The 45,485-nt window shown below is 68.3% G+C and carries 33 protein-coding genes and 1 pseudogene (1 of these 34 cut by a window edge); 19 read left to right on the top strand and 15 right to left on the bottom strand.

Going from position 1 to position 45,485, the window contains the following annotated elements:
• From ACTJJX_RS12730 to ACTJJX_RS12715, 4 genes and pseudogenes are all read left to right on the top strand, one after another.
• Nucleotides 1–369: pseudogene (locus tag ACTJJX_RS12730) on the top strand (glutamine synthetase); the annotation flags it as partial.
• A 156-nt stretch (nucleotides 370–525) separates the two neighbouring features.
• On the top strand, nucleotides 526–1,896 hold the full coding sequence (locus tag ACTJJX_RS12725; protein WP_003106497.1) for an APC family permease: 1,371 nt from the start codon (nucleotides 526–528) through the stop codon (nucleotides 1,894–1,896).
• Nucleotides 1,897–2,383: 487 nt separating this feature from the next.
• Entirely contained in the window at nucleotides 2,384–3,613 is a 1,230-nt protein-coding gene (gene sstT / locus ACTJJX_RS12720; protein WP_003114881.1) for a serine/threonine transporter SstT, read from the top strand.
• Nucleotides 3,614–3,733: 120 nt separating this feature from the next.
• Complete coding sequence (locus ACTJJX_RS12715; RefSeq protein WP_016851696.1) at nucleotides 3,734–4,636, top strand: RluA family pseudouridine synthase; 903 nt, start codon at nucleotides 3,734–3,736, stop codon at nucleotides 4,634–4,636.
• Between the two features lie 157 nt (nucleotides 4,637–4,793).
• On the opposite strand, the gene ACTJJX_RS12710 is transcribed toward ACTJJX_RS12715, so the two are convergent.
• From ACTJJX_RS12710 to cmrA, 4 genes are all read right to left on the bottom strand, one after another.
• Nucleotides 4,794–6,668, bottom strand: coding sequence for a DUF3857 domain-containing transglutaminase family protein (locus ACTJJX_RS12710; RefSeq protein ID WP_016851695.1), 1,875 nt, complete (start codon nucleotides 6,666–6,668; stop codon nucleotides 4,794–4,796).
• A gap of 174 nt (nucleotides 6,669–6,842) precedes the next feature.
• A complete protein-coding gene (gene yidD / locus ACTJJX_RS12705; RefSeq protein WP_003106504.1) occupies nucleotides 6,843–7,103 on the bottom strand; it encodes a membrane protein insertion efficiency factor YidD in 261 nt (86 codons plus the stop codon).
• A gap of 58 nt (nucleotides 7,104–7,161) precedes the next feature.
• A complete protein-coding gene (locus ACTJJX_RS12700; protein WP_014602991.1) occupies nucleotides 7,162–8,514 on the bottom strand; it encodes a hypothetical protein in 1,353 nt (450 codons plus the stop codon).
• Between the two features lie 87 nt (nucleotides 8,515–8,601).
• Entirely contained in the window at nucleotides 8,602–9,534 is a 933-nt protein-coding gene (cmrA, locus tag ACTJJX_RS12695) for an AraC family transcriptional regulator CmrA (protein WP_003106506.1), read from the bottom strand.
• Between the two features lie 281 nt (nucleotides 9,535–9,815).
• On the opposite strand from cmrA, the gene ACTJJX_RS12690 reads away from it, so the two are divergent.
• Nucleotides 9,816–9,995, top strand: a complete 180-nt coding sequence (locus tag ACTJJX_RS12690; protein WP_010792373.1) for a hypothetical protein — start codon at nucleotides 9,816–9,818, stop codon at nucleotides 9,993–9,995.
• A gap of 126 nt (nucleotides 9,996–10,121) precedes the next feature.
• A complete protein-coding gene (locus ACTJJX_RS12685; RefSeq protein ID WP_320535507.1) occupies nucleotides 10,122–10,397 on the top strand; it encodes an antibiotic biosynthesis monooxygenase family protein in 276 nt (91 codons plus the stop codon).
• A gap of 57 nt (nucleotides 10,398–10,454) precedes the next feature.
• Here the strand turns inward: ACTJJX_RS12685 and ACTJJX_RS12680 are convergent, their stop codons facing one another.
• Nucleotides 10,455–12,449: an alkaline phosphatase D family protein gene (locus ACTJJX_RS12680; RefSeq protein WP_016851693.1), complete on the bottom strand. Its 1,995-nt coding sequence runs from the start codon at nucleotides 12,447–12,449 to the stop codon at nucleotides 10,455–10,457.
• A gap of 327 nt (nucleotides 12,450–12,776) precedes the next feature.
• On the opposite strand from ACTJJX_RS12680, the gene ACTJJX_RS12675 reads away from it, so the two are divergent.
• Nucleotides 12,777–13,283 (top strand): sigma-70 family RNA polymerase sigma factor, encoded by a 507-nt coding sequence (locus tag ACTJJX_RS12675; RefSeq protein ID WP_003088700.1) that lies wholly within the window; start codon nucleotides 12,777–12,779, stop codon nucleotides 13,281–13,283.
• Nucleotides 13,280–14,233 carry a FecR family protein gene (locus ACTJJX_RS12670; protein WP_016851692.1) on the top strand — a complete coding sequence of 318 codons (954 nt, stop codon included), beginning with the start codon at nucleotides 13,280–13,282 and terminating at the stop codon, nucleotides 14,231–14,233. The genes ACTJJX_RS12675 and ACTJJX_RS12670 overlap by 4 nt, the downstream gene beginning before the upstream one ends.
• A gap of 37 nt (nucleotides 14,234–14,270) precedes the next feature.
• Here the strand turns inward: ACTJJX_RS12670 and cynS are convergent, their stop codons facing one another.
• Both cynS and cynT read right to left on the bottom strand, forming a co-directional pair.
• Nucleotides 14,271–14,741, bottom strand: coding sequence for a cyanase (gene cynS, locus ACTJJX_RS12665; protein ID WP_003088707.1), 471 nt, complete (start codon nucleotides 14,739–14,741; stop codon nucleotides 14,271–14,273).
• 39 nt (nucleotides 14,742–14,780) lie between these two features.
• On the bottom strand, nucleotides 14,781–15,443 hold the full coding sequence (gene cynT, locus ACTJJX_RS12660; RefSeq protein WP_003107081.1) for a carbonic anhydrase CynT: 663 nt from the start codon (nucleotides 15,441–15,443) through the stop codon (nucleotides 14,781–14,783).
• 114 nt (nucleotides 15,444–15,557) lie between these two features.
• Between cynT and cynR the strand changes: the two genes are divergently transcribed.
• Nucleotides 15,558–16,445 carry a transcriptional regulator CynR gene (gene cynR / locus ACTJJX_RS12655; protein ID WP_003114874.1) on the top strand — a complete coding sequence of 296 codons (888 nt, stop codon included), beginning with the start codon at nucleotides 15,558–15,560 and terminating at the stop codon, nucleotides 16,443–16,445.
• A 6-nt stretch (nucleotides 16,446–16,451) separates the two neighbouring features.
• Here cynR and ACTJJX_RS12650 read toward each other — a convergent pair whose 3' ends face one another.
• Entirely contained in the window at nucleotides 16,452–17,837 is a 1,386-nt protein-coding gene (locus ACTJJX_RS12650) for an MFS transporter (RefSeq protein ID WP_043884908.1), read from the bottom strand.
• 140 nt (nucleotides 17,838–17,977) lie between these two features.
• On the opposite strand from ACTJJX_RS12650, the gene ACTJJX_RS12645 reads away from it, so the two are divergent.
• The 8 genes from ACTJJX_RS12645 (at nucleotide 17,978) to ACTJJX_RS12610 (ending at nucleotide 30,370) form a co-directional block, all read left to right on the top strand.
• A complete protein-coding gene (locus ACTJJX_RS12645; RefSeq protein WP_003107805.1) occupies nucleotides 17,978–18,880 on the top strand; it encodes a LysR family transcriptional regulator in 903 nt (300 codons plus the stop codon).
• Nucleotides 18,881–19,142: 262 nt separating this feature from the next.
• A complete protein-coding gene (locus tag ACTJJX_RS12640) occupies nucleotides 19,143–22,100 on the top strand; it encodes a TonB-dependent receptor (protein WP_003160164.1) in 2,958 nt (985 codons plus the stop codon).
• Nucleotides 22,101–22,103: 3 nt separating this feature from the next.
• Nucleotides 22,104–23,912, top strand: a complete 1,809-nt coding sequence (locus tag ACTJJX_RS12635; RefSeq protein WP_003103635.1) for an extracellular solute-binding protein — start codon at nucleotides 22,104–22,106, stop codon at nucleotides 23,910–23,912.
• 1 nt (nucleotide 23,913) lies between these two features.
• Complete coding sequence (locus ACTJJX_RS12630) at nucleotides 23,914–24,987, top strand: microcin C ABC transporter permease YejB (RefSeq protein ID WP_003103638.1); 1,074 nt, start codon at nucleotides 23,914–23,916, stop codon at nucleotides 24,985–24,987.
• Nucleotide 24,988: 1 nt separating this feature from the next.
• Nucleotides 24,989–26,005 (top strand): ABC transporter permease, encoded by a 1,017-nt coding sequence (locus tag ACTJJX_RS12625; protein ID WP_003103639.1) that lies wholly within the window; start codon nucleotides 24,989–24,991, stop codon nucleotides 26,003–26,005.
• 1 nt (nucleotide 26,006) lies between these two features.
• Complete coding sequence (locus ACTJJX_RS12620) at nucleotides 26,007–27,617, top strand: ABC transporter ATP-binding protein (RefSeq protein WP_016851691.1); 1,611 nt, start codon at nucleotides 26,007–26,009, stop codon at nucleotides 27,615–27,617.
• 145 nt (nucleotides 27,618–27,762) lie between these two features.
• On the top strand, nucleotides 27,763–28,944 hold the full coding sequence (locus tag ACTJJX_RS12615) for a cysteine desulfurase family protein (RefSeq protein WP_016851690.1): 1,182 nt from the start codon (nucleotides 27,763–27,765) through the stop codon (nucleotides 28,942–28,944).
• 202 nt (nucleotides 28,945–29,146) lie between these two features.
• Nucleotides 29,147–30,370 carry a DUF2235 domain-containing protein gene (locus ACTJJX_RS12610; RefSeq protein WP_003088736.1) on the top strand — a complete coding sequence of 408 codons (1,224 nt, stop codon included), beginning with the start codon at nucleotides 29,147–29,149 and terminating at the stop codon, nucleotides 30,368–30,370.
• A gap of 19 nt (nucleotides 30,371–30,389) precedes the next feature.
• On the opposite strand, the gene ACTJJX_RS12605 is transcribed toward ACTJJX_RS12610, so the two are convergent.
• The 7 genes from ACTJJX_RS12605 to ACTJJX_RS12575 all read right to left on the bottom strand — a co-directional run bounded on the left by ACTJJX_RS12605 (nucleotide 30,390) and on the right by ACTJJX_RS12575 (nucleotide 40,493).
• On the bottom strand, nucleotides 30,390–31,445 hold the full coding sequence (locus tag ACTJJX_RS12605; RefSeq protein WP_023082770.1) for a copper resistance protein B: 1,056 nt from the start codon (nucleotides 31,443–31,445) through the stop codon (nucleotides 30,390–30,392).
• The gene (locus ACTJJX_RS12600) at nucleotides 31,442–33,286 is read right to left on the bottom strand and encodes a copper resistance system multicopper oxidase (RefSeq protein WP_003103645.1); all 1,845 of its coding nucleotides are present in this window, start codon (nucleotides 33,284–33,286) and stop codon (nucleotides 31,442–31,444) included. The genes ACTJJX_RS12605 and ACTJJX_RS12600 overlap by 4 nt, the downstream gene beginning before the upstream one ends.
• Nucleotides 33,287–33,434: 148 nt before the next feature.
• Nucleotides 33,435–34,073: a YdcF family protein gene (locus ACTJJX_RS12595; RefSeq protein WP_003088740.1), complete on the bottom strand. Its 639-nt coding sequence runs from the start codon at nucleotides 34,071–34,073 to the stop codon at nucleotides 33,435–33,437.
• A complete protein-coding gene (locus ACTJJX_RS12590; RefSeq protein ID WP_003103648.1) occupies nucleotides 34,070–34,738 on the bottom strand; it encodes an HAD family hydrolase in 669 nt (222 codons plus the stop codon). The genes ACTJJX_RS12595 and ACTJJX_RS12590 overlap by 4 nt, the downstream gene beginning before the upstream one ends.
• A gap of 1 nt (nucleotide 34,739) precedes the next feature.
• Complete coding sequence (locus ACTJJX_RS12585) at nucleotides 34,740–35,903, bottom strand: MFS transporter (RefSeq protein WP_003109654.1); 1,164 nt, start codon at nucleotides 35,901–35,903, stop codon at nucleotides 34,740–34,742.
• A gap of 43 nt (nucleotides 35,904–35,946) precedes the next feature.
• Nucleotides 35,947–37,671: a carbamoyltransferase family protein gene (locus tag ACTJJX_RS12580; RefSeq protein ID WP_016851688.1), complete on the bottom strand. Its 1,725-nt coding sequence runs from the start codon at nucleotides 37,669–37,671 to the stop codon at nucleotides 35,947–35,949.
• A 179-nt stretch (nucleotides 37,672–37,850) separates the two neighbouring features.
• Nucleotides 37,851–40,493, bottom strand: a complete 2,643-nt coding sequence (locus ACTJJX_RS12575; protein ID WP_016851687.1) for a TonB-dependent receptor — start codon at nucleotides 40,491–40,493, stop codon at nucleotides 37,851–37,853.
• 275 nt (nucleotides 40,494–40,768) lie between these two features.
• Here ACTJJX_RS12575 and fusA point away from each other — a divergent pair, with 275 nt between their 5' ends.
• Nucleotides 40,769–42,877, top strand: a complete 2,109-nt coding sequence (gene fusA, locus ACTJJX_RS12570; RefSeq protein WP_016851686.1) for an elongation factor G — start codon at nucleotides 40,769–40,771, stop codon at nucleotides 42,875–42,877.
• Nucleotides 42,878–43,048: 171 nt separating this feature from the next.
• Nucleotides 43,049–45,485, top strand: the 5' portion of a protein-coding gene (locus tag ACTJJX_RS12565) for a bifunctional diguanylate cyclase/phosphodiesterase (RefSeq protein ID WP_003120255.1). Its footprint extends 158 nt past the window's final position; only the first 2,437 of its 2,595 coding nucleotides appear in the window; its start codon is at nucleotides 43,049–43,051; its stop codon lies off the right edge, out of view.

Raw genomic sequence — 45,485 nt, 5'->3', positions numbered from 1 at the left:
AACCGCACCGTGGCCCTGCGCGTGCCCACCGGCAGCCCGGACGCGGTACGCCTGGAACATCGCGTCGCCGGCGCCGACGCCAACCCCTACCTGCTGCTGGCCTCGGTGCTTGCCGGGGTGCACCACGGGCTGACCAACAAGGTCGAGCCGGGTGCCCCGATCGAAGGCAACTCCTACGAGCAGTTGGAGCCGAGCCTGCCGAACAACCTGCGCGACGCCCTGCGCGAACTGGACGACAGCGAGATCCTGGCGAAGTACATCGATCCGAAGTACATCGACATCTTCGTCGCCTGCAAGGAAAGCGAGCTGGAGGAGTTCGAGTACTCGATCTCCGACCTCGAGTACAACTGGTACCTGCACACCGTGTGAGCATGGGCGGGCGGCTCCGGTCCGGCGCCGCCCGCCCGTTCTTCCGTCGAGGTTCCCACCCTTGCTGAAGGTAGACGGCGGCAAGCCTGCGGTTTCCGCCCGTCCGCCTTCCTTTGCTGTGCATTAGAAAAAGAAGAAATCGAGGCAAGCATACCCATGTCGAATCCTCCCCCCACCGCAGAACGAACCCAGCTTCGCAAGTCCCTCAAGCTGTGGCAGATCGTCATGATCGGGTTGGCCTACCTGACCCCGATGACCGTCTTCGACACCTTCGGCATCGTATCCGGGATTTCCCAGGGACACGTGCCCACCGCCTACCTGCTGGCCCTCGCCGGCGTGCTGTTCACCGCGATCAGCTACGGCAAGCTGGTCCGCCAGTTCCCCACCGCAGGCTCGGCCTATACCTACGCGCAACGAGCGATCAATCCCCATGTCGGCTTCATGGTCGGCTGGTCGTCGCTGCTGGACTACCTGTTCCTGCCGATGATCAACGCACTGCTGGCGAAGATCTACCTGACCGCATTGTTCCCCGAGGTCGCCCCGTGGATCTGGGTGGTGATGTTCGTGCTGATCATGACCCTCATCAACATCAAGAGCGTGAACCTGGTCGCCAATTTCAACACCGTCTTCGTGCTGGTCCAGCTGGCGATCATCGTGGTCTTCATCGGCCTGGTGATTCACGGCCTGAACAACGGGGAGGGGACCGCCACGGTGCTCAGTACCCAGCCGTTCTTCTCCGAGCACGCGCATCTCTCGGCGATGGTGGCGGGGGCGACGATCCTCTGCTTTTCCTTCCTCGGTTTCGACGCGGTGACTACGCTGTCCGAGGAAACCCGCGACGCCGGCAGGGTGATCCCGCGGGCGATCTTCCTCACCGCGCTGTACGGCGGGGTGATCTTCATCACCGTGTCGTATTTCCTGCAGTCCTATTTCCCGACCAACGTACGCTTCAAGGAACCCGACGCGGCGCTGCCGGAAATCGCCCTGTACGTCGGCGGCAAGCTGTTCCAGTCGATCTTCCTCTGCGCCACCTTCATCAATACCCTGGCGTCGGGCCTGGCCTCCCAGGCCAGCGTGTCGCGCCTGCTGTACGTGATGGGGCGGGACAACGTGCTGCCGGAGCGGATCTTCGGCTTCGTCCATCCGAAATGGCGTACGCCGTCGATCAACGTGCTCATCGTGGGCATGGTGGCGCTCTCGGCGATCTCCTTCGACCTGGTGACGGCGACCGCGCTGATCAATTTCGGCGCCCTGGTGGCCTTCACCTTCGTCAATCTCTCGGTGATCGTGCATTTCTATGTGCGCGGCGGGCGCAACCGCAGCCTCAAGGAGCATTTCCACTACCTGGTCCTGCCATTGCTCGGCGCGGCCATCGTCGCGGTGCTCTGGCTCAACCTGGAAAGCACCTCGCTGGTGATGGGGCTGATCTGGGCCGGACTGGGCTTCGGCTACCTGTTCTACCTGACTCGCAGCTTCAGCCGTCCGCCGCCGCGCTTCCAGGAGAGCGAGCTGAGCCCGACCCAGTGAGGCGAGCGGTGAATGGATTCAGCGGAAATGTGAAGGAAAAAGATTGGTAATCTTCACGAAATTTTCACGGTGACGGGTCAATCATGGACCCATGGCTAACGGACTAGCCCCCCATCTGAAGCCCGCCTCATGGCGGGCTTTGGCTATCTGCAGACAGCGAATTTCGCGTTTTCCCTCCTTTTCACAGGGGTTTCCGGCCTCCCGGCTGGCAATGCGCCTGCGACGACATGTCCGAATCCAGACAGAATTGGACGCCCCCAAAAAGCGCAGACACGGCTAGAATCCACGCCGTCCCGATCCGGTTCGATGGCCGTGGCGGGGGAGCCCGGTATCCGCTGGTCGGTGTTTCCTGTGGTGCTGCGCGTCCTTCCCTAGACTACCCGGCTCGCTCGAACCATCCCTTCGCGGGGGCGGAACGGCACAGGGTCGTTCGGCATGGAAGCTGCCTGGGCCGGCCTTCGACACACCTATAAGAGTAGAAATCTGCATGACATACCCTGAACGTCCCCTGCTTCATCTGCTGACGCGTACCAGCCTGGTGGGCCAGATCATCGTCGGCCTGATCGCCGGCCTGCTGCTCGCCAGCTTCTTCCCGGCCGCCGCGCTCAAGGTCGGCTTCATCGGCAAGGTCTTCGTTTCCGCGCTGAAGGCCGTCGCGCCGGTACTGGTGTTCGTCCTGGTGATGGCATCCATCGCCAACCACAAGCAAGGCCAGCAGACCCATATCCGGCCGATCCTGCTGCTGTACCTGGTCGGCACCTTCAGCGCCGCGGTGGTGGCGGTGATCGCCAGCTTCGCCTTCCCCTCGAGCCTGGTGCTGGCCAGCCATCCGGGCGAGATGTCGCCTCCGGGCGGCATCGCCGAGGTGCTCCAGTCCCTGCTGCTGAGCGTGGTGGACAACCCGGTCAACGCCCTGATCTCGGCCAACTTCATCGGCATCCTGGCCTGGGCCATCGGCCTCGGCATCGCTTTCCGCCACGCCAGCGATACCACCCGCAACCTGCTCTCCGAGCTGTCCAACGGCGTCTCGCTGATCGTCAAGGTGGTGATTCGCTTCGCCCCGCTGGGCATCTTCGGCCTGGTCGCCTCGACCTTCGCCGAGTCCGGCGTCGAGGCCCTGAAAGGCTATGCCCACCTGCTGGTGGTGTTGCTCGGCTGCATGCTGTTCGTGGCCTTCGTGGTCAACCCGCTGATCGTGTTCCTGAAGATCCGCCGCAATCCCTATCCGCTGGTGCTGACCTGCCTGCGCGAAAGCGGCATGACCGCGTTCTTCACCCGCAGCTCGGCAGCCAATATCCCGGTCAACCTGCAGCTCTGCGAGCGCCTGGGCCTGCACGAAGACACCTATTCGGTATCGATCCCGCTGGGCGCGACCATCAACATGGCTGGCGCGGCGATCACCATCACCGTGCTGACCCTGGCAGCGGTGCATACCCTGGGCATCGCCGTGGACGTACCGACCGCGATCCTGCTCAGCGTGGTGGCGTCGATCTGCGCCTGCGGCGCGTCCGGCGTGGCCGGCGGTTCGCTGCTGCTGATCCCGCTGGCCTGCAGCCTGTTCGGGATTCCCAGCGAGGTGGCGATGCAGGTGGTGGCGGTAGGCTTCATCATCGCGATCCTCCAGGACTCCGCGGAGACCGCGCTGAACTCCTCGACCGACGTGCTGTTCACCGCAGCCGCCTGCGAGGCGGAAGAGCGCAAGGCGAGCGCCGCCTGATTCGATCCCTGGGTCACGGAAGAAACCGCCTTCGGGCGGTTTCTTCGTTTCGCCCCGGCGTGCTTTGACCTGTGCGCCGCGCTGCGGCCTAATGGTCGCCCGTCCTTCCCGAGTTGCCGCATGTCGTCTCCTTCCTTGCCCGATGCCAGTCTCCGCGCCAGCACCCTGCATCTGCCGGCCGGTCCCTGGAGCACCGTGCTCGACTGTCTCTGCGCGCGTTTCCCGGCCATCGACCGCGACACCTGGCTGGCGCGCATGCAGCGGGGCCGGGTGCTGGACGCCGAGGGGCGTGCGCTGGGCCCGCAGGCGGCATATCGCGAAGGCCTGCGTGTGCACTACTTCCGCGAGTTGCCGGTGGAGGCACCGATTCCTTTCGAGGCGCGCATCCTGTACCGCGACGAGCATCTGCTGGTGGCGGACAAGCCGCACTTCCTGCCGGTGATGCCGGCCGGCGGCTACGTCGAGCAGACGCTCCTGGCGCGGCTGGCCCGCAGCACCGGCAATCGCGACCTGGTGCCGCTGCACCGGATCGACCGGCATACCGCCGGGCTGGTGCTGTTCTCGACCAATCCCGGCAGCCGCGGGCGCTACCAGGCGCTGTTCCGCGAGCGGCGCATCGACAAGTGCTACGAAGCGATCGCTCCGGCCTTGCCGCAACTGGACTTCCCGTTGCTGCGCAGGACCCGCCTGGTGCCCGGCGAGCCGTTCTTCCGCATGCGCGAAGGCGAGGGCGAGCCGAACAGCGAGACGCGCATCGAGGTCGCCGAGCGCAACGGCCGCTGGTGGCGCTACCGGCTGTATCCGGTGACCGGCAAGAAGCACCAGCTGCGCGTGCACCTCGCGGCACTCGGCGCGGGTATCCAGAACGATGGGTTCTATCCCGAGCTGCTGGACGCCGAGGACAGCCCCGACGATTACCGGCGGCCGCTCAAGCTGCTGGCCAGGGGGCTGCGCTTCGACGACCCGCTGAGCGGGGAAAGGCGTACGTTCGAATCCGGGCTGCGGCTCGATTGGCAGGTGTAGGCGACAGGCTCGCCAGCGGAATGCTGGCGTACGTCGCCGACCCGGAGCGCATGGCGCGTTTCTATGAGCAGGCGCTCGGCCTGGAGGGCTGCGCGGGCGAGTAGAAGAATCGCCCGCTGTGCGGCTGGACGCGCCCGCCGGAGCGGGCGCGCGTCGCTCAGGGACGCTTGTCCAGCTTGACCACCAGGCGCAGTTGCTCGACGCAACCGCGGCTCTGCTCGATCAGCTTGCCGAACTCGGCGCTGTTGATCTCGTCGTGGTTGAGCCAACTGGTCTTCTGCACTTCCCGGTAGCGATAGTGGTAGCCGCCGTCCTTGGCCGGTTCGGCCTGCAGGTCGATGTCGAACCAGGGGCTGCGGATCTCGCAACTGTGCGCCGGCTCGTCAGTCTTGCCGCCGGACAGGCTGATGTCGTAGGAGGTGATCTGCGGTTCGCCCAGGTACAGCTCGGCCAACTGGCCTTCGCTACGGTACTTGGCGAACGCGTCCCACTGGCTGGCCAGGTCCTGGCGGTTGTAGAAATACTCTCCGCCGAGCCGGTCGAGGGCGCGGCGGTCGGTAAGCCTGGCACTGATCGTATAGCTGGGCGGCAGCACGAACTGGCTGTCGTCGCGCTCCAGCACGCAGTCGCTGCCTTCCTTGGCGAAGTTGCGGCACAGGTCCTGGTCGGTGCTGGTGCGGCCGCGCTGGCGATCGGCGACGCTGAGCTGCATCAGCGGCGCATTGGAAAGCTCCACGCGCGACTCGACCCGGGCTTCGCCGTCATGGGTGTAATGCTCGCTGCGGGTCACGCGCAGGGTGTCGCCGGGCGCTTCCAGCGGAATCTCGTCGCGCCGCACCTTGCCGTCGGCGCCCAGCACCAGCGCCCAGCGCTGCTGGATGTCGGGCATGATGCGGCCGGGAGCGAACACCGGGTTGGTCGGGTCCAGCCACCAGGTCTTGCCGTCCACCTCGGCGCGGACGATGGCATGGTTCGGCGCGTACATGCCGGGCACCAGCAGGTCCCAGACCACGTCGCCGCGGCTGACCAGGGTCGGTTCGGCCTTGATCCCGGAGGCCTTGAGCATGGCGGCGAGGAGGATCGCCAGGTCCTTGCAGTCGCCGTAGCCATTGCGCTCGATCTCCGCCAGGGAGAAGGGCACGTAGCCGCGCTCGCTGGCGCGCCAGTCGCCCAGGTAGCGGTAGGTGTCGTTGATGTACTGCATCAGGCCGGCGACCTGCTCGCGGGCCGGCTTGCCCTTCACCGCGGCGACGGCCGCCGCGGCGCCCTTGGGCAGCTCCGCGGCGAGGATCTCGTTGTAGCGCGCGGCGAACGGGCCGAAGTTGTCCTGCAGGTCCAGCGAACTGCCCAGCTCCAGGCGCGGGGTATGGCGCAGGTAGGCGTTGCCGGCTTCGTTGATGTAGTTGGTGTATTGCGGCTTTTTCAGGCTGACCTTGAGGGTCTTCTTGTCGGCGCTCTGTTCGATGCGATAGGCGTCCATCAGCTCGCTGCGCACGAAGATCGGCCGCTCGGCCTTGAACTCGGCGACGAAGCGGTCGTCGCGCACCGGCATCGGCGGGCGGCTGAGAATGTAGTGGAACTGGGTGCTCAGCGGCTTGGCGGTGAAGTGCTCGCGCAGGGTGTAGCTGATGCGGGTGCCGACGCGCAGGTTGGGGAACGCCAGGGAGGTCTGGCGTTCGCGCAGGAAGCCCTGGTCCGGGTTCGGCGCGGTGCGCGTATCGATCTGCGACTGGTCCAGCGGCACCGGCTTGCCGCCGGGCTGGGTCAGCTCGGCCTTCTCCACGATCAGGCTGTCGGTCTCCGCGTAGCTGCGATCGATGCGCGAGAGCATCTCGCGGCCGCTCGGCTTGAGGATGGTGAAGCTGTAGGTGCTCACGCAATCGGTGCTGTTGTCGGCGTTGAACTGGCAGCGGAACTCGGTTTCGCCGGCCAGCGGCGCCTCGGCGATCGGTTGCAGCGCGGCGAGGGCCGGGGTGGCGGCGCAGAAGACGCTGGCGGCGAGGAAGGAAGGGGAGAAGGGATGACGGGGCATCGGTGCCTCAGGATGAAACGTTTGAGCGGAGCTCCCAGGCGTCGCCTGGCGCATGGGGGCGCCGGGCGATAGCCGGGGAGATGAACCCTGAATGATAGGTTTTATCAATTCCGCATGTCGACCGGCGGGTCCGGTTATGTGCGGGATGTCGCCGTTGCGATCTTTTCGCCGGCTTCATTTGCCGGGCTTTGCCGTTCTGTGGCAGGCGCACGCCTGTTCCTGGCGCTCCGGAACCGGGTCGTAGCCGCCCGGGTGCCAGGGGTGGCAGCGCAGCAGCCGGCGCGCGCCGAGGTAGCCGCCTCGCAGCGCGCCATGCACGCGGATGGCTTCCAGGGTGTAGTGCGAGCAACTGGGGTAGAAGCGGCAGCGGGGACCGATCAGCGGGCTGATTGCGTACTGGTAGAAGCGGATCAGCCCGATCAGCAGGAACTTCATGGCGAGCCCTCGGCGGGGTTGCGGCGGCGAGCGGGCATTGTAGCGCCGTTGTCGGTCCTCAAGGAGCATTCTCCGCCGCGCAATAAAGGGTCCGCCCGTCGACGAGGCTGCGAGCAGTCGCCAGGCGGCCGCGCAGGCCGGGTTCTTCCGGCGCCAGCGTGCCTTCGCGCCAATCGCCTCCGCGCAACGGAATCAGCGCCGAACGGCCGTAGCCCGGGCAGTACGCCTCGGCGTCGCCCTCCAGGTAGTCGACGCCGTCCAGGGTCAGCTCGCCGACATTCCAGCGCGCGCCGAGGTAGGCCTGGCGGAACGGCCCGTCGGCAAGGACGTAGAAGCCCCCGCGCACCTCGCTGGCCGCCGTGGCGAAGCCGATGGTGCGTCGCGGTTGCGGGATCACCAGCAGCGGTCGCCGTGGGTCGGCGAAGGCCTCCTGCAACTCGACCAGGCGCTGGCGGGTGGCGCCCATCTCGCGCCGGTAGCGCTCGCCGCGCGCCCGCGCGTCGTCGGGGAGTTCGCTCCAGGCCGGAGGCTGGTCGCGCAGCAGGTAGTCCAGCGGCCAGGTGCCGGCCATCGCGGCTTCCTTCCAGTCCCCATCGTCGCGCAGGTCCAGCAGCACTCCGGCCAGCGCGCCGATCTCGTAGGCTTCGCTGTCGACGCCGACGCCGATCTCGTTGGCATCGTAGAAGGCCAGGGCGTACTCCCGCAGCGCCTGCCGATAGCGTTGCGGATCCTCGGCGAAATCGGTGCGGTAGCGCGCGGCGGCGGCCATCTCGATGTAGCGCGCGGTGCCTTCGCTGAGATCGACCTGCGCCGCCAGCCGGCTTTCCTCGGGAGCCGCTTCGCGCCAGCGGCGCAGCCAGCCCTGGGCGTCGCTCAGGTAGCTGTCGCGCTGCCCGGGCGTGCGCAGGGCCTGGAGCAGCGACTGGAACAGGGCATAGCGGTATTCCCGCGGGCGCGGGTCGAGCGTGGCCAGGTCGCCGCGATAGCCACCGGGCTTGCGCAGGCCCGGCCAGTCTTCCTGGGCGTAGCGATGGAAGGCTTCGTGCGGGCCGATGGCGGCCAGCGTCTCGCTATTGCCGGTATTGCTCCGCAGGTGCGCGGCGCTGATCTGCAGCAGCACCGCCGGACGGCCCCGGTAACGCGGAAAGGCATAGCTCAGGTCGAGATCCGGGTCGCTGTCGCCCGCCGCCGTGGTGCGCTGCGCGCGGCCTTCGGCATCGGCGACCCAGGTACTGCGGCCATCGCTGTAGAGGAAGGCCTTGTCGGCCATCCGCCAGCCGGGCCAGAGTCGTTCGCTGTGCTGGCCGACGGCATGGACATAGGCCAGGTAGCGGCGGGCGAACGACTCGCTGTCCGTCGCCGCGGCGGGAAGGGACAGGGCAAGCAGGAGCAGGGGCAGGGCTCGGGTCATGGCGGATACGGTTGCGCAAGGTCGGTCGGGGCGACGAAGGTATGCCGCCGCTTCCCGATTGACCGTCGCGGCCGCTGCCGCGTTCCCCTAGGCGGTGTTGCGCGCCCGCGCCAGGTCGCGCAGCGGCGGGGCGCCGAACAGCCGGCTGTACTCGCGGCTGAACTGCGACGGGCTTTCGTAGCCGACCCGGTAGCCGGCGGCGGCCACTTCCAGGCCCTCGCTGAAGATCAGCCGGCGCGCTTCCTGCAAGCGCAGCTGCTTCTGGTACTGCAACGGGCTCATCGCGGTCACGGCCTTGAAGCGGTGGTGCAGGGTCGAGGGGCTGAGGTTGACCACCTGGGCCAGTTGCTCGATGCGCAGCGGCTTGCCGTAGTTCTGGTTGATCCAGTCGATGGCGCGGGTGATGCGGTGGGCCTGGCTGTCGGCGATGGCGATCTCGTGCAGGCGCTGGCCCTGGCCGCTGCGCAGCAGCCGGTAGAAAATCTCGCGGAGGATCAGCGGCGCCAGCATCGGGATGTCGCGCGGGCTGTCCAGCAGATGGATCAGGCGCAGCACCGCATCCAGCAGGCTGGCGTCGATACGGTCGACGTAGAGGCCACGGTCGCCGCGCCGGCTGGCCACTTCCATGGGCCCGGCGTCGGAGATCAGCTGGGTGATTTCCGCAGGGTCGATATCCAGCCGGACGCAGAGGTAGGGCGCGTCCGGCGAGGCGTCGATCACCTGGCCGGCCAGCGGCAGGGTGACCGAGACCACCAGGTAGTGCAGCGGATCGTAGATATAGCGTTCCTCGGCCAACTGCACCTCCTTGCGGCCCTGGGCGATGATGCACAGGGCAGGTTTGTGCATGCCGCGCGCCGGCAGGGTGGGGCCGTCGGCGCGAATCAGGGCGAGGGGGTCGACGGCGGTGCCGTAGACACCGTCGCTGGGACAGTGCTCGAGCAGCAACTGCGCCAGTTCGCTCTGGCGCTGGCGCAGTTCGGCGGGGAGATCGACGGAAAGAAGCGGGGTGTTTTCGCTCATGCGGGGACTCGCGGGGGAAACCTTCCCAAGACTAGCGCGCGCCGCGGCGGCAGGCACTCATCGCGATGCGCGTTGGCAGGATCAGGCAAGCATTCGCCAGGAACAGGCAAGCCAGCTCGTCGCACGGGGCGCAAGCGGATGAGAAAAAACCGGAACGCGGCAGTTTCAGGCAAGAACCCGACAGTATCCGTCTACCGATTCCCCGCGCCATCCCCCTAATCTGGCTGGCATGGCGGAATCTCCGTCATGCCGATGGGAAACACATGCAGGGGGACACACCTATGTCAAATCAACAGGCCAGACTGTCATCGGGCGGCATGTCGCCGGAGCGCGCGCCGGGTGCCTTCCGTTCGCGGCCGGTGCGCGACGGCGCGCTGGTCCCCGAGGCGCCTTCCCGTTCGCCTTCCGGCCCCGCCGCGGGCGGCACGCTGGCGCGGCGGACCCATCCCGGCAACTGGTAATCGGAGGCAGGGCACATGCGTCACCCTTACACCCCACAGCGGCCGGCCGGCGTCTTGGCGCCGCCGGCCCTTCCACTCCTGGTGCCGCTTGCGCAGCGGCGAATCCATGTCGAGGAGGCAGAGAGCATGCCAGCGTTCAATCGGGCCAGTCACCTGGTCAGCATTCGCGCCCGCAGCGGCCAGTCGCACCGCCTCGGCCTGCGCCTGCAAGAGCTGGCGCAGGCGGGCCAGGCCGCGCCCGGTTGCCTGCGCTACGAACTCGACCTGTGGTTGTTGCACAGCGAGTGGAGCGATGACGCGGCCATGCAGGCGTACCTGGCCGGCGACGCCCAGCGGGTCTTCGCCGAGGTGCTCTGGCAAGCGCTGGCGGCGACCCTGGACGTGCAGGAGCGGCCGTTCTGAAACCGGGCGGGCGGATGACTCGGCGCGGCGTCCGCCCGTCCCCCTTGTTCTGGCCTCTCAGCGACCCGGCGTGACCGGCGACTGGTCCGCTCGTTCGTCTTCGACGTCGCGATGTCGCTCGAAGGCGGTCGCCGGCGAGCCATCGGCATTGACCTGCAACACCGCGCGCGGACGGCCGTCCTCGCCAATGAATACCTGGCCGATCCCGGCGCTGTTCCACAGGCGCTCGCCGGCCTGGCTGTGCTGCGGAACGCGCGGGCGGATTTCCAGACTGCGCCGTTGGGTCAGCCAGTTCAGCGGCGACCAGGGCGCATAGAGCCAGCGATTGAGGCGGTCGAACCAGTCCAGCAGGCGTCGCGGGAATTCGTTCTTGATCCCGCTGCTGGTGATCTGCCAGAGCCGTGGCCCGCGCTCGCGATGGCGAATCCGGATGTCGTAGACGAAGGAGTAATGCACGTCGCCGGAAAGGATCAGGTAGTTACCCGGCGTACGCGAGTGGCGGAAGATGTTCATCATCACCGAGGCCGCGCCGCGATGGGCCATCCAGTTTTCCGCATCGACCAGCAGCGGCTGGCCGATCCAACTGAAAAGCTTCTGTACGCCCTCGATCAGCTTGACCCCGAACATCGGCGCCGGCGACACGATGATCGCCGCCTTTTCGCCGAGCAGGTCCTGCTGGAATTCACTCAGTGCCTCCCAGTCCATCAGCCCGGAGGGCCGGCCCAGGTTGCGCTCGCTACGCCAGCGGCGGGTGCGCGTGTCGAGGACGATCAGGGTCGGGCTGCCAGGCAACCGGTAGTGCCAGTGCTGGAAGTCGAGCAGGGCATCGAGCAGGCGGTCCTGCTCGGCGCAGGGCAGCCGGCCGTCTGCCGCGGCACCCTCCATCAGGGCCGCGACCGGCGCCAGCCATTCGCCGCAATGCTGCGGGTCGTTGCCCCAGCCCTGGCAGAGCAGGTAGGCGAGCAGGGCGTTGCCGATGATCCGCCGGGAGAACGGATGGCCGTAGGCGGTCAGCTCCCAGCGTGCTGAAAGGTTCCAGTCGTCGGTGATGTCGTGGTCGTCGAAGATCATCAGCGACGAGATATGCGCCAGCGCCCGCGCCACGCGGGGCAGGCCATCGCGGAAGGCTTCGATGTGCCGGCGCTCGCCGGCGAAGCGCTGCGCGTGCCGCGCATCCAGCCCCGGCGGCGGTTCCAGCCTGACCAGGCGCCAGGGCGCCGGCGACCAGACCAGCAGGTACATCGCCAGCACCTCGGCCAGGCCGACCAGATGGTTGTGGGCGTTGGCCGAGGTGAAGATCGGCTTCTTCACCCCGCCAAAGAAGCGCTCGCGCAGGGCTTCGTTGGACTCGAAGGCGGGCAGCAGGTCCTCGCGCCGGTAGTAGGTGGCCGGGTGCGCGTAGAGTGCCTCGCTGTCGTTCACCAGTGCGCCTTCCAGGTGTTCGCCGTACAGGCCGAGGCGGTGGATCAACCCATGGATGGCCACCAGCATCGGCCCGGCGACGTCGTCGGCGTAGACCTGGTCGCCGCTCATCATCAGCAACGCCGGGCGGCTTTCGGCCTGCAGCAGGTTTTCCTCCAGCAGCCGGTCGACCTGCCGCAGGCCATCGGCCGCTGGGTGATGCGGCTTGCGGCAGGAGCCGTGGAGCAACTGGTCGAGACGTGGCTTGAGCACCAGGCTGGCGCGCTGTCGACCGGGGTAGAGCAGATGCGGCGCCCATTCGGCGATTCCCGCAGGCTCCCGGCCGTCGGCGGCGAGGCGCAGGTCGTAGTCGACCAGGCGGGCGCAGGGCAACGGCGGGTCGAGCGCGACATCCAGCAGGTGCAGCCAGGCATGGGTGCCGATGCGGATGGCCGAGTGGGTTCCTTCCGCGAGGCGGACCCGACGCTCCGCCTCGCCTTCGCTGGCGAGGATCAGTTCGATGGTCGTCGGGCATGACGTGGCCAGCCAGAACACCAGGCGTCCGGGCTCTGCGCGGCGCAGCAGGGGACCGGCCAGGACCAGGGGCAGGGCTTCGTCAGGCGGGGTGTCGTTGGGGAGCGAGGCGGACATTGGTACGGGCGTTGTCGACGCGGCGAAACAAGCTGACGAGTATGCCGCTTTCGGCGGATCGCGGCGTTGCCATTTCGTAAGGAATGACGACAGTCGTCGCGGGATGGCGATCTTCTAATGCCAAAAAGTTAAGTACACCTTAATTAATATTCTTTTTTGCGTTCGAGCTTCTGCGGCATATTGCCTTCCGCGCGGGCCCGGCGGCCTGCCATCGCTGTTTGCGGGAGGGACACGTGCAATCCGACGTCGGCGCCGCCTCCCGCCGATCAAGGTTTCGCCTGCCACCCCGACGCCCGGTGGCGCAGGCTCGTAGCACGAGAGTGCGGAATGGGCATGGATCAGACACGCAATCGCCTCGTCGGCCTGATGTTCCAGAACGACTATTCCTGGCTGAGCGGGCGCCTGCGGCGCTACCTCGGCTGCCCCCACAGCGCCGAGGACATCGCCTCGGAAACCTTCCTCAAGGTCCTTGCCCTGCCGGACCCGGCAAGCATCCGCGAGCCGCGCGCGCTGCTCACCACCATCGCCCGCCGGCTGATGTACGACGGCTGGCGGCGCCAGGACCTGGAACGCGCCTACCTGGAAAGCCTGGCCGGGCTTCCGGAGGCCCTCGCGCCGTCCGCCGAGGAGCAGGCCCAGGTGGTGGAAACCCTGCTGCGCCTGGAGCGCATGCTCGCCGGGCTCTCGCCGAAGGCCCGCGCCGCCTTCATCCATAGCCAGATCGGCGGACTGACCTACGTGGAGATCGCCGGCTTGCTGGAGGTTTCCGTCAGCCGCATCCACCAGTACATGGTCGAGGGCTTCAAGCAGTGCTACCAGGTGCTTGCCGAATGAACCAGGGAAGGCGAGAACGCATCCTCGACGAAGCGGCGCAGTGGATGGCGCTGCTGCAATCCGGCCATGCCGGCGCCGAGGAGCGCCTGGCGTTCCAGCAGTGGCGCCAGGCCGATGCCGAGCACGGTGCGGTGTTCGACCGGCTCAGCCTGGGCTTGCAGTCGTTTCGCGACGAGCCCCTGCACGGCTTGCGCGCCGAGCAATTGATCGGAGCCCTCGAGGCGCCGTCCGCCCGTCGCCGGTTTCTCCAGCGCAGCCTCGCCCTGGCGGCGTTCGGCGTGGCGACGCTGGCGCTGGGGCGGATCGGCATCGTCGGCTTCCCCTGGCCCGGCGACCTGTATACCGGCACCGGACAACGCCAGAGCTTCCGCCTGGAGGATGGCAGCCAACTGGTGCTGGACGCGCGCAGCCGGGTACGCCCCGAATTCGATGGCTACCGGCGTCGCCTGCGCTTACGCGAGGGCCGCCTGCTGGTTGACGTGGCACGGGATCCGGCGCGGCCGTTCGTCGTCGACACCGGGCGTGGCCAGGTCGAGGCGCAGGGAACCCGCTTCCAGGTCAGCGATGACGGCGCCAGCTCGCGAGTGGTGGTGCTCGAGTCGCGGGTGCGGATCACCACTGCCGACGGACGGCAATGCCTGTTGGAGCGCGGCCAGAGCGCCCGTTTCGACGCCTCGGCGATTCTCGCCCGAGGTCCTGCCGAAGGCGGCGAGAGCGCCTGGCTGGATGGCCGGCTGGAGGTCCGCGACCGCCCGCTGGGGGAGGTGCTGGAAGCGTTGCGCGCCTATCGCCGCGGCATCATCAGCGTCGCCGACGACGCGGCGGCGCTGCGCGTCAGTGGCATCTACCCGCTGGACGACAGCGGCGTGGCGCTGGCATTGCTGGAGCAGAGCCTACCGATCCGGCTCGACTACCACGGGCCCTACTGGGTCAGCATCGCCAGCCGCTGAGGCGCGCGCCCGGCGGCGAGCCGGGCGGCGCGACGCTTCAGAACGGCTTGGTCGGCAGGTACTTGCCGTCGAGGGTGATCACCGCCCGCGAGCCGCCTTCCGGGTCCTCGACCTTCTTGATGTCCAGCTTGAAGTTGATCGCGCTGATGATGCCGTCGCCGAACTGTTCGTGGACCAGCGCCTTCAGGGTGCTGCCGTAGACTTGCAGCATCTCGTAGAAGCGATAGATGGTCGGGTCGCTGGGAATGCCGCCGGGAATGCTGCCGCGCAGCGGGATGCTTTGCAGCAGGAGCACCGCGTCGTCGTCCAGGCCGAGTTGGGCGGCGACCTTGCGCGCCGCCGCCTCTGGCAGGGCATGCTGGCCGAGCAGGGCGGCGGTGACGAAGGTCAGGGCGAGACCGGTGCCGTCGGCCAGGTCCTGCCAGGACAGGCCCAGGCGGGCCTTGTTCAGGACCACGGTCTCGGCCAGTTGCTGGCGCGCGTTGGGGGACACTTGGCTGTGTTGCATGAGATGACTCTCCTTGCGGGTGGTTGTGAGGGAAGGGATTCAGGCGACCGCCTGCCCGGGTTCGCCGCCTACCGCGCGCACTTCGGGATGCTCGGCGAGGGAGACGAAGCGCCGGCTAGCGCCGTCGAGGGCGTCGATGCGGCCGCTTTCGATGTCGTAGACCCAGCCGTGCAGGTTCAGCCGACCCTGCTCCAGGGCGCGGGCGACGCAGGGGTGGGTGCGCAGGTTGGCCAGTTGGGCGATCACGTTGTGCCGCACCAGGGCGTCCAGCCGCGCCGCCTCGGAGGCGTGTTCGTGGGCGCTGTTCATCGCCCGTGCGGCCTCGGCGTGGTGCAACCAGCCGGCCACCGCCGGCAGCTGGTCGAGACAGGCGCAGGAAGCGATGGCGCCCATCGCGCCGCAGTCCGAGTGGCCGCAGACCACGATGTCGCCGACCCCGAGCACCGCCACCGCGTATTCCACCGAGGCGCTGACCCCGCCGGGCTGCGGCCCGTAGCCGGGGACGATGTTGCCGGCATTACGGATCACGAAGAGTTCGCCGGGCTCGCGCTGGGTCAGCAGTTCGGGGACCACCCGGCTGTCCGAGCAGGCGATGAACAGTGCCTTGGGGGCTTGCCGGGTGGCCAGGGACTTGAACAGTTGCGAGCGCGCCGGGTAGGCGTCGCGCTGGAAGCGGAGAAAGCCGTCGATGATGTCACGCATGGCGCTGGGCTCCTGGCCGTCGAATGGTGGGGCCAGGATGCGCGGATTGAGCCATAGGGTCCAAGACCGGTTTATTATTCCAGTCATTGGTCTGGTCTATAGTTGGATGTTTCCATGCTGCTTCGCCACCTGCGCTACCTGCTCGCTGTTGCCGAGCATCGCAACTTCACCCGCGCCGCCGAGGCGCTGCACGTTTCGCAGCCGACCCTGTCGCAGCAGGTGCGGCAACTGGAAGAGCAACTGCGCGTGCAATTGCTCGACCGCTCCGGCAGGAGCGTGCGTCCCACCGATGCCGGCGAGCTGTACCTGCTTCATGCGCGGCGTGCCTTGCGCGAGCTGGAAGCGGCGCAACGGGCGATCCACGAGGTGCGCGACCTCAGTCGCGGCCGCCTGCGCCTGGGCATGACGCCGACCTTCACCTGCTATCTGGTGGGCGCCCTGGTGGATCCGTTCAATCAGCGCTATCCGGGCATCGAGTTGAGCCTCGAGGAGTTGCCCCAGGACGCCCTGGAGGCGGCGCTGATCGACGATCGCCTGGACCTTGGCGTGGCCTTCAGCGAGCCGGGTTCGGTGGAGATCGACAGCCAGCCGCTCTACCTGGAGCGTCTGGGCCTGGTGCTGGGGGCGGAACACCCGGCGGCGGACGCGCCGCTGGCCGCCGCAGCGCTGGCGGAGTTGCCGTTGGCGTTGTTGCGCGACGACTTCGCCACGCGTCGGCATATCGACGCTTACCTGCGCCAGCAAGGGGTGACGGCGCGGGTTGCGCTGGAGGCGAACTCGATCAGCGCCATCGTCGACGTGGTTCGCCGCGGAAGACTGGCCAGCATCCTGCCGGAGGCGGTGGCGCGCCAGCAGGCCGGGTTGCGCTGTGTGGCGCTGCGGCCGGCGCTGCCGACCCGTCAGGTGGCGCTGTTCTGGCGCCAGGGCAGCCACCCCGGTGCCGCGCGCCTGGCCTTCCAGGCCCTGGCGCTGGAGCTCGGCGCCGAGCTGGGCGACGCCTGAGCGGGATCAGCCGCGACTCGGCTGCAACGCCGCGGGCTCCTCGCGGCGCAGGCGCAGGGCCAGGGCGGCGCCGAACAGGGCGAGCAGGGCGCTGAGCGCGGTCACCCATTCGATGCCGCGCGCCTGGCTGGCCAGCAGGCTGGCGGCATCGGCGCCGCGCACCTGGGCGTTGGCCAGCGCCACCAGCAGGGCCAGGCCGAGCGCGCCGCCGATCTGCTGGGTCATCGAGGCCATCCCCGAGGCGACGCCCTGTTCGGCGGGATCGACGCCGCTGGCGGCGCTCACCCACATGGCGGTCCAGGTCATGCCCTGGCCGATGCTGAGGATCACGATGGCCGGCAGCAGCGCCAGGAAGCCGCGCCCCAGCGGCAGGCACGCTGCCAGCAGGCCGAGCCCGAGTGCGCCCAGCAGCAGGCCGGCGACCAGCGTCGCGCGTGCCCCGTGGCGGGCCAGCAGGCGCTCGGCGACGCGGATACCGAGGGTGCAGAGCAGAGTCGCCGGGAGGAACGCCAGGCCGGTCTGCAACACGCTGTAGCCGTACACCGACTGGAAGTAGATGGCCAGGAAGTAGTACTGCACGCCGTAGCTGCTCATGAAGATCGCGGTCAGCAGCATCGCCACCTGCAGGTTGCGGTTGCCCAGCAGGCGCAGCGGCATCAGCGGGTCGCGGCTGTAGTGTTCGATGGCGAGGAACGCCAGTAGCAGCGGGACGGAAAGGTAAAGTCCGAAACGTACCGAGGGCGCATCCCAGCCCGACTCGGGGCCCTGGACCAGGGCGAAGACCAGCAGGGTGGCGCCGGCGGTGACCGTCAGCGCGCCGGCCAGGTCGAAGCGCCGACCGCGCTGGCGCCGGGCGTCGGCCGGGATCAGGCGCAGGGCGAGCAGCGCCGCGGCGCCGGCCAGCGGCACGTTGACCAGGAAGATCGAGGCCCAGCCGAACAGCTCGGTGAGCGCGCCGCCGAGCGCCGAGCCGAGGGCCAGGCCGAACGCCGAGGCGATGCTCCAGATCGCCAGGGCACGATTGCGCGCCGGGCCCTCGGCGAAGTGATTGCCGATCAGCGCCAGGGTCGCCGGGAACAGCAGCGCGCCACCCAGGCCCTGCACGGCGCGGGCGAGGATCAACGGCAACTCGCTCTGGGCCAGGCCGCCCGCGAGGGAGGCGAGGGCGTACAGGCTTTGCCCGAGGACGTACATGCGGCGCCGGCCGAGCAGGTCGGTGGCGCGCCCGCCGAGCAGGAGGAAGCCGCCGAAGGCCACCGTATAGGCGCTCACCACCCATTGCAGGCGTTGCGCCGAAAAATCCAGCGCCCGGCTGATTTCCGGCAGGGCGACGAACACGATGGTGGCGTCGAGGGCGATGATCAGTTGCGCGCAGGCGAGCAGGGCGAGCATCCAGTTGGAAGGGGCGGCACGGTCCGTCACGGCGGGACTCCTGGTCTGGGTTGGGCGCGGCCAGTGTTTCTCATGCTGGAATCGTGATAAATAGCCTCTCCGTCCTTTCACTGATGAAAATAATCATCGATGAGATCGCCATGGACCTGAATGCCGTCAAGTTGCTCGCCCGCGTGGCCGAGACCCGTAGCTTCACCCAGGCCGCCGTTTCTCTCGGTCTGACCCAGTCCGGCCTGTCGCGCGCCATCGGCCGGCTGGAAGCCGAACTCGGCGTGCGTCTGCTGCACCGCACCACCCGCAGCGTCAGCCTGACCCCGGACGGCCAGCTGTTCTACGAGCGCTGCGCACCCTTGCTGGCGGAACTGGAGGAAGTCGAGAAGTTGCTGGTGGACCGCCAGTGCGCGCCGAGCGGTCCGCTGAAGATCACCACCCCGCAGGCGCTCGGGCGGATCGTGATCATGCCGGTGCTGCGCGAACTGACGCGGCGCTACCCGCAATTGCAGATCGAGGCGGCGATGACCGATCGCCTGGTCGACCTCACCGAGGAAGGCTTCGACGCCGCCGTGCGTCTCGGTCGGGTCGGCGACGTGCGCCTGATCGCCCGGCCATTGGCGGCGTTGCGCTGGGTCACGGTGGCGTCGCCGGAATACCTGCGCAGTCACGGCACGCCGGAGCGCCTGGAGCAACTCGCCGGGCACAACTGCCCGACGGTGCGCGACCTGCACACCGGCAAGCTGCTGGAATGGCAGTTCCAGCGCGACGGCCAGCCGCTGAGCCTGGCGGTGCGCGGCGACCTGGTGCTGGACGTGGCCGACGCGCTGGTCGACGCGGCGCTGGTCGGCCAGGGCATCGTCCAGGTGATGGGCTTCATGGCCGAGGAGGCGATCCGCCGGCGTCGACTGGTACGCATCCTCCAGCCGTTCGAACCGCCGCTGTGCCCGGTGTCGCTGATCTACCCGCCGTCGCGGCAGTGCTCGCTGAAGATCGGCGCGCTCTACGAGGAACTGAAGAGCGCGCACTGGTGCGGGGCGCTGACGTACTGACCCGAGGGCGGCAGGGCGGATAACGCCGTGTTCGGACCGGCGGATAGCCGCAAGCGGCTATTCGCCCTACACGGGGCAAGGCCGGTAGCGGAGCTGGGGGAAGCTTTTTGGGTAGGGCGAATAACGCCGGAGGCGTTATCCGCCGCTATGCCTATTCGCCCGCGCTTATAAGCTCAGAACAAAGCGTTCCAAGCCTGCCCTGCAAATCTCCCGCGCTCATCGCTCATCCCCTGGAAACCATGTTTTCGGGGGGAACCGAACGATGCCGCACCATGCTCCATCCACACGCCTGCCTTCCAGCCTGGCCCTGGCCGCGCTGCTCGCGGCGGCCCTGGCCGCGCCGCCGGAGGCACGTGCGGAGACGCCCGCGCCCGCCGCCAAGGCGCTCACCTTCGACGTCGCCGCCGGCCCGCTGGACCAGGTGCTGCTGGGCATCTCGCGACAGAGCGGCTTGCTGATCTCCTTCGAGCAGTCGCTGGTGCGCGGCCGGCAGGCGCCGGCGGTGCGCGGTCCGCTGAGTGTCGACCAGGCCCTGGAACAGGCCCTGCGCGGTAGCGGCCTGCAGTTCCGCCGTTCCGAGCGCGGCGCGGTGATTTCCGCCGCGCCGCTGCGCGCGGCCGTACCGGCGGCGAAGGTGCAGCCGCTGGCGGCGAAAGCGGAGCAGACCCTGGAGCGGGTGGTGGTGACCGGCTCGCGGATTCCCCGCGCCCAGCAGGAAGGGCCGTCGCCGGTCACGGTGATCAGCAGCGAGGAAATCCAGAACCGTGGCTACCGCAACGTCTTCGAGGCCTTGCAGACGCAGACCCAGAACACCGGCATGACCCAGGGCGAGGACTACGGCAACACCTGGCAACCGGCGGCCAACGCCCTCAACCTGCGCGATCTCGGCCCCAACCACACGCTGGTGCTGATCAACGGCCGGCGCGTCGCCGACTACCCGACCGCCTATGGCGGCTCGGTGAACTTCACCAACCTGGCGAACATCCCGGCGGTCATGATCGACCGCATCGAGATCCTCAGCGGCGGCGCCTCGGCGATCTACGGCTCGGATGCCATCGCCGGGGTGGTCAATATCGTCCTGAAGAAGAAATTCGATGGCGTCGACGTCAACCTGCGCGCCGGCACCACCGAGCGCGGCGGCGGCGACAACCAGCGCCTGCAACTGGTCGGCGGCGGCGCGACGGGCGACTTCGAAGGCCTGTTCGGCCTGCAGGTCGAGCAGCGCCAGCCGGTCTGGGCCAACCAGCGCGGTTTCATGGACAGCTACCCGGACGGCAACAACGTCGGCTACCGGCTGAACCCGCAGAGCGGACGCTACCTCGGCGACGCCTCCTGCGCCGGCCTCGGCGGCCTGTTCGGCGGCAACGTGGCGCCGGTGCCGGGCGCCAGGGGTGGCTATCGCTGCATGACCGACCAGTACTACAACAACTACTGGACCCTACAGACCAAGAAGGAAAACTACGACGGCTACGCCGGCGGCACCTGGCACCTGAGCGACAGCGGCAAGCTGTTCGCCGACCTGCTGTTCGGCTTCGACCACCTGCAGAACAATACCCGCGGGCCGTCCTTCACCTCGCCGGACTTCATCAATGCCTCCAGCGGCGACCTGGAACGCTGGTACCGGCTGTTCTCGCCCGAGGAGATCGGCGGCAAGAGCAGCAACAACAGCAAGTGGCGCGAGGTGTCCTGGACCGGCACCCTCGGCTACAGCGACCACGTCGCCAATACTTCTTGGGAATACGAACTGGCCGCGACCCGCTCCGAGTACCGCAGCGACCGCACTACCCGCTACACCCCGGCGGCCGGGATCCTCGACCTGTACCTGGGCCGCAAGCTCGGCGAACGCGACGGCTACCCGGTCTACGATCCCGATCCGGCGCGCCTCGGACGTCCGCTGAGCGAGGAAGAGTGGCGCAGCCTGCGGCGCAACGTGACCCAGCACAGCGAGTCCTACTCGCAGACCTACAGCTTCACCGGCAACGGCGAGCTGTTCGACCTGCCGGCCGGCCCGGTGGCCTTCGCCGGCGTGCTGGAGGTGGGCAAGCAGGGCTACAGGATCCGTCCCGACTCGCAATACAACGACGGCTCTCTCTACAACGTCTCCAAGGCCAGCAGCTCCGGCGGCTCGCGCGACCGTTACGCCGCCGGCGGCGAATTCAGCATCCCGCTGCACGACACGCTGCTGGCGTCCGCCGCCGGCCGCTGGGACCAGTACAGGTTCAGCGGTCGCACCGAGGAGCAGACCACCTACAACCTGGGGCTGGAGTGGCGCCCGCTGACCAGCCTGCTGCTACGCGGCAGCTACGGCACCAGCTTCCGCGCGCCGGACCTGAACTACATCTACCAGGCCGACGCCAACGGCTACTACCCGGCGCAGAAGGACTACTACGGTTGCGAGAAAGGCGTCGACGGCGCCTGCAAGAACGGCCGGGTCGACTACGTGCAGAGCGGCACGCCCGACCTGAAGTCCGAGCGCGGGCGCTACTGGAGCTACGGCTTCGTCTGGTCGCCGTCGAGCAGGTTCGACTTTTCCGCCGACTACTACCACATCCAGATCGATGACCTGCTGACCACCCTCGATCCGGACAAACTGCTGCGCGACGAGGCGGCCTGCCGTAGCGGCGGGCTCGATCCGGACTCGGCGCAGTGCCGCGACACCCTGGCGCGGGTCGAACGCAACGCCGGCGACGCCAGCGTCGACCCGAATCGCCTGAACAAGGTCTACGTCAATGCCATCAACGCGGCCAAGGAGCGCACCAGCGGCATCGACCTGCGCAGCAACATCCGCTGGGGCGCCGGCGACTACGGCGCCTTCTCCTCGACCCTCGGCTACACCCTGGTGTTGTCCCACGACTACAAGCAGTCCGACGACTACCCCAGCGAGAACCAGCGCGACAGCCTCGACTCCCACGACTGGCGCAGCAAACTCAACGCCAGCCTGACCTGGGACTACGCACAGTTCACCTCGACGCTCTTCGCGGTGCGCTACGGCAGCGTTACCAACGCCGCTGGCAGCGGGCGCCTGAGCCCGTGGACGGTGTTCAACGCCAGCGCCCGCTACCGGCTCAACGAACGCGCCAGCGTCGGCCTGACGGTGAACAACCTGCTCGACCAGATCAAGGAGGACGACTCCGATGGCTGGCCGTACTATCCCACCGGCAACTACGACGCCATGGGCCGCCAATGGTGGCTGGACTTCAGCTATCACTTCGGTGGTTGAGCCATGCCCGGACGCATCCTGGTCTTCGCCTGCTGCCTGCTCGCCAGCCTGGCCCGCAGCGAGCCGCGCCATGCCATCACGCTCTACGACGAGCCGGCGAAATATCCGCCGGGTTTCCAGCACTTCGACTTCGTCGACCCGCAGGCGCCCAAGGGCGGCAGCCTGCGGCGGATGGAAAGCGGCAGCTTCGACACGCTGAACCCCTTCGCCAACCGCGGCACGCCGATCAGCATGACCCAGGCCGCGCTGATCTACGAAACCCTCGGCTTCCAGTCACTGGACGAGCCGTTCACCGAATACGGCTACCTGGCGCGCTACATCGAGAAAGCCCCGGACAACAGCTGGGTGCGTTTCCATATCGATCCGCGGGCGCGCTTCAGCGACGGCGTGGCGGTCACCGCCGAGGACGTGAAGTTTTCCTTCGATAGCCTGGTCGAGCAGGGCAGCCCGTTCTGGCGCGCCTACTACAAGGAGGTCCGCGAGCCGGTGGTGGAGGATCGCCTGCGCATCCGCTTCGATTTCCGTCATGCCGGCAACCGCGAGCTGCCGCTGGTGCTGGCCCAGCTCTACGTGCTGCCCAGGCATTGGTGGCAGGGACGCGACTTCAACCGCAGCAGCATGCAGCCGCCGCTGGGCAGCGGACCTTACCGGCTGGAGAAGGCCGAGGCGGGGCGTTCGGTGAGCTACCGGCGCAACCCCGACTGGTGGGCTCGCGACCTGCCGGTCGGGCGTGGCCTGTACAACTTCGAGCGGATCCGTTTCGACTACTACCGCGACAGCGGCGTGGCCTTGCAGGCGTTCAAGGCCGGGCAGGCCGACATCAATGTCGAGACCAGCGTCAAGGCCTGGAGCAGCGGCTACGACTCGCCGGCCCTGCGCGATGGCCGGTTGCGCCAGGAGAGCTTTCCCTACCCGTACCCGGCCAGCCTCCAGGGCCTGGTGTTCAACCTGCGCCGGCCGCTGTTCGAGGACCGCCGGGTACGCCAGGCGCTGAGCCTGTTGTTCGACTTCGAATGGACCAACCGGCAGCTCTTCGGCGGTCGCTACAAGCGCCTGCGCAGCTATTTCGACAACTCGGAGATGGCCGCTCGCGGCCTGCCCGGCGCCGACGAACTGGCCTTGCTGGAGCCGCTGCGCGGGCAGATCCCCGAGGAGGTCTTCGGCCAGGCCTACGCTCCGCCGGTGAACGACGGCAGCGGCGATATCCACGAGCGCCTGGTGCAGGCCTACCGCCTGCTCGGCGAGGCCGGCTGGCATGCCGTCGACGGGCGCCTGCTGGATACCGCCGGACGGCCGCTGCGCTTCGACCTCCTGCTCCAGGGCAAGAGCCTGGAGCGCGCGCTGCTGCCGTTCCAGCGCAACCTGGCGCGGATCGGCATCGATATGCGCCTGCGCCAGGTGGACGCTTCGCAATACATCGAGCGCATACGTGCGCGGGACTACGACATGATCGTTTCGAGCTTCTCCCAGTCCAATTCGCCGGGCAACGAGCAGTACAGCTTCTGGCATTCCTCCAGCTACGCCGATCCCGGCGGCTACAACCGCATCGGCCTGAAGGACCCGGCCATCGACCGGCTGGTCCAGGCGGTGGTCGAGGCCGACTCGCGGGCCGCCCTGGAAACCGCCGTGCGCGCCCTCGACCGGGTGCTGCAATGGGGCTACTACCTGATCCCGACCTGGTATTCCGACGAGGTCTGGATCGCCAGCTGGAATCGCTTCGGCCGACCGCCGCAGGCGCCGCGCTACAGCCTGGGGCTGAACACCTGGTGGGAAGTCCGCGAGCGGGCCGCGCCGAGCCGGGAGGCGCAGTGACATGGGCGGCTACCTGTTGCGCCGCCTGGCGCTGATCCTGCCGACCCTGCTGGGCATCCTGCTGATCAACTTCGCCATCGTCCAGGCCGCACCCGGCGGGCCGGTGGATCAGGCCATCGCGCGCCTGCAGGGCGTCGACGGCGGCGGCCCGCTGGGGCGTGGCGGGGAGGGTGGGCATGGCGCTCTGGAACCGCAGCGCCACGGCGAGACCGGCATCGATCCGCAGCTGGTGGCCGCCCTGGAGCGCCAGTACGGCTTCGACAAGCCGCCGCTGCAACGGCTCTGGCTGATGCTGTCGAGCTACGCCCGGCTGGATTTCGGCGAGAGCTTCTACCGCGACGCGCGGGTCATCGACCTGATCGCCGAGAAGCTGCCGGTCTCGCTGTCCCTGGGCTTGTGGGCGACACTGATCACCTACCTGGTGTCGATTCCCCTGGGGGTGGCCAAGGCGGTGCGCCACGGCAGCGCCTTCGACCTGTGGAGCAGCGCGCTGGTGGTGATCGGCTATGCGGTGCCCGGCTTCCTCTTCGCCATCGTCCTGATCGTGCTGTTCGCCGGCGGCAGCTACCTGGACTGGTTCCCCCTGCGCGGCCTGGCTTCCGAGGGCGCCGAGCGCCTCGGCCCGCTGGCGCGCTTCGCCGATTACCTCTGGCACCTGGCGCTGCCGGTGGGTTCGCTGGTGGTCGGCGGTTTCGCCAGCCTGACCCTGCTGACCAAGAACAGCTTCCTCGACGAGATATCCAGGCAGTACGTCGCCACCGCTCGCGCCAAAGGGCTCAGCGAGCGCCGGGTGCTCTACGGCCATGTGTTCCGCAACGCCATGTTGCTGGTGGTGGCCGGGCTGCCGGCGGCGCTGGTCTCGGTGTTCTTCACCGGGTCGCTGCTGATCGAGGTGCTGTTCTCCCTCGACGGCCTCGGCCTGATGGGCTACGAAGCGGCGCTCGGCCGCGACTACCCGGTGGTGTTCGGCAGCCTGTTCATCTTCACCCTGCTCGGGTTGCTGGTGAAGCTGGCCGGCGACCTGGCCTACAGCCTGGTCGACCCGCGCATCGACTTCGCCGCGAGGAAACAGTGAGATGGCCATCGTCCTTTCCCCGCTGCACCGCCGCCGCCTCGCCGCGTTCCGCGCCAACCGCCGCGGGCGCCTGGCGCTACGGCTGTTCCTCGCGCTGTTCGTCACCTGCCTGTTCGCCGAGCTGATCGCCAACGACCGCCCGCTGCTGCTGGAATACCGTGGCCAGTGGTTCCTGCCGGTGCTGCGGGACTATCCGGAAACCGCCTTCGGCGGCGAGCTGCCGTTCCCGCCGGACTACCGCGGTCGCTTCATGAGCGAACGCATCGCCCGCGACGGCTGGGCGCTGTGGCCGCCGATCCGCTTCGACGCCCGCAGCATCAACTACGCGCGCCCGGCGCCGGCGCCGCCCTCGGCGGAGAACTGGCTGGGTACCGACGACCAGGGCCGCGATGTGCTCGCGCGGGTGATCTACGGCCTGCGCCTGTCGATCCTCTTCGCCCTCGGCCTGACCCTGGCCTCGTCGTTGCTGGGAATCTGCGCCGGCGCGGTGCAGGGCTACTACGGCGGCTGGATCGACCTGTTCGGCCAGCGCTTCATCGAGGTCTGGTCGGGTCTGCCGATGCTTTACCTGCTGATCATCCTCGCCAGCCTGGTGCAGCCCGGGGTCGGCTGGCTGCTGGCGATCATGCTGCTGTTCTCCTGGACCAGCCTGGTCGACGTGGTTCGCGCCGAGTTCCTGCGCGGTCGTCACCTGGAGTACGTCAAGGCGGCGCGGACCCTCGGCCTCGGCGACGCCGGGGTGATGTTCCGGCACATCCTGCCCAACGCCATGGTCGCGACCCTGACCTTCCTGCCGTTCCTGCTCTGTGGCGCGGTGACCACCCTGACCGCCCTGGACTTCCTCGGTTTCGGCCTGCCGCCCGGCTCGCCGAGCCTTGGCGAACTGGTCGGGCAGGGCCGCGACAACCTCCAGGCGCCCTGGCTCGGGCTGACCGTGTTCGTGGTCCTGGCGACCTTGCTCAGCCTGCTGGTGTTCATCGGCGAAGCGGTGCGCGACGCCTTCGATCCGAGGACATGAGATGAACCGGGAACTGTTGCGAGTGGAAAACCTGAGCATCGCCTATGGCGACACGCAGGTCGTGAAGGGGATCGACTTCAGCCTGCGCGCCGGCGAGACCCTGGCCCTGGTCGGCGAGTCCGGCTCCGGCAAGTCGCAGACCGCCCACGCCCTGCTGCGCCTGCTGCCGGGCGCGGCGCGCCTGGGCGGCAGCGTGCGCCTGGACGGCGAGGAACTGCTCGCCCTGTCGCCGCAGGCATTGCTGGCGATTCGTGGGCAGCGCATCGGCATGGTGTTCCAGGAGCCGATGACCTCGCTCAATCCATTGCAGCGCATCGGCCGCCAGGTCGGCGAGGGCCTGCGCCTGCATCGCCGCCTGCGTGGCGCCGCGCTGCGCGGGCGGGTACTGGAACTGCTCGAACTGGCCGGCCTCGAGCAGCCGCGACGCCTGCTCGAGGCCTATCCGCACCAGCTCTCCGGCGGCCAGCGACAGCGAGTGATGCTGGCCATGGCGCTGGCTTGCGAGCCGCAACTGCTGATCGCCGACGAACCGACCACGGCTCTCGACGTCACCGTGCAGAAACGCCTCCTGGAGCTGCTGCAAAGCTTGCAGCGACGGCTGGGCATGGCGATCCTGCTGATCAGCCACGACCTCAACCTGGTGCGCCGGGTCGCCGATCGGGTCTGCGTGATGCGCGATGGCCAGATCGTCGAGGAGAACGCCTGCGAGACGCTGTTCCGCTCGCCCCGGCATCCCTACACGCGCCTGCTGATCGAGGCCGAGCCGGGTGGGCTGGCGGAGCCGGTGGCGTGCCGCGAGACCTGCCTGGAGGTGCGCGCGCTGAGCCTCGACTACCCCGCGCCCGGCGGCTGGCTGCGCCGGCGCGCGGGACTGCGCGCGGTGCACGAGGTCAGCCTGCGGCTGCGCCGTGGCAGCACCCTGGGGATCGTCGGCGAAAGCGGTTCGGGCAAGTCCTCCCTCGGCCAGGCGCTGCTGCGCCTGTTGCCGGCCGAAGGGCAGATCCTGTTCCAGGGCGAGCGCCTCGACCGGCTGCACGGCAAGCGCCTGTTGCCATTGCGCCGGCAGTTCCAGGCGGTGTTCCAGGACCCCTACGGCAGCCTCAACCCGCGCCTTAGCGTGGAACAGATCGTCGGCGAAGGCCTGCGTATCCATGGCATCGGCGATGCCGGCGAACGCCGCGCGCGGGTGCTGGAGGCACTGCGCGAGGTCGGTCTCGACGAGCCTTGCCTGGAACGCTATCCCCACGAGTTTTCCGGCGGCCAGCGCCAGCGCATCGCCATCGCCCGCGCGCTGGTGCTGAAGCCGGCGCTGATCCTGCTCGACGAACCGACCTCGGCGCTCGACCGTAGCGTGCAGTGCCAGGTGGTCGAGCTGCTGCGTCGGTTGCAGCGTCGCCACGGGCTGAGCTACCTGTTCATCAGCCACGACCTGGCCGTGGTACGCGCCCTGGCCCACGACATCCTGGTGCTCAAGGACGGCCGGGTGGTGGAGCAGGGCAGCGCCGCTGCGCTGTTCAGCCAGCCGCGCCACCCCTATACCCGCGAGTTGCTCGGAGCGATACCCGCGCTGCGCCTGGAAGAGCATCTGCGGGTGGCCGGGCTGGGAATCTGAGGCGGGAAACCATGCTGACTCTAAGGATGTTCCGAAAGGTTCTTTCCAGACGCCCCGGCGCTTTTCTTAAGATCGGCCTGCGGGCCCGTCAGGGACAAGGAGCCATGTCGGCTTCCGGGTCCGTCCGATCGATTGGGGGAATGCGATGAGTTCGTTACCGTTGTACTTCGATTACGCCGCCACCACGCCCGTGGACGAGCGCGTGATCCGGGCCATGGTGGAGTGTCTCGGCTACCAGGTGTGTTTTGGCAATCCCGCGTCGAATTCCCATGCCTACGGCCGCCAGGCGCGGCGGGCAGTGGAGCGGGCCAGGGAGCAGGTGGCCGCGCTGGTCGGCGCCAGCGCCGGGCAGATCGTCTGGACTTCCGGCGCCACCGAATCCAACAACCTGGCCCTCAAGGGCGTGGCCCAGGCGCTGGACGCACCCGGCCACCTGATCACCAGTCGCCTGGAGCACAAGGCGGTGCTGGACACCGTGCAGCAACTCGCCGATGACGGCTGGAGCGTGACCTGGCTGGCGCCCGGCACCGATGGCCTGATCCGGCCGGAACAGGTGGAGGCGGCCTGGCGCGCCGATACCCGCCTGGTGTCGCTGATGCGGGTCAACAACGAACTCGGCACCCTGACCGACATCGCCGCCATCGGCGAACGGGTGCGCGAGCGCGGCGCGCTGTTCCACGTCGACGCGGCGCAGGCCAGCGGCAAGGTGGAGATCGACCTGGGCCGCCTGGCGGTGGACCTGATGTCGTTCTCCGCACACAAGACCTACGGGCCCAAGGGCATCGGCGCGTTGTACGTCGGGCCGCGCGCCGAGCGGCGGCTGAAGGCGCAGATCCACGGCGGCGGACACGAGCAGGGCCTGCGTTCCGGGACCCTGGCGACCCACCAGATCGTCGGTATGGGCGAGGCCTTCGCCCTCGCCGGCGAGCTTTTCGAGGAGGAGGGCAGGCGCATCGCCGGACTCCAGCGGCGTCTGCTGGAGGGGCTGGCGCAGATCGACGGCTGGCGCCTGAACGGCAGCGCCGACGCACGCATCGCGCATACCCTGAACCTGACCTTCGACAACCCGGCCTTTGTCCCCCAGGCACTGGAGTCCAGCCTGGCGGTGTCCAGCACCTCGGCCTGCAACTCGGCGCGGCCGGCGCCGTCCCACGTGCTTCTCGCCCTCGGCCACGATGCCGCCAGCGCTGGCCGCAGCGTGCGCCTGAGCCTCGGTCGCTACACCCGCGAGGCCGACGTCGACGCGGCGGTGGCCGCCCTCAAGGCCGCGGCGGATAGTGGCGCGCCGGCGTGGCAGCCGTTCCTCGGGGTATCCAGGGCAGGCTGAGCGGCCGGCTCGACCCGCCCTCGCCGAAGCCAGGGGCTGCGGATAACCGCGAAGCGGTTATTCGCCCTGCGGCGCCAGGGGCTTTTCGTCTTTGCCGCCATTTCCCGGCAATGTGCGCTTGGCGGATCATCCAGGTTGGGTATCATGCGTCGCCATTCCCATCCACCGCCGACGGAAGTCAGGCTTTGCCTGCGTGAGCCCAATGGACGATCTCTCCCCCGATTCCGCCTTGCCGCCTGCCGGCAGCGCCCAGGACAACGACGCGCCGCGCCAGTTGGTGGTCTGCATCGACGGAACCTCGAACCGCTTCGGCGACCAGCCGACCAACGTGGTGCGCCTGTACCGCTCGCTGTCGCGCGATCCGCGCAGGGTGCTGGCCTACTACGACCAGGGCGTCGGCACCTTCGGCCTGAAGGAAACCCTGTTCGAGTGGCAGAAGTTTCCCTCGCGGATCGCCGGCCTGGCCTTCGGCTGGGGGCTCAAGCGCAACGTCGAGGGCGCCTATCGCTTCCTCGCCGAGCACTACCGGCCCGGCGACCAGATATTCCTCTTCGGCTTTTCCCGCGGGGCCTACGCGGTGCGCGTGCTGGCCGCGATGCTGCGCGCGGTGGGCCTGATCGATGCGCACCAGCCGCACCTCTTCGACTACGCCTGGACCCTGCTCACCACCCGCATGCCGCCCCGCGACGAAGACAAGCGGGCCGGCACGCGTCGCCGCGGACCGGACTTCGGCCTGCTGGGACGCTTCCGCAAGGTCTTCGGCCGGCAGGTGAAGGTGCACTTCCTCGGCCTGTTCGACACCGTGACCTCGGTGGGCTGGGTCTACGACCCGCTGACCGTGCCGTATTCCTCGAACAACGAAATGGTCGACGTGGTCCGCCAGGCCCTGGCCATCGACGAATGCCGCTGCTTCTTCCGGCAGAACCTCTGGTTCGGCGAGAAGGACCGCAAGTCCGACGTGTTGCAGGTGTGGTTCCCCGGCATGCACTCCGATGTCGGCGGTGGCTATGCGCCGAAGGACTCGCGGCTGGCTCTGGTGGCCTTTACCTGGATGCTCGGCGAGGCGCTGGAGGCCGGCCTGCATGTCGACCCGGCGCGCAGCCGCGACCAGTTGCGCGCACGTTCGAAGCAGGGCCCGGACCCGACCGCGCCGATCCTGCCGGTGATGACCCGGCCCTGGCGCCTGGCCGAGTGGCTGCCGCTGCTGGTCTGGGACCGCCGCAGCGGCAACCGCGCCTGGCGCTGGTCGCGTGGCCGGCCGCGCTCGCGGCCGCTGGAACCGGTCGGGCAGGAAACCCGGGTCAAGCTGCACCGTTCGGTGCAGCGGCGGCTGGACGAATGCCCCGACTACCGGCCGTGCAACCTGCCAGCGCTGGAACGCTGCGACCTCATCGACGATTCGCCGTTGCTCGACGGCTACCGCTAGCGGCTGGCCGCGATCGCGTTCAGAACCACATGCGGATACCGGCGACGAAGCGCGCCTCGTCGTCGTCCTCGCCCTCGGCGCGGGCCAGGTCGGCGCTGTTGCCGTAGGAGCGGTTCCAGGTCACCCCGATGTAGGGCGCGAACTCGCGACGGATCTCGTAGCGCAGGCGCAGGCCCAGCTCGCTATCGGCAAGGCCCGAACCGATGCCGCGGGCGGGATCGTTCCTGCCGTACAGGTTGACCTCGGCGCTGGGCTGGAGGATCAGCCGGTTGGTCAACAGGATGTCGTACTCGCCCTCCAGGCGCAGCGCGCTCTGGCCGTTCTCGCCGAGGAAGGCGGTGACTTCCGCCTCGAAGTCGTAGAGCGCCAGGCCCTGCACGCCGAACGCCGCCCAGGTCTGCGGCGAGCCGGGCTTGAAATCCTGGCGCACGCCGGCGACCAGGTCCCACCAGGGACCGATGGCGTGCCCGAACAGCGCCTGGACCTCGGCGTCCTCGGTCTTGCCGTCGAGCCGTTCGCCTTCGCTGCGCAGCCACAGGCGGTTGATGTCGCCGCCGATCCAGCCGCTGGCGTCCCAGGCCAGCGCGCTGCCGTCGTCGGCGTCCTGGTATTCCAACTGGTCGAGCAGGAAGAAGCTGTTCAGCGCGCTGTCGTGCACCTTGTGCCCCTCCAGCGGCGGAAAGGCGGCACGGCGGTCGGCCTCGGTCGGCACCGGGATCGGCGTACGGCTCTGGCTGGGCGCGGCCTGCGCCGGAGGTTGCCGCGCAGCGCGGCTCATCCCCGGCATCCGACCATGGTCCATTCCCTGGTGCTCCATGGGCTGTGCCGGGGCGGGCGATGCGGTGCCGTGGTCCATCCCCGGCATCCGGCCATGCCCCATCCCCTGGTGGTCCATGGGTTTCGCCGGGGCGGAGGTCCTCTGGCCGTGGTCCATGCCAGGCATCGCGCCGTGGTCCATGGCCGAGTGGTCCATGCCATTGTCCCGCGCGGCCTCGACGGGATTCGGCAGGCCCAGCAGCAGACCCAGGGCGAGGGCACCGCCGGCCAGGCGGGCGGGTTTCGGCTGGCGGCTCATGCGTTGTCTCCTTCGTCTACCCGCACTTCGCGGAACATGCCCATCTCCATGTGGAACAGCAGGTGGCAGTGATAGGCCCAGCGTCCCAGGGCGTCGGCGGTGACCCGGTAGCTGCGGCGGGTGCCCGGCGGCATGTCGATGGTGTGCTTGCGCACCAGGAAATTGCCTTGCTCGTCCTCCAGGTCGCTCCACATGCCGTGCAGGTGGATCGGGTGGGTCATCATGGTGTCGTTGACCAGGACGATCCGCAGGCGCTCGCCGTAGGTCAGGCGTAGCGGCTCGGCGTCGGAGAACTTGATGCCGTCGAAGGACCAGGCGAACTTCTCCATGTGCCCGGTCAGGTGCAGCTCGATGGTGCGCCCCGGTTCGCGGCCGTCCGGGTCGGCGAAGCGGCTGCGCAGGTCGGCGTAGGTCAGCACCCGCCGCCCGTTGTCGCGCAGCCCGAGGCCGGGGTCGGCGAGCTTCGGTGTCGGCGTCATGGTCTGCATGTCGACCAGCGGGTTGCCGTCCTCCGAAGCCGGATGGGACTGCATCGGCATGGTGTCCATGCCCATCCTGGAGTGGTCCATGCCGGCCATCTTGGAGTGGTCCATGCCGTTCATGTCCATGCCGGCCATCTTCGAATGGTCCATGCCATTCATGTCCATGCCCGACATCTTCGAATGGTCCATCTCGCTGGCGGGCCTCGTCGCCGCGCCATGCCCCATGGCGCCGTGGTCCATGCCGCCCATGCCCATGTCGTCCATGCCGATCAGCGGGCGCGGATCGGGCGTCGGCACCGGCGCGCTAAGTCCTTCGGCCAGCGCCAGGGTGCCGCGGGCGTAGCCGCTGCGGTCCATGGACTGGGCGAAGAGGGTATAGGCGCGCTCGCCGCCCGGTTCGACGATCACGTCGTAGGTCTCGGCCACGGCGATGCGCAACTCGTCGACGCTGACCGGCTCGACGTGCTGTCCGTCGGCGGCCACCACGGTCATCTTCAGGCCGGGAATGCGGACGTCGAAATAGCTCATCGCCGAGGCGTTGACGAAGCGCAGGCGGAGCTTTTCGCCGGGGCGGAACAGGCCGGTCCAGTTGCCGTCCGGCGGCTGTCCGTTGAGCAGGTAGGTATAGGTGTAGCCGCTGACGTCGGCGAGATCGGTGGGACTCATCTTCATCTCGGCCCACATCTTGCGGTCGGCCAGGGTCGCGGCCCAGCCGTTGGCGCTGACGTCGTCGATGAAGTCGCCGACGGTGCGCTTGTGGAAGTTGTAGTAGTCGGACTGCTTCTTCAGCTTGGCGAGGATGCGCTGCGGCTTCTCGTCCGACCAGTCGCTGAGCAGCACCACGTAGTCGCGGTCGTAGCTGAACGGTTCCGGCTCGCGGGCGTCGATCACCAGGGCGCCGTAGACCCCGGCCTGCTCCTGTAGCCCCGAGTGGCTGTGGTACCAGTAGGTGCCGTTCTGCCGGACCTTGAAGCGGTATTCGTAGAGACCGCCGGGAGCGATGCCCTCGAAGCTGAGGCCCGGTACGCCATCCATATTGGCCGGCAGGATGATGCCGTGCCAGTGGATCGAGGTGTCCTCGGCGAGGCGGTTGCGCACCCGCAGGGTCACGTTGTCGCCTTCGCGCCAGCGCAGGGTCGGGCCGGGCAGCGAACCGTTGATGGTCATGGCGGTGGCCGGCGAGCCGCTGAGGTTCACCGGGGTCTCGCCGATGAACAGGTCGAAACTGTCGCCGGCGAGCAGGTTCTGCTGGCCCGGCCCGGCCAGGGCCCAGGCCGGGGCGCGCCAGAGACCCAGTCCGCCGAGCAGACCGGTGGCGGCGAGGCCTTTGACGAAGGTGCGTCGCGAAGTTCTGTGCATCCGCTGGTTTCCACGCAGGTGGCAGGACGGACTGCGCGAGCTTGCGCAGCCGGGAGGTCGCGGCCCCGCCAGGGCGGTGCGGCGATGCGGACACCCTAGCGGCGCGCGCCTGTCGGCAAGCTGTGGGGAAGATTACAGAGCTGTCAGCTCAGCGCGGCGGGTTCACCAGGTGGCGGTCGAAACCCCGCGCCACCAGGCGTTCCCAGGCGTCCATGACCTGCGCCGGGATCGGGCAGGCGACCTGGAAGCCCAGCGCCGGGTAACGCATGATGCGGTCGAGGTCGCCAACCATCTCGTCGATCACCCCGAGTACGCCGACCAGGTTCGAGATGCCGTCGGGAAATGCGTAGTCGGGCGCATCCACGTGTCCCTCCAGCCCCGGCCAGCGGACCGGCAGGGTCAGCGCCACGCGGCGGATCGAGTTGGGCTTGGTGACGAAGGTCGCGCGGCGCAGGTCGGGGAACAGCTCGCGGGCGAAGGCGATGTTCTCGGCGAAGTTGGTCGCCCGCGGCTCGATCACGATGAGGCTGTCGCTTACCCCGCGTGCCCTGGCGTGGCGGGCGAACAGCTCGGCTTCCGGCTCGACCCAGAGATGGCGCGTCCAGTGCCCGGTGTTGCCGGTGAACAGCAGGCGTTCGGCGAGGCCGCGTTCGAGCAGTTCGCAGGCGTGGTCGCAGACCCGCAGGTCGTAGGAGCCGCATACCACCAGCAGTTCGCAGGGCACATGGCAGCGGCCCTGGCCGAGGAAGTCCCAGAGCAGCCGGGCATCTTGCAGGGTCGGGCTCATGGGACGCCAACGCTCCTCTCGCTGCCGGTCGTGGCGGGGTGCCGATGCTGGCAGTACAGCCGGTCGTCTTCGCGGACGATCCGCAGCTCGCGGAAATCCCGGACCGACCAGCGCGCGCCGGCGGCGAGCAGGCCGCTCTCCTCGCCGATCGCCACGCAGGTCGCGCCGGCGGCGCAGGCGGCCTGCACGCCGCTGAGGGAGTCTTCGAACACCAGGCAGCGCGACGGTGCCACGCCGAGCCTGGCCGCGGCCAGGCGGTAGCCATCCGGAGCCGGCTTGCCGTGGACCACGTCGTCGCGGCTGACCAGGGTGCGGAACGCCGCCTGCAGGTCGTGCTGGCGCAGCACGTGGTCGATGCGTGCCGGCCAACTGCTGGTGACCAGCGCCAAGGGCACGTCCAGCCAACGCAACTGGCGGATCACCGCGGCGACGCCGGGCAGCAGGGGACAGTCGGCGCCTTCCTCCAGCGCATCGACCCGTTGCTTGAGGATCCGCCGGCGCTCCATCGGCAGGTGGCCGAACAGATAGTCCAGGGTGTAGCCGCCCGGGCGACCGTGCACGTGATCGCGCAGGCAGTCCGGGCCGAGCGCCACGCCCTGTTCGCCGGCAACCCGGCTCCAGGCCGCGGCGATGGCTTCGCGGGAGCTGATCAGGACGCCGTCCATGTCAAACAGAACGGCTGAAAACGCTAGTCGATGCATCTCGGGCACTCTGTAGGGCAAGCCAGACCAGGACCGCGCCGCCGAGGGCGAACAGCGCCATGATCAGATAGGACCACTGCGGCAGGCCTTCGTACAGCCAGCCGGCGGCCGGACTGGCGAGGCCCATGGGCAGCGCTACCGCCAGAGAGTAGTAGATTCCCTGGGTCAGTACCCGCGCGCTTTCCGGCGCGTGGTCGCGGATGTAACGCATCACCGCGGCGTGGTAGGCGGCGAAGCTGAGGGCGTGCAGGCACTGGCCGAGGAGGATCGCGGCGAGATGTTCGCTGCCGGCCAGCAGGCCCCAGCGCAGCGCCGCGCAAAGGCTGGAGAAGAGCATCACCTGGAGCGCCGGGTGGCGGTCCAGGATGCGGTTGGAGACGGCGAAGAAGCTGATCTCGGCGATCACCGCCAGGCCCCAGAAGGCGCCGACCGAGAACGACGAGTAGCCCAGCGCCTGCCAGCCCAGCGAGGCGGTGGTGAAGTACAGCGAGTGGCTCAGCTGGATCATTCCCGCCGCGGCGATGGCCAGCAGCAGGGGGCGTTGCCGGAGGATCCCGCGCAGGTCGGGACGGCGCCTGGCGCCCGGCAGCGGCGAGTCCGGACGGCGCAGGCTGCGGCGACGGAGGAACAGGCAGGCGAGGGCGGTGAGCAGCATCGTCAGGCCGACCAGGGCGGGCACCAGTTGCTGGCCGAACCGACCGAGCAGCAGGCCGCCCAGGGTCGCGGTGAGGATGAAGGCCAGCGAACCGACCGCGCGTACCCGTCCGTAGTTCTGCAGGGCGGCCTTGTCGCGCTTGAGCAGGTAGGATTCGGTGAGCGGCAGCACGCTGGTCCAGAATGCGCCGTAGAGCACGCTCAGGGCGATGAACAGGGGCAGGCCCTCGGCCAGCTGGAACAGCAGGGCGCAGGCGCCGGCCAGGGCCGCCAGCAGGGTCGCCAGGCGCAACTGGTCGATGCGCCAGTCGGCCACGTAGGTCAGCGCCACCCCGGCGATCACCTGCGGCCAGTAGGCCGCGGCGATCAACAGGCCGATCTGGCTGGCGCCGAAGCCCAGGCTGGCCAGCCAGGTCGGCCAGAACGGATAGATCAGCCCCTCGGCGGCGAAGTAGCCGGAAAAGATCAGGTACATGCCGGTTCCCGCGTCGCCGTGCCGGTTCGCTGCGGTTTGCGCCTCACTCGAAGCGCGCCCTGGCGAAGGCGTTCTCGCCCTTGCGCCAGACCAGCAGGGACTCGCCCAGCACCACCAGGTCGACCATGCCGTCCTCCAGCGCGCCGAGGGCGTCCTGCGGGGCGCAGACGATCGGTTCCTCGTGGCGGTTGAAGGAGGTGTTGATCAGGGCCGGCTGGCCGCTGCGGGCATGCCAGGCATGCAGCAGGGCGTGCATGAACGGATCGGCCTGCGGCCGGATGATCTGCGGCCGCGCGGTGCCGTCGACGTGCACCACCGCCGGGCAGCGCGCGCGGAAATCCGCATGGCAGTCGTAGGTCATGGTCATGTAGTCGGCCGCCACCTGGTCTTCACGCCAGCCAACGTAGCAAGCCTCGGCGTGTTCTACCGCGGTGACCGGGGCGAATGGCATGAACTCGGTGCGTTCCATGCGCTGATTGAGCCAGTCGTTGGCGCTGGCATCGCCGGGATGGTAGACGATGCTGCGGTTGCACAAGGCGCGCGGGCCGAACTCCATGCGGCCCTTGAACATGCCCAGCACCTGGTTTTCCCGCAGCGCTTCGACCAGCGTCTCGATCAGGTTGGCCGGCCGGCTGTAGGCCAGCTGCGGGTACTGGCTGGCGATCAGCTCGGCATTCTGCGCGGCGCTGCGCGCGTCCGGCCCGAGGGCCATGCTCGGCGCCGGGAAGCGCGTACCGTTCTCGCGATAGGCCACCGCCACCGCCGCGGCCAGGGCCAGGCCGCCGTCGCCCATGCAGGGCAGCACGTAGACATCGCGGACCCCGGGGATCTCGCGCAGGCGCTGGTTCAGCTTGACGTTGCCGAACACCCCGCCGGCCAGGCACAGGTTGGCGCAGCCGGTGCGCGCCACGTGCTCCCGGGCGATGGCCACCAGCAGGTCTTCGGAGTGCCGTTGCGCGGCGGCGGCGACATCCGCCGGGCGTTCCGCCGCGCAGCGTTGCAGCAGCGGATCGCTGTAGCCGTGGTAGGAGGGCAGGTACAGTTCGCCGCAGCGGGCGCGCAGGCGGCCGTTCTCCAGGCGGATCATGTCGTTCATCAGCGGCAGCAGCTTTTCCGCGTCGCCGAACGCCGCCAGGCCGGTGATCTTGCCTTCGTGGCGGTTCGGCTTGAAGCCGAGCAGGCGGGTGATGCGCCCGTAGAAGTAGCCCAGGCTGTCGACGCTGGTCTCGCGTTGCAGGACCGCCTCGCCGCCGTCGGCGCGGTAGTGGGTGACGGTGAGCGACTGGAAGTCGCCGCGGCCGTCGCAGGTGAGGGTCAGCGCCTCGTCGAACGGCGAGCAGACGAATGCGCCGAGGGCGTGGCATTCGTGATGGTCGATGTACTCGACCTTGCCGCGCAGGCCGTTGGCGCGGACGAAGGCATCGAATTCGCCGCGCTTGGCCTTGTCGTTGGCCATCTCGTCGGCGATCCGCTTGCGCAGGTGCGGCAGGCCCTCGGGACGCTCGCGGGCTTCCTCGAGGACCCGGTCCAGGTAGAGGTCGAGGTGCCGCCCGGCGTCGAACCCGGCGTTCCAGCCGTAGGCGATGCGGTCGATGTCGGCCAGGTCGATGCCGGCCTCGCCGAGCACATAGTCGATGGAGCGGCTCGGCCAGGCCTTGTGGTCCTTCTGGCGGGTGAAGCGCTCCTCGCTGGCGGCGGCGACGATCCCGCCGTCGCGCACCAGGCAGGCGCCGGCCAGGTCGTTGTTGGTGATCCCGAGAATGATCATGCGGTGTCCTCTTGCGCGAACGGGTGGGGGGCGAGAGGCGTAATAGGTTGCATGGCACCGGGAGCCCAACAACCTGCCAGATCTGGTCGCCTGCGAAATCTGGCAGGGCTACCGGATCTGGTAGCTGGACAGCCGTCGACGGGCTTGCCGGCCATACCGGCCGGGCGCCCGCGCCGGCATCAGAAGCTGTAGCTGAGGCGGCCGAACAGGATGCGCCCGTAGGGATCGGTGTAGCGCGGGTCGTAGCCGCTCTGGAAGGTGTAGGTCTGGTTGCTGAACGGCGGTTCGCGGTCGAACAGGTTCTTCACCCCGAGGGTCAGCCCCAGCGCGTGGCTGAGGCGGTAGCTGCCGGCCAGGTCCCAGAGGTTCCACGAGCCGACCTTGCCGTGGCTGGCGCGGTCGTAGTCGTTGTAGCCGCTGGTGTAGCGGTTGCTCAGGGTGGCCTGCCAGGCGTCGCGGCTCCAGGTGGCGTTGGCGACGTGCTTCCAGCGGGCGATCACGCCGACGCCCTGGAAGTCGCCGACGTTGTCCAGGTACTGGCCGCCGATCTGCTGCTGGAAGTCGTAGCGGGACACGTAGGTGCCTTGCAGGTCGAGCCCGAACTGCCCGTAGCGGCTGGCCGGGAAACGATAATCGAGGCTCAGGTCGACGCCGCTGGTCTTTACCTTGCCGAGGTTGGCCAGTCCGGTGACGACGTGATCGATAGAGCCGTCGGCCTTGCGCACGATGCGTCCGGCGTAGGCCTGCGGGTCGGCGAAGATCGCCGCTTCGGGAAACTCGGCGATCTGGTTGGCGATCCTGATCCACCAGAAGTCCAGGCCGACGGAAAGGTCGCGCAGCGGCTGGTAGACCAGGCCCAGGGTAACGTTGCGCGCGGTTTCCGGTCGCAGGTCGGTATTGCCGCCGGTGGCGTTGTAGAACTGCTGGGCGCAGTCGCGGTTGGCGATGCCGCCCTGGCTCGGCTGGCCGCCGGCGCACAGGCGCGGGTCGTCGTAGTTGGCGCTGGTATAGGTGGTGAAGGTCGGGTTGTACAGTTCGTACAGCGAGGGCGCACGGAAACCTTCGCTGTAGGCGCCGCGCAGGACCAACTGGCGGAACGGCTGGAAGCGGAACGAATATTTCGGGTTGCTGGTGCTGCCGAAGTCGCTGTACTTGTCGTGGCGGATCGCCGCGCTGAGTTCCAGGCTGTCCAGCACCGGCACGTTGAGTTCGGCGTACTGCGCCTTCAGGTTGCGCTCGCCGCTGACCGTGGCGGCGGGATCGACGCCGAGGCTCTGCACGTTGCCGGCGAAGTCCTGGATGTCCTGGTGGAACGCTTCCTTGCGGAACTCGCCGCCCAGCGCCAGGGCCGCCGGCCCGGCGCCGAACCAGTCGCCGATCTCCCGGCTGGCGCGGGCGTCCAGGCCCTTGACGCGGCCGATCGAGGTACGGAAGTCGCCGCTCAGGGCATGGCTGCCGAGGTAGGCGAGGCCGGCGTCGGTCTGCGGCCCGAACGGGTTCAGCGTCCCGTTGGCGATGCCGAGGGCGGCGGCGCGATCATCGACGTAGCCGCTGTGGATATGGTCGACCACCTTGTTCTGGTTGTACGAGGCGCCGATATCGTAGTCCCAGTCGGCGAACTGGCCGTCGAAGCCGAGCAGCAGGCGCTGGCCGGTGTTCTGCGAGGATTGCAGGCGCGGCCCGAGCACGCTCTGTCGCCAGTTGACCTCCACCGGCCGGCTCGGGTCGAGGACGAAGCCGCCGGGTCCGGGAGTGATGCCGTTGCCGGGATAGAAGGCGGTGCCGGGATCGATCTGCAGGCCGGTGAGGGTCCCTGGGCCGACCTGGGTAGCGTTGTCGTTGCGCGACCAGAAGTACTCCAGGCTGACGTTGTGCTCGTCGGCCAGCTTGCCGGTGGCGCGGCTGAACACCGAGGTCTTCTCGGTTTCCGGCACCAGGTCGAGGTAGCGCCACAGGCTCTGCCGGCAGATGCCGTTGCGCGGAATCAGGTCGGCGCCCTTGCAACCGCCGGCGGCCAGCGGATTGCTGGCGTTGGCGCCCTGGCTCCAGTTGCCGGGGAAGGCGGTTCCGGAACTGTAGTCGAGGCCGCGTCCCGGCTGGTAGTTGTAGGTGTAGCCACGGTCCTTGGCGCCGAGGCGCTCCTGCTTGTCGTAGTTGGCCACCGCGAAGACATTGAAGCGATCCTCCTCCAGCTCGCCGAAGCCCCAGCTAGCGCTGACGTTGCGCTGGTTGCCGCCGCCGTCGTGGGTGGGGGAGGCGTAGCCGCTGTCGAAGCGGCCTTCGTTCAGGCTCTTGCGGGTGATGAAGTTGATCACCCCGCCGATGGCATCGGTGCCGTACAGCGCGGAGGCGCCGTCGCGCAGCACCTCGACCCGGTCGATGGCGGCGAAGGGAATGGTGTTGAGATCCACCGCGGAGCCGTCGATGGCATTGTTCGCCAGGCGCCGGCCGTTGAGCAGCACCAGGGTCTTGTTCGCGCCGATTCCGCGCAGGTCGGCGAACGAGGCGCCGCCGGTGGCGCTGCCGACCGAGCGACTGGAGTTGTATACGCCCTGGTTGCCGGAAAGCCGGCCGATCAGTTCCTCGGTGCTGGTCACGCCCTGTTGGCGCAGCTCCTCGGCGCGCAGGACGCTGATCGGCACCGCGGTTTCCGCATCGACCCGGCGGATCGCGCTGCCGGTCACCTCGATTCGTTGCAACTGGACCGTGGGCGGGTCGACAGGCGCCTGTTCCTCCGCCGCGGCGGCGCTGCCGGGAGCGAGCTGCAGGGCCAGCAGCAGGGCGGCGCCCAGCGGCGCGTCGGTGTGGAGCGATCGGTGCATGGTCGGGGCATCCCTTGTTCCGGTGTGTCCAGGGATGTCCGTCGAGCCGGGGGATTTTCCAGGGACGGCTTAGACCTTTGCGCCATGAGTTTATGTCCGCTGGGAACAAGCCCTGCCGTCGCGCCTTTCGTCGGCGGGCCGGAGCGGCAGAACCAGTCCCCTCTGCCGAGGTCGAAAAGCAGGCGTCGCGGCGGTGCTGCGGCGTCCTTTCTTCAGCTACATTTTTCTTTCAGCAGTCGTTCCCATCATCCAGGGCAGCACCCAAGGGGCAGATCATGGCTCGCACCACTCCCATCGAGCTTTATCGCAACATCGGCATCGTCGCCCACGTCGACGCCGGCAAGACCACGACGACCGAGCGGATCCTCTTCTACACCGGCGTCAACCACAAGATGGGCGAGGTCCATGACGGCGCGGCGACCATGGACTGGATGGTCCAGGAGCAGGAGCGCGGCATCACCATCACCTCGGCGGCGACCACGGCCTTCTGGCAGGGCTCGACCAAGCAGTTCCCGCACCGCTATCGCTTCAACATCATCGACACCCCCGGCCACGTCGACTTCACCATCGAGGTGGAGCGCTCGCTGCGCGTGCTCGATGGCGCGGTGGTGGTGTTCAGCGGCGCCGACGGGGTCGAGCCGCAGTCCGAGACGGTCTGGCGCCAGGCCAACAAGTACCATGTGCCGCGCCTGGCCTACGTCAACAAAATGGATCGCCAGGGCGCCGATTTCCTCCGCGTGGTCGCGCAGATCAAGCAACGCCTGGGCCATGTCCCGGTGCCGATCCAACTGGCGATCGGCTCGGAGGAAAACTTCAGCGGGCAGATCGACCTGGTGAAGATGAAGGCCATCTACTGGAACGATGCCGACCAGGGCACCAGCTACCGCGAGGAGGAGATCCCGGCGGAGCTGCGGGCGCTGGCCGAGGAGTGGCGGGCGCACATGGTCGAGGCCGCTGCCGAGGCCAACGACGAACTGATGAACAAGTATCTGGAAGGCGAGGAACTGAGCATCGAGGAGATCAAGGCCGGGCTGCGCCAGCGGACCCTGGCCAACCAGATCGTACCGGCGGTGCTCGGCTCCTCGTTCAAGAACAAGGGCGTGCCTCTGGTGCTCGACGCGGTGATCGACTATCTCCCGGCTCCATCGGAAATCCCGGCGATCAGGGGTACCGACCCGGACGACGAAGAGAAGCACGACGAGCGCCATGCGGACGACGACGAGCCGTTCTCGGCGCTGGCGTTCAAGATCGCCACCGACCCCTTCGTCGGCACCCTGACCTTCGCCCGTGTGTATTCCGGGGTGCTGACTTCCGGCGATGCGGTGCTCAACTCGGTGAAAGGCAAGAAGGAGCGGGTCGGGCGGATGGTGCAGATGCACGCCAACCAGCGCGACGAGATCAAGGAAGTGCGCGCCGGCGACATCGCCGCGCTGATCGGCATGAAGGACGTGACCACCGGCGACACCCTGTGCGCCATCGACAAGCCGATCATCCTCGAACGCATGGACTTCCCCGATCCGGTGATCTCGGTGGCGGTGGAACCGAAGACCAAGGCCGACCAGGAGAAGATGGGCATCGCCCTGAGCAAGCTGGCCCAGGAAGACCCGTCGTTCCGCGTGAAGACCGACGAGGAGACCGCGCAAACCATCATTTCCGGGATGGGCGAGTTGCACCTGGACATCATCGTCGACCGCATGCGCCGCGAGTTCGGCGTCGAAGCCAATATCGGCAAGCCGCAGGTGGCCTATCGCGAGACCATCCGCAACACCTGCGAGATCGAGGGCAAGTTCGTCCGCCAGTCCGGCGGCCGCGGCCAGTTCGGCCATTGCTGGATCCGCTTCGCTCCGGCCGACGAGGGGCAGGAAGGCCTGGAGTTCCACAACGAGGTGGTCGGCGGGGTGATTCCCCGAGAGTTCATCCCGGCGATCCAGAAGGGCATCGAGGACCAGATGCAGAACGGCGTGCTCGCCGGCTACCCGCTGATCGGCCTGAAGGCGACGGTGTACGACGGCTCCTACCATGACGTCGACTCCAGCGAGATGGCGTTCAAGATCGCCGCCTCGATGGCCACCAAGCACCTCTCGCAGAAGGGCGGAGCGGTGCTCCTGGAGCCGGTGATGAAGGTCGAGGTGGTGACCCCGGAGGACTACATGGGCGACGTGATGGGCGACCTCAACCGCCGGCGTGGCCTGATCCAGGGCATGGAGGATACCCCGGCGGGCAAGGTGATCCGTGCCGAGGTCCCGCTGGGCGAAATGTTCGGCTATGCCACCGACGTGCGCTCGATGTCCCAGGGGCGCGCGAGCTACTCGATGGAGTTCGTCCGCTATGCCGAGGTACCGGCCAGCGTGGCCGAGGCGATCGTCGCCAGGCAGGGCCGCTGAGAGCCGCCGCGCGCCGCCGAGGCCAGCGGCGGCGCGCGCCTTTGCGGGAGCGGCAGCCGCATCTTCGGCGCCGATGCGCTTGCCAAGCGGGGTTTTTGACGCCCCCTGGATGCTTAACTATAAGACAGTGACCAAGGCCCGCACCTATACGGTCACAAGGATGGCGAATCGATGCTTGCTTCAGCGATTGCCAGCGGTACCGCAGTCTCCCAGGTCTCCAAGCATCTCCTAATGTTCCTGGCCGCCCTTTTCCTCGCCCTCGGTGCATGCGGCTGGGCGATCCTGCACATCGCCAGGCACCAGGACGACATCGCCATCGAGCAGAGCCATTTCTACGTGGAAAAGGCGCTGCAGAATCGCCGGGAAAATTCCGAGCAGTTCTCCACCACCTATTCGTTCTGGACCGATGCTTACGTCTATCTGGGAAACCGGGTCGACGTGGACTGGGCCTTCACCAAGAACAACCTCGGCTCGGTGCTCTACACCACCAACGGCTACGACGGCGTCTTCGTCATCGACGACCGTGGCACTCGCTACGCCATGCTCGAGGGCGAGCTTTCCGAACGCTCGCTGGCCGACTCGCTGAACGCCGACACCGGGGACATCCTCCGCTCCGCACGCCGTGCCGCGGTGGACGAAGCGGCGATCAGCCGCTACGTCGACTTCGACGGCGCACCGGCGATCCTGGTTGCCTCGGCGATCAAGCCCACCAGCGATCATGCGCCCATCGACCTGGCCAAGGCCTCGGTGATGGTCTTCGTCGACCGGCTGACCCCGGCGAAGCTGGCCAAGCTCGGCGGCGACTACGGCATCGCCAACCTGCACCTGCTGGCCGGCGGCGCGGCGGGCGACAAGGAAAGCCTTGCCCTGGAGGGCACTCCCCATCGCCTGGCCTGGGTGTCGTCGCGTCCGGGTAGCGCCATGCTGCGGGAGACCGCGTTGCCGCTGCTGGGAATCTTCGTGCTCGCCGCCGGGCTGCTGTTCTGGCTGAGCCGCAGCGCCGTGCTCAACGCCCGCGCGGTGGATCGCCAGCAGAAGGTCCTGAAACGCAGCAACCAGGCCCTGCTGGCCAGCGAGGAACGTTTCAAGTCGATAGCCGAGGCGGCCTCGGACTGGATCTGGGAAGTCGACGGGCATTTCGTCTTCACCTATCTCTCCGTGCGCTTCCGCGACGTCACCGGCTACCAGCCGGAGGCCTGGATCGGGCGGCGGCTGGACGAGTTGCTGGATAGCGATACGGTGAACATCGTCAAGTGGCTGGAAGGGCTGCCCGATGCCGGTGCGCCGTCCAGCCTGGTCTGCGCTTTCCGCGACAGCCAGGGCCAGGCGCGGGTCGGCAAGCTGAGCGCCAGCGCGATCCGCAACGGCGTCGCCAGCGGCTATCGCGGCACGGCGGCCGACATCACCGACGAGGTCGAAGCCCATGCGAAGATCCAGCATCTGTCCCTGCACGATGCCCTGACCGGCCTGCCGAACCGCAACAAGCTGTTCCAGTTCCTCGAACGCCTGCTGGCGGAAAAGGCTGGCAAGTCGCCGGTAGCGGTACTGATGCTCGACCTCGACCGCTTCAAGCCGATCAACGACCAGCACGGCCATCCCGCCGGCGATGCGGTGCTCTACGCCATCGCCGAACGGCTGCGCGCCTCGACCCGCGACCAGGACATGGTTGCCCGGCTCGGCGGCGACGAGTTCGTGGTGGTCAGTACCCACGTGTCGTCGAAGCTGGAAATCGAGAAGTTCTGTAGCCGGCTGATCGACGTGATCAACCGCGAGGTCGCCTACGAAGGGCACAGCTTCCATGTCGGCGCGAGCATCGGCGTGGCCCTGGCGCCGGAGCACGGCGGCGATCCGCGCGGCCTGCTGCGTTGCGCCGACGTGGCGATGTACGAGGCCAAGGCCGCGGGGCGCAATACCTGGCGTTTCTACTTGGAAGCGATGGACTCCCATCTCGCCGAGAAGAAGCTGCGCGAGACCGAGTTGCGCGCCGCCTTGCAGAACGGCGAGTTCGAGTTGTACTACCAGCCGCGTTTCCTGGCGCAGGAACAGACGATCGCCTCGGCGGAGGCGTTGATCCGCTGGAACCATCCGCGCCGCGGGCTGATCGGCCCGGACGAGTTCATCGGCCTGGCGGAAGAAAGCGACCTGATCGTACAGATCGGCAACTGGGTGCTGCGCGAGGCCTGCGCCACCGCCGCCAGCTGGCCAGGCGAGGTGATGGTCTCGGTGAACGTGTCGCCGGCGCAGTTCATGACCGGCGATATCGTCTGGCAGGTGCGCGAGGCCCTGCGCCTGGCCCGCCTGGATGCTCGCCGGCTGGAGCTGGAGGTGACCGAGAACGTCATGCTCAACGATGTCGATGGCGCGCTGCGGACCATGACGGCCCTCAAGGAGCTGGGCGTCCGCCTCAACATGGACGACTTCGGTACCGGCTATTCCTCGCTCGGCTACCTGCGCACCTATCCCTTCGACAGCATCAAGATCGACAAGCGCTTCGTCGCCAGCATGGAGAAGACCGGGCGCGACCGTTCGATCGTGCAGGCCATCATCAATCTCGGCAACGCCCTGAACCTGCGGGTCACCGCCGAGGGCGTGGAGACCGAAGGGCAGA

The sequence above is a fragment of the Pseudomonas sp. 22490 genome (genome assembly GCF_052044465.1).
GTDB classification, from domain to species: Bacteria; Pseudomonadota; Gammaproteobacteria; order Pseudomonadales; family Pseudomonadaceae; genus Pseudomonas; species Pseudomonas aeruginosa.
This window is presented reverse-complemented; position numbering and strand designations above follow the sequence as displayed.

Bases quoted from the DNA above. Each gene is read 5' to 3' on its own strand.
- ACTJJX_RS12725 (WP_003106497.1), top strand. From the start codon at position 526: ATGTCGAATCCTCCCCCCACCGCAGAACGAACCCAGCTTCGCAAGTCC.
- sstT (WP_003114881.1), top strand. From the start codon at position 2,384: ATGACATACCCTGAACGTCCCCTGCTTCATCTGCTGACGCGTACCAGC.
- ACTJJX_RS12715 (WP_016851696.1), top strand. From the start codon at position 3,734: ATGTCGTCTCCTTCCTTGCCCGATGCCAGTCTCCGCGCCAGCACCCTG.
- ACTJJX_RS12710 (WP_016851695.1), bottom strand. From the start codon at position 6,668: ATGCCCCGTCATCCCTTCTCCCCTTCCTTCCTCGCCGCCAGCGTCTTC.
- yidD (WP_003106504.1), bottom strand. From the start codon at position 7,103: ATGAAGTTCCTGCTGATCGGGCTGATCCGCTTCTACCAGTACGCAATC.
- ACTJJX_RS12700 (WP_014602991.1), bottom strand. From the start codon at position 8,514: ATGACCCGAGCCCTGCCCCTGCTCCTGCTTGCCCTGTCCCTTCCCGCC.
- cmrA (WP_003106506.1), bottom strand. From the start codon at position 9,534: ATGAGCGAAAACACCCCGCTTCTTTCCGTCGATCTCCCCGCCGAACTG.
- ACTJJX_RS12690 (WP_010792373.1), top strand. From the start codon at position 9,816: ATGTCAAATCAACAGGCCAGACTGTCATCGGGCGGCATGTCGCCGGAG.
- ACTJJX_RS12685 (WP_320535507.1), top strand. From the start codon at position 10,122: ATGCCAGCGTTCAATCGGGCCAGTCACCTGGTCAGCATTCGCGCCCGC.
- ACTJJX_RS12680 (WP_016851693.1), bottom strand. From the start codon at position 12,449: ATGTCCGCCTCGCTCCCCAACGACACCCCGCCTGACGAAGCCCTGCCC.
- ACTJJX_RS12675 (WP_003088700.1), top strand. From the start codon at position 12,777: ATGGGCATGGATCAGACACGCAATCGCCTCGTCGGCCTGATGTTCCAG.
- ACTJJX_RS12670 (WP_016851692.1), top strand. From the start codon at position 13,280: ATGAACCAGGGAAGGCGAGAACGCATCCTCGACGAAGCGGCGCAGTGG.
- cynS (WP_003088707.1), bottom strand. From the start codon at position 14,741: ATGCAACACAGCCAAGTGTCCCCCAACGCGCGCCAGCAACTGGCCGAG.
- cynT (WP_003107081.1), bottom strand. From the start codon at position 15,443: ATGCGTGACATCATCGACGGCTTTCTCCGCTTCCAGCGCGACGCCTAC.
- cynR (WP_003114874.1), top strand. From the start codon at position 15,558: ATGCTGCTTCGCCACCTGCGCTACCTGCTCGCTGTTGCCGAGCATCGC.
- ACTJJX_RS12650 (WP_043884908.1), bottom strand. From the start codon at position 17,837: ATGCTCGCCCTGCTCGCCTGCGCGCAACTGATCATCGCCCTCGACGCC.
- ACTJJX_RS12645 (WP_003107805.1), top strand. From the start codon at position 17,978: ATGGACCTGAATGCCGTCAAGTTGCTCGCCCGCGTGGCCGAGACCCGT.
- ACTJJX_RS12640 (WP_003160164.1), top strand. From the start codon at position 19,143: ATGCCGCACCATGCTCCATCCACACGCCTGCCTTCCAGCCTGGCCCTG.
- ACTJJX_RS12635 (WP_003103635.1), top strand. From the start codon at position 22,104: ATGCCCGGACGCATCCTGGTCTTCGCCTGCTGCCTGCTCGCCAGCCTG.
- ACTJJX_RS12630 (WP_003103638.1), top strand. From the start codon at position 23,914: ATGGGCGGCTACCTGTTGCGCCGCCTGGCGCTGATCCTGCCGACCCTG.
- ACTJJX_RS12625 (WP_003103639.1), top strand. From the start codon at position 24,989: ATGGCCATCGTCCTTTCCCCGCTGCACCGCCGCCGCCTCGCCGCGTTC.
- ACTJJX_RS12620 (WP_016851691.1), top strand. From the start codon at position 26,007: ATGAACCGGGAACTGTTGCGAGTGGAAAACCTGAGCATCGCCTATGGC.
- ACTJJX_RS12615 (WP_016851690.1), top strand. From the start codon at position 27,763: ATGAGTTCGTTACCGTTGTACTTCGATTACGCCGCCACCACGCCCGTG.
- ACTJJX_RS12610 (WP_003088736.1), top strand. From the start codon at position 29,147: ATGGACGATCTCTCCCCCGATTCCGCCTTGCCGCCTGCCGGCAGCGCC.
- ACTJJX_RS12605 (WP_023082770.1), bottom strand. From the start codon at position 31,445: ATGAGCCGCCAGCCGAAACCCGCCCGCCTGGCCGGCGGTGCCCTCGCC.
- ACTJJX_RS12600 (WP_003103645.1), bottom strand. From the start codon at position 33,286: ATGCACAGAACTTCGCGACGCACCTTCGTCAAAGGCCTCGCCGCCACC.
- ACTJJX_RS12595 (WP_003088740.1), bottom strand. From the start codon at position 34,073: ATGAGCCCGACCCTGCAAGATGCCCGGCTGCTCTGGGACTTCCTCGGC.
- ACTJJX_RS12590 (WP_003103648.1), bottom strand. From the start codon at position 34,738: ATGGACGGCGTCCTGATCAGCTCCCGCGAAGCCATCGCCGCGGCCTGG.
- ACTJJX_RS12585 (WP_003109654.1), bottom strand. From the start codon at position 35,903: ATGTACCTGATCTTTTCCGGCTACTTCGCCGCCGAGGGGCTGATCTAT.
- ACTJJX_RS12580 (WP_016851688.1), bottom strand. From the start codon at position 37,671: ATGATCATTCTCGGGATCACCAACAACGACCTGGCCGGCGCCTGCCTG.
- ACTJJX_RS12575 (WP_016851687.1), bottom strand. From the start codon at position 40,493: ATGCACCGATCGCTCCACACCGACGCGCCGCTGGGCGCCGCCCTGCTG.
- fusA (WP_016851686.1), top strand. From the start codon at position 40,769: ATGGCTCGCACCACTCCCATCGAGCTTTATCGCAACATCGGCATCGTC.